Here is a 44,598-nt window from a genome sequence, read left to right as displayed (position 1 = left end):
TCCTAAATTACGAGAAACTACCCAACCTATTAGTAATAATTCTTGACGGTCAAATTCTACCTTATCCAGAGAACCCAATGTTGCTAATAATTTTGTTTTTTCTGACACTGTATATGGTTCTAAATCAACTAAATTTTTTTCTGGTAAATCAATTCCACTTTTGCCTTCTTCCTCACTTCTAACTTCTTGTTCACTTCTAACTTTTGACTTTTGACTTTTGACTTTTTCCTCCTCACCTCTAACTTCTTGTTCACTTCTGACTTCATTACTTCTTCCTTCTTCCTCTCTTGGTGCGCATTCCCTTGCGTCTGACGCCGACGCGGGGTCGCACCGCTTCTTCCCTCTTCCTTCTTTTACTTTAGACAAAACCTGACCTTTGCCATCTTTAAATATAGGAGTTAAAGCAATCTCAGCATTTTGGAATTGTGAAACTTGTTCTGGTTTAAGAAATACCTTGATAAGAAATCTTGCTTTGTCAGAATTATGAAGATTGGGATGTAATTTCCTCACATCTGGACTTGGTAAATTTAAGGCAGTTTCAAAATTTTCTATTTCAGTATCTGCAATAGTTAATTTAAAACTTTTTACTGTTCCTAAATTACGAGAAACTACCCAACCTATTAGTAATAATTCTTGACGGTCAAATTCTACCTTATCCAGAGAACCCAATGTTGCTAATAATTTTGTTTTTTCTGACACTGTATATGGTTCTAAATCAACTACATTTTTTTCTGGTAAATCAATTCCACTTTTGCCTTCCTCCTCACTTCTAACTTCCTGTTCACTTCTAACTTTTGACTTTTGACTTTTGATTTTTTCCTGTTCACTTCTAACTAAAGTTATTTGTTTGGGATTATCTAATACTTTAGACAAAACCTGACCTTTACCATCTTTAAATATAGGAGTTAAAGCAATCTCAGCATTTTGGAATTGTGAAATTTGTTCTGTGTTAAGAAATGCCTTGAGACGAAATCTTGCTTTGTCAGAATGATTAAGATTGGGGTGTAATTTCCTCACATCTGGGCTTGGTAAATCTAAGGCAGTTTCAAAATTTTCTATTTCAGTATTTGCAATAGTTAATTGAAAGCTTTTTACTGCTCCTAAATTACGAGAAACTACCCAACCTATTAGTAATAATTCTTCGCGGTCAAATTCTACCTTATCCAGAGAACCCAACGTTGCTAATATTTTTGTTTTTTCTGGCACTGTATATGGTTGCAAATCAACTACATTTTTTTCAGGTAAATCAATTCCACTTTTGCCTTCCTCCTCACTTCTAACTTCTTGTTCACTTCCAACTTCTAACTTTTGACTTTTGAATTTTGACTTTTGAATTTTCCTTTCCTGTTCACTTCTAACTTTTGACTTTTGACTTTTGACTTTTGAATTTTGAATTCTTCTTTTTAAAGCTGCTGCATAAAGTTCCATATCTTGACTATTAGCATTTGCCAATTCATCCATTAATTTTTTGTCTGATAAAACCTCTTTCCGAAAGTCAAGATATTCTGGATAAGGATTTCTGTTTTGGTAAATAACTTGATAATCTGACCAATCAAGAAGATTTTTGAGTGCCAGTAAATCCTCCTCAAAATATTCTGTAATTCCGACAAAATCAAAATAATCCAGAGATTTACCATTCACACAATAAGCCATAAGATTACTGTTGCCTTGAACAAACTTCAGTAAACCTTCTTTATTTAGATAATCTTTTGTAGGATTCGATATGTGGCGAAAACAATAATCAGAAATTAATCTGTGGATAGGTTCTCTTAACCATGTAATTCTCTTAGCCTGAGGAAATAATTGATCGTACTTACCCGCGCGAAAATGACCCTCAATAACTTTAGCCTGCCAATGAATAGTAGCTGGCATATTATCTTCAAACATATTAGTTTTATCTGTCAGAACTCCTTGAGTTCCATAAACCTGCAATAAAACCTGTCTGAAAGCTGTTCCGGCTGCTTTTGGCACATGAACAGAAATAAGTTCTACTTGAGGAGTTTGAGTTGGTAAATTATTTGCTTCTGGTGTTTGAACTAAACTAGATAAAGCCGGATTAACAGCATTTAATAAAGGTTCTCCTTCACGGTCAGCCACAAGAGGAATTAAAATAATCAGAGCATCTTTAAATTGTTGTTGCTGCTGTTTATTCATTGGCAGTCTAATAATAAACCGAGCATTATTAGCAGCAGAAATATTTGGATGTGCTTTTTTCACTCCAGGGCTAGGAAGACCTTGAGTTAATTCAAATCCTACTAATTGTTGACTGCCAAATAAAACCTTAAAATTAGTGACAGACTCAGGCTCGAAAGAGAGAACCCATCCACTTAAACAAACAGTTTCATTTTCTATTGCTACTTGGTCTAAAAATCCAGTAGTTGCTGCTAGTTGTGTGTTTGTTTTCTGTACTATTTCAACTTTTTCCATATTAATAAGATTCTGTAAATTATTTTTTATTGACTACTCCCCGCAGCTGTTGCCAAGGGGATTCTAAGCAGATACTACGCAACAGGATAAATCCATGTTGCTCCGTTTTTTCTTAGCTGACCAAAGATGCACTCTCTGGGGACAATTTCCGCGGTGCCCCTACACAGTCGGCTTAAGTCTAAACTTAGCTTTCTGCTTACTTTTGCAATTATATTTGCAGCCCCATTACAGTCTGCATTCACGCACCAATTATTACCTGTTCTATACAAACCACGCTTTATTCTTTTCGGTGATGGTTTCCAATCATCGGGTTTTTCACCATAAATAGGCAGATCGTCACCATCTAAAAATGAAGCAATACTTGTATAACTTTCCTCAGTTTCTATAAATATAATCCCATACTCTTCACATAATTGAGCTATTCTTTCTTTGAGTCTAGCTGTGGGAATTGGTACAAATTCTGAATTATTTTTTTTTCCTAATTCTATTTGATTTTTCTGACCTTTATTCCAACCAAATACAATTGTACCAATAGATTTTTTTAAACAATGATTAATTACGATTCTAGCTGCTTTATTTATACCGTCACGGATTTGGCGGTTACGCTTTTCTGTAATGGCAGCTAGTTTATTTGACCAAAATCCAGTCGGTTTATTTTCTTTAATAGTTGATACTTGTTTGTTGTACCAACGATTCATTGATTTGAGATGTTTACCATCTACAATTAAGCTTGTATTTACATTAGATACACAGGTCAACCAATTATTTACACCATGGTCTATTCCTAATACATTGCCTTGGTTTAATTGAGGTTTAATTACCACTTCTTTTTCATAGACAAATTCTTGGGTAAAACATCTATTTCTGGGTAATATTCTCAGTTCTTTCAGAGATGAAAATTCTCTTATACTCGGCATTGGAATTAAAAAGCTATCTAGACCAAACCAGCGTTTACAGGTATTGCCTAATGGTACTCTAATTTGATTACCTTTGAGTTTTAATGCTTGCTTGGGGTAACTAACTGTAGCCATTCCCCCTTTTTTTCTATAGTTAGGAATACTTGGTCTGTCTGAGATTTTTCCTTCACTATAGGCAATTATAAGACCATAGTAAGACCTAAATGATTCAGCTACGGTTCTCAATATTTGTTGTGCTGAAGAGCGAATATAAAACTTTATAGTGATTGTTCTTTTTGTAGACTTTTTCCAAGTCATACTTACCCAGAGTTTTGTAAGACTTAAAATATAATTGTCTGGCATAATATATTCCCATATTAGTTAGCTTGTGAGACTGTTCACACAAGAATTTTAAGATAGAAATTAATTCAGGATTTTTACCTACTAAAACTTGCTGACAATAGTACATTTTAAACGGGCGGAACGAAAACTTATTGTCAATCATAGTAACAGAGGACAACTAAAATTGTCTAATCCAAACAACTCCCTTGTTTTCATGTCCCGGTTCAAAAACGGGGGAGCTTCAACGTTGCTTTTCAGTAAAATAAAATACTTCGGATTAAAATCCGACAACTCGCCTTTCATCCATCGCTTAAAAGACGATGGCTTTCATGCTCCCGTGTTATTTAGGTAAACAGGTGAAGTTCTCTCCCGTTAAATCGGAGATTATAACGGGAGCTTCTTAAGCAAAGAAGTTTCTTGCGAGTGCTGGCGCAACGCTACGCGAACACAGGCTGACTAACGCCTAAGCCTCCACAAGCAGACAAGATGATACCCACCTCGTTTAACGCTTTATTTAATATGTTAATTGCTGCATTCTCATCTCTATCTAAAACTGTTTGACATTTAGGACAAGAGTGAGTTCTAACTGATAAAGTTTTAGACACTTTATGACCACAATTACTACAATTTTGTGATGTATTGTGAGGGTTAACTTTAATGACATGAACACCGCGTTTTACCGCTACTGCATTCAATTTTTCAATAAATGCTCCCCAGGCTACATCATAGATTGATTTTGATAGTTTAGTATTTTTTGCTAAACCTTTAATATTAAGGTCTTCTACAGCAATTAAATCATATTCTTTAACTAATTTATGAGCAGTTTTGTAATGGAAATCTTCTCTTTGCCTGGCAATATGTTGATGTAGTCTAGCTATTTTATTTTGTGCTGCCCTCCAGTTGTTTGACCCAATTTCTTTTCTAGATACTTTTTTTTGCTTTCTTGCTAAATTAGATTGGGATTTTCTATAAAATTTAGGAACAGAAACAGTTTCACCAGCATTAGTAGTTAAAAACTCTTTTAAGCCTACATCAATACCTACAGCAGTTTTGATATTTTCTGTAGAAATTAAACTAGGTACTGACTTATCTTCTAAACTAAAACTCACATAATAACCGTCAGCTTTTTTGGTTATAGTTGCAGTTTTGATAACAAAACCATCTGGAATTGGTCTATGAACTATTACAGGAATAGTACCAAACCTACTAATAATTATTTGTTTACCGTCAAATTTTATTGCTGCTTTGGGGTGATTAACTCTACTGAAACAAAATGACCTTAAAAACCCTGATTTTTTAAATCTTGGTCGTCCTCCACGTTTACCAGTTTTATCAGGTATTAGCCTTTCATGTCGGCTCTTAGCCGAAACGTTTCCAAGCTTTATCTAGTCTTTGTAAGTTAATTTGCTGGACTTCGTATGGAGATTTCTTTGTAGTCAGGAAATAACTTTTTTGTCTGTTTAAGTGCTGATTGTTGAAAATAATAATCTGGTCTACTAGAAATTTCACCAATAGGACATGAAATTAATGAGCAACGGTCAACTTGACATCTAGTTCTATTCAACCAGTCTAGTCTTTGACAAGCGTGCATAATTCCAATGTCTTCGTAATAGTTCTAGCCAATAATCAATTTTTACTGACTGTTCAGGAGTGGGCTTAATTTTGTAGCAATGAGTAATTATCATAATTTTAGACTACTCTTTAATGCAATGTTTATACAGCAATCGACACCTTTTTAATTTACAGCTCGGCAATTCCCCTCCCGTTAAATCACAGATTATAACGGGAGACCCCTTGCCTAATCAAGTTGGATAAGAGGATGTACTTCGGTTTATTTCCTACTCACAGTTTTTTCCACTCCCCACTTCCCCACTCCCCCCACCTATCCCTTATAAGGAACTCCTCAGACACGGGGACACGGAGACGCGGAGACACGGGGACACGGAGAGCAGGGGAGCAGGGAGAAATAGTCATAGCGTCCAAGTAAAACTACTTAATTCGTCAAAATCAATGTACTTTTAAATACATTTTCTCTCTAGAAAAAGGCTTTTAAAGTCTTGAACATAATTTGTCTATAATGTCTACGTTTTATGTTAAGAAAGATGTTTATAAAGCATAGCTCTTCCCAGGGCTAATTCATTGTTGTCAGAGAATATTAATATGAAATACATTTAATTGTGCAAATATCCCCATCTCCCCATCCCCCCATCTCCCCATCCCCCTATTCCCTGACTTCTACAAGAAGTCTATTTTTTTTTCCAAAATCAACAAATCTTCTTTAAAAGATGAGGTACGACCACACCAAGAACCATAAGACTTTTCTAGAACATTAAACCCTCGTTCATTTATCCACTGTAATAGTAGATTTTCTCTAAAGCCAATTCCTTTTTCTGGCAAATTAATATCTTTAGTAAAACCATATTCTGTTTCATAAATAAGCTGTTGAAAATTCTTGCCTTTAGCCATCAACTGTTCTGATACCGAGTTGATTAAAAAGCAAATTAATAAGCACCTCCCTCCAGGTTTCAAAACTCTATGTATTTCATCAAGATAGTGCATAACCTCCAGACCTTGTAAATGAGTTAATAAATGAGGAATACAGACACAGTTAAAACTTTCATCAGGATAAGGAAAAGTAAAATTAATTGCTAATATTGTGCCAGTGGGATTATACAGAGGATGATGAATATTGTGCCAGTTAAAATTAAAATTAGGTTTGCGTGTTGTAATTTCTTTTTGTACCGAGGAAATCAAATTTTTTACCATATCAAAACCTTCATAACGACCAGAAGGATGTAAATAATGAACTAAGGCATAAGCAACAGTACCAATATTACAACCAACATCCAGAATATGGTCTTTGGGTTCTAAACCTAATCTCTGAATTAAATCTCCTAGTAATTTGAAGGAACTCCGAATAAATTGACCACTTCCATCAATGTCAGTTATTTTTATATCTTTCTCTTCAGGCAGTGGCAAAAGTGGTGCTAATACCTTTAATAAAATTATCCCCTCACCACGTTGAAATTGAGGAGTTAAAGCGATTAATGAATACTTTAATTGGTTGATTTGTTGTTGATTTAAAAGAATTTTGAGCCGGAATCTAGCATTACTTGAACTATCTAAATTAGGATGAACTTTTTCTACATCTGGACTGGGTATATTGAGAGTTTGTTCAAAAAAACTAAACACTTGATTAGCAATAACAACTTTAAATCCTTCCACCATACCAGCATCAAGAGAGGCAACCCAACCAGACAACCGCAACACTTGATTTTTAATAACTGCCCGGTCAATAGAACCCCAAGTAAGTAGAGGATTAGTTTTTGTTGTTTTGTGGGGAATTTGTTGTTTTCCAGATGATAAATTTTCGAGATTCTCTTGAGTATAATATTGTATTTTCGATGTTTTTCTCCGGTTCTTCCGTAAACTTAGCGCTTCTCGATAAAGTTCTATATCTTCCTGATTTATCACTGATATTTTATTGACTATTTCTTGATTAGATAAGACTTCTTCTAATAATGACTTATATTCTGGATAGGGATTGGTATTTTGAGTTTCAAGCTGATATTCCGGCCAATTTAGTATTAATTTTAGTTCATGTAAATCTTCAAGAAAAAATTCTTGAATCCCAACAAAATCAAATTCTGTTAATTTTTGCTCTTGAACAAATTTTGATTTAATTACATTCTGCATCTCTGGTTTTTCGGCGAATTCTATAAATGTCAAATTAGACTCTTTTATCGGTGATAAATTTTGTTCATCACTTTCTAATAAAATTTGCCAAGTCTTCCAAAAAAAGTAAAGAGAAATTAACCGTTTTATCGGGTCTCTTAGCCAAATAATTTTTCTATATTCTGGAAATTTATAATCATATTTATTGCCAGGAAAATGACCATGAATTACTTTTACTTCTGGTTTAGGATTAATTAACATTTTATGGCGGAAATCACCCTTGTGAGGATAGTCAAAAAAAATCTCTTCTGGATGATATATTTGTCTCAAAACTTTTTTAAATGTTGTACCAGCAGTTTTTGGTACATGAATTGAAATAATTTTTGCCTTTACTTCTTGTGGTCGGTGAGGTTGATTTATCTGTCTCATTTTTCGGTTAAAGATTGAAGAATAATATTTTGCTTAAGTCTGGTTGATTTGAGATTTTGATGCATCAATTTGAATCTTAATTCTTTCTAATTTAGACTTGTATTTTTTTAAGACCATCTGGTAGTTAGATAACTTTGACTTAAATTCAGTTTTTTTTTCTACAATTAGCAAATCTTGATAAGTAAAAGATTTGCGCCCACACCATGAACCATAATATTTCCCTACAATATTTAAACCACTCTCTTTTATCCAATCAATTAGTAAAGATTCTTGAAAACCTATTAGGAAAAGTATTAACAAAATTAGGTCGCTTAGATGAAGCTGTGAAAGCTTATACTCAAGCAATAGAACTTAACTATAACTCTGCTTGGCACCATCACAAATTAGGAGAAGTATTGCTAGAGAAAAAGTTAAGAGATGATGCAGTTGCTTGTTTCCAATCTGCTATAAAAATTAATCCTAATATGTATCAATCATATAACAAATTAGGAGAATTATTTGCTACAAAAGGGTTACTAGATCTGGCAGTCACATTTTTTCGTGAATCTATAAGCTTGAACCCAGATTTTAGCTGGCCTTACTACAACTTGGCAGAGGTATTATTTCAACAAAAAAAATGGTATGAGGCTGTTACTTTCTATCAAAAAGCTATTCAACTTCATCCATGCTTATTTAGAGATAGTTATAAATTAGCAATAGCTTTCAAAAAACAGGGTAGATTAAAAGAGGCTATTGCTACATATAGATATGTCATAGAACTGAATCCAAATATACCTAAACTTCATCATAATTTGGCAGATACTCTACAAAAATTAGGGAATTTGGAGGAAGCTGTAGCATCGTATCAGTATGCCATAAAACTTAGTCCGAAAACAGATTTACTTCACCGTCATTTAGGAAATGTTTTCCAGCGACTAGGGAATTTAGAGCAAGCTGCTGCTTCTTACCGTTGTGCTATTGAACTGAAGCCAAAAGTAGAAGATTATTGTAATTTAGGACTTATTCTTGCCGAGCAAAATAATTGGACTGAAGCGATTAATTGCTATTTACAAGGGCTTAATATTAACCCAAAATCTAAGAAAATTTACCAATATTTGGGAGATACTCTCAAACAACTTGGCTACTCCGAAGAAGCTCTTTCTTGTTATGAGTTATGTCTTCCAGTTAAGCTTTTAAAGAAGCTCATAGACTGGGAAATTACATCTATTAACAGCCCTAATAACAATATCACTCACATAAAAATTAGTTCAGCTTATCAATGCCATTTAATACCTCCAAAAACTGTCAAACAGAATATCCATAAGAATTTCACTACAAATCATTTAACTTCCCCTGAAACATTTGTTGCTATAGTTCCTTATTTTTGAACCATTACCACTTAAAACCTTGAACTTTTTGATACTTAAAAAGGCACTTACCTTTATCTTTAAAAACGTTTAGGTTTAATCAGCAAGCCCTAATTATCAATTATCCATTATCCATTATCCATTATCCATTATCCATTATCCATTATCAATTATCCATTATCCATTATCCATTATCCATTATCCATTATCCATTATCCATTATCCATTATCCATTGGTAATGGCTTTTGCCACCAATAAGTATCTCTAGGTTTACTCATAGTTTTTGTAATTAGCCAATCCTTGAGTAAATCATAAGCTGGTTTATACTTTTCTCTTTGCGCATCATCTACCATTAATATTCCTCCTTTTTTTAAAACCTTAATTGATGCTTCTAAACATTTCATTCGATCGCGGCCATCAACAATAATTAAATCGAAAAATTCTTGAGGAAATTTGTCACATACTGTGTGATATGGCTTAGATAAAAGTCTTAAGTCTACAGGATTACAAGTTGCATCTTGCTGAAGATTATCTTTTACTTTCTTGTACCACTTAGTATCATGTTCAATAGAAATAAGTTTTTTAGTCAATTTAGACATCCATATTGTAGAGCCACCACTGCCAAATTCTAATACATTAGCATCTGGTTTTTGTTTGAGAAAATTCTCTAAAAAATTAGTAGCTTCTGGAGTTAACATGGGAGTATCTCTGATACTTGATGATTTATTTTTTGGGGATTTGATATTATTTGTGACAACTTCTGTTTGAAGATTAGCTAACTTATTATGGCTAGAGTTTGGCAATGAGTTATTAGTTACTTGAGTAGATTGCTTGAGATTTTTTTCCAGATGTTTAAATTCTTCAGGATTGATAAATCGCAAGCCTTTTCCTGAATTTATTTTTTCAGCTACTAATGGTAAATTTTTATGCCTTCCATGTAGTATTTTTACAGTTCCAGAAATAACTCCAGAAAAAGGAAATCTACAGTTATATTCTGGGGCAAGAGTGGAAATTCTGAGTTTACTGTTATACAAAACTTCTCTAAAAGTAGGTTGGTCGGCATTAGGTGGTTTATATAATTCTAACCATTTGACAAAAAACTTTTCTAGTTGAGGAGATTTTTTATATAAGATTACTCCTGTATTTAACTGTTGAAAACTTTCTGGTACACCATTAACAAAACCTCTAATATTTAGGGGAGCATGAGCTACTCCCATATCAAATTTATCTAAGAGTGTAAATATTTCTGAAAAGTTAGCAGATATGTAGGTATCTGTATCTAGAAATAATGTGTAATCGTAAGGCGAAGCATACATATATTTGATTTTATCTACATGATTGTAATCTGGTTTTTCTATTACTATTACTTGGTCAAAGTTAGAATTTTTAATGTCTTCACTAGCAAAAATTGTTACTGGTAGATTAGGCATTTTTGCTTTTAAACTAGCTACTGATTCACAAGCTTCACGAATAAATTTTTCTCCAGTTGCAATATAAATTACTCCTATCGAACTTTGATATTTAGACTGTAACTTTAAAGAACCTAGAGGTACACGACTTTTATCTTTAAGTATGGCTTGTAATGTTAATTCAGATTCTTTTGGTAAACTAATTACTTGTATTTCTGTGGAAAAACCACTTGTTTTTGCATGAGCAACTTGAGGATAAGCCTTTGCTACACCAGAACGTTGTTTGTTGATAGATGCTGTTTGAATTACTTGACCATTACTGATAATTTCTACTGCTACAGCCGGAGAATTGTTACCAACTACCCACCCCGCTAATTTAATTGTATTTTGCTGAAAAATTTGTCCTTTTTTTGGTCTATCTAAATAACACCCATGTAATAAACTTGACACAGGCTTTAATAACTCAACACCAGCAACTTCTACTTGAATATTTCCTGACTGATATTGCTCTTTATTTACGAATTTTATAGATTTTTGATGTAATAAATCTTCTCCACCAATAATTTTATAATGTCTCAATCTCCGAATTTCGGTAACTAAGTTTTTTTGATGGAAAAAATAGCTACTATAAATATTTTCTACTTGGCGATGACAATCATGTACAAAAACATCTGTACTTCGAGCTTCAAAAGCTAGTTTGGCAGCTATGTATATACTCTTCATTCTGCCTGGCATTTCTTCTGAATATCCAGCAGGCGCATCCACAAAAATAACGTCCCATTTTGTTTCCACAATCTCATCTGGTAATACCATTGAGAGACATTCTTTTCCCTGACTATATTGAGTTAGTAAATTCAGCCAGTCTTTCCTTTTTGTACCATAATTAACTAGGTAAGCTTTCATTCCTAGATAAGTTTCTTTTGCCCATTTAAACCATTCTGGATTATCTTCTACAAATACAGTCTTTCCCTGTTTGTTGACATTCATCCAGATATGACTGTCTTTCCCAACACCAAATATTAAAAAATTAATCGGCGTTTTTGGAGTGATTGTATTGATGATGTATGAATATTCATCAATATGACAGCCGGATAATTTAGATAGTTTATTTTTATATTTTTCACTAGGTAAAATATACTTCTGAGCATCAGTAGTATATTTCTGGAGAGGGACAGTATTCGTTACTGCACGATCGCGAAATTTGATTGATGTAGGCTGATTAGTAGTTAATTTTAGCTTTTCTTCAGTAGTTTCATGCTGTAGAGACTGGTATTTTCCCAAGCTAGTTTTAGCCAGACTCAATTGAGATTTATATTCTGATAGTAGTTTCTTTTTTTGACCAAGTCGTTCTAGTGAATTTTGTGATTTTTCTTCTGATTCTATTTCAGACATAAATTAAAAACTCCGTGGTTATATTACTCCAGTCAAGGAATAAATTTAGTTAACTGTTTTGTTTGAGAGTTCCTTAGCTACAAGCTCATAAAACATTACCATTTTATTAAGTGAAGTTCTCTCCCGTTAAATCGCAGATTATAAGGGGAGACTCCTTGCCGAATCAAGTTGGAACATACATACATTTGCTAGAGGTAAATTATGTTAGGATTTTTGCCTATTATCTCAATTTTTTGTACTGCTAAACAGGAAATGACTAAGGTTTTTATTGGTGAGACAAATAAATTAGCAATGATTTTGATTTACTATAGAAAAAGCAACAAGATTTATCAAAATAATTGGGTCTAAAACCCCGCTTTTTAAGGCAAAATGTTTTTGGAAGCTTGCTTCAAATCCCTGTTACAAAAACAACTTCTGACGCACGTTAAACCCAGACAGGATCGTAGATAGCATCTGAATCTCCCCTAAGCTCAGACTCGTAGAATTCATCAATAAATTTTTCTCCCTTTTTCTTGTATTGGTTGTACTGTTTTTGCCAGAAACCACCACATTTTTGTGACATATTTGGCGTTACCTCATAAGCTTTTCCTCCATTCACAATTTTTTGTTTGATTTGTTCCCTAGAACGATATCTGTATTGTCTGAGGATAAGTCCATGATTTTTTCCAAGCACTGTTACAGGTAGCTGCTTTCCCTGAAAATTTACTTTGTGCTGCCCCTGACCTATCCTCATGCCTGAGTGCCAGCGAACCATAATCTTACTGTAGCCTTGAGGAAAAATAGAACGATCTTCCTTTTTCCTGTGAGTCATTCTTTTAAGAGGATTAGCTTCAGACTGATCGTAGAATGCTCTGAGCAAGTGGTTTCTATGTTGAAGACCTAAACAGATATGTTTTTGATCCAATTGACTCAGAATTTTTGGTAGGGGTTTATCTGATGCAGAAATTATTTCATCTGCATCAAATGGAAATATCCATTCTGCCCCCCAAATTTTGTTAGCAAACTCAGCCGCTGCTGAATTCTTCCTAGACTTATGAAAAAGGGGATCTCTATCTTCTATCAGATAAACCATTGCTTCTGGGTGGTCATCAGCGAAGCGTCTAATTTCATCTCTAGTTCCATCTGAGGATAGATGATCCAACACCACAAATTTTTTTATACCTTCTCTATAATTTCCAGCTAGAGTGTAGTAGATAATATCCTCTTCATCTTTTACCATTGCCACACCAGCGATAACCGCACTTTCTTCAAATTCCTCAGATACTGGCTTTTGATTAGGAATTGATTGGCTTCTGCCTATAAATTTATTTTGTTCAAATGGTTTTTCCCACCAATAAGTGTGCCTAGCCTGAGTAACGGTTTTGGTGAATTGCCAATCTTTTGACAAATTATGGCATTGTTTATATCTCCCCCTTTGTGCATCATCCAACATCAATATTCCACCTGGTTTTAAAAGTTTAATTGATGCTTCAAAACATTTCATTCGATCACGACCATCTACAATAATTAAATCGAAAGATGCTTCAGGCAATTTTTCACATATTGTATGGTACGGTCTTGGTAATAGTTTGATATCAACTGGATGACAATTTTTCTGCTTCTCAATATAATTTTTAATCTGCTGAAACCACTTAGCATCATGCTCGATAGAAGTCAGATTTTTTGTTAGTTTAGAAAGCCATATAGTAGAACCGCCACTGCCAAATTCTAATACTCTAGCATCAGTTTTTTGCTGGAAAAAATTTTCTAAAAATTGAATAGCTTCTTTTGTCAATAGAGGAGTTTTATGAATATTTAGTGACTTATTATTATTTCTACCTATACAACCTATTGGCATCCGAGTTTCATCAATAAATACTGCTTGGATTAGCCAGTTAAATTTAGGAGGCAAATCTTTGAGGATAAACTCTATATTGAAACCTATTTCTGTTAGTTGGGATGCTTGGGGATAACGTTTAACTATATCGGGATATGACCGATCTACAGATACTTTTTTGATAATACTGTGCAAAAATACTACTTCTACAGCAACGATAGAACACTTTTTACCCAATACCCACCCAGAAATTTTAATGGTATCTTCTTTATAAGTTTGTTCCTGAATATCATTGATTTCATATCCCCAAAATAATTGATCATAAATTTCACTCAAATTCCGGTCGTAGGTTTCAATCAAGATTGGCACTGACTGGGAGATTTGATGATGTTTTTTTTCTGTTGTTTTTGGTTCATCCTTGATAATTTTTTTTTGAATAGTAGTTAGTTTTGATTCTTTGACTACATCCAAAACTTGATAACTGGGATTGAGTTGAGAAAATTTTATTTGAGCAGCTTCTAGCTTTTTTCTATTAATTTCTAATAACTCTTTCGATTTTATAAGTTTTTCTTCCGGTAGCATAATATAATCTTATTTAATGATTCGTTAAATTTACTTTAAAAAATAAAAAAAAATTAGATATTGACAATATTCAAGAACATTCGATCTACAGACATTAGTCTTGATTAGTATTTTTTACTTTGAATAATCTAAAAGCAAAATTTCAGATATCCTAAAACAATACAAGATAACAATTTATAATATCTTGAATTTGTCACCTAATGCCATAAGTAGTAATCTTTAATGAAGAAAAATATGAGTAACTTGTTTCCCATAACCCCAGAAACTCCAACCCAATATTTTCAACAAGGCCAACAAGCGGTAACAGCAGGCCAATTAGAAAAGGCGATCGTTCTCTATCAAAAGGCTATCGAACTTCAGCCTAACTTGGCCTTATACTACCAAACTTTAGGAGATGTTCTAGTTCAAATAGATAAAACGGAAGAAGCTGCTACAACCTACCAAAAAGCCATAGAACTCAAACCTACTTCGGCATTGTCTCATCATAATTTGGGGAAAGTTCTGGAAAAACAAGGTCAGTTGGAACAGGCGATCGCCTCTTACTCTCAGGCCATAAAAATTAATCCTAATTTTTCAGAATTCTATATCAGTTTAGGAACAGCTTTAGTGGAGAAGGGGTTACTTTATGAGGCTATTTCCCATTTCCAAAGAGCTATATCTCTAGAACCTGACTCTGGTGTTGCCCACCTCAACTTAGGAGTGGCTCTCGAAAAACAAGGTCAGATTGAGGAAGGGATAGTCTGTTATCGCAAAGCTATTGAAATTGACCCTGGTTTCTGGGAAGGATATCAAAAATTAGGAACAGCTTTGACAAAATTAGGAGACCTCCATCAAGCTGCCGAAATTTATTTAAAGGCTTGCCAAATAATTCCTAATTTTGCTACAGTTTATCATTATTGTGGGGAAATCTTGGCCAAATTGCATCGGTGGGATGAGGCTATTGTTGCTTATCGCCGAGCTATTGATTTATTGGGCAACCACAGAGATACTACCCCTACAGCAGCTCTTTATCACCAATTTGGATATGCTCTGACCCAAAAGCAACAATGGGATGAAGCTATTTCAGCATATCGTCAAGCAACGGAACTTCAAGCAAACTCCCCAGATGTTTATCACCATCTTGGTTATGCTCTGGCTCAAGAGCAAAAATGGGATGAAGCGACAATAGCTTACCGTAAAGTTACAGAACTCCAGCCCAACTCTCCAGAAGTTCATCATTACTTAGGGTATGCTCTCTCTCAACAGCAAAAATGGGAGGAAGCTGTAGTAGCTTACCGCAAAGCTTCAGAACTTCAACCCAATTCTCCCGATATTTATCATCAGTTAGGCCATGTTTTGATTCAATTAAAGCAAAATGATTGGGCAGTGGTAGTTCTCCGCCAGGCTGTGGAACTTAATCCTAATCTGGCTGAAGCTTACGGAGACTTGGGCAAAGCTTTGAGTCATATTAAACAGTGGGATGAGGCGATCGCTTCTTTCCAAAAGGCCATTAAGCTTAATCCAAATTTAGCTGAGGTGTATGGCTATTTAGGGAAAGTTTATGCTGCACAAAAACAGTGGGATGAGGCTATTGTTAATTATCGTCGCGCCCTGGAATTTAACCCCAAGTTGCCAGAAGTTCATCATAGTCTGGCTTTAGCTTTGGTGCAGCAACAAAAATTTGATGATGCTATTGTCAGTTATCGTCAAGCTATTGAACTAGGTATTAATACAGCGGAAGTTCATCATCAGTTAGGTCATACTTTGAGTAGGCTGAAACGGTGGGATGAGGCGGTGGTATGTTATGGTCGGGCAGGAGAAATTAATCCAAATTCGGCAGCGGTTTATCATGTTTTGGGAGAGAGTTTAGCCCAACTAGAAAGATGGGATGAGGCGATCGCTGCTTATAGGAAAGCTAGTCAACTTAACCCTAAATCTGCTGACGTTAAATACCATATTGGGGAAGTTATGTCAAGATTGGGGAGATGGGATGAGGCGGTGATAGCTTATGAGAAAGCTGTAGAGTTAAGACCTAATTCGGCAAAATTTCATTTTCAGTTAGGTGAGGCTAAGACGAAAAAAAATCCATTAAGTGAAGCGATTATTTGTTATCGTCGTGCTTTGGAAATAGACCCTCATTTTTCTAAGGCGAAGGCAAAGTTGGAGGAAGTTTCATCGCTACAAAATATTATCGAAACAGGGGAGTTTGGTAGTCTGAGTTTGTTAGGAGAAACTGAGTTTGAAGGTTGTCTTGATTATGCGACTATCGACTATGTTTCTGGTTGGGCGAGACATAAAAAAGACTCTGACAAAGTTGTATTTCTTGATATTTTTGTTGGTAATAATTTAATCGGAACTTTAGTAGCGAATAAGTATCGTCAAGATTTAGCGGAGGCTTTTGATACTCACGGATATCATGCTTTTGCTCAGAAAATTCCTCCTTCTTTACATAGTAATGGGTTAGTTGAAGTTAGTGTCAAGATAACAGAAACAGGTCAACAACTGAAAAATTCTCCTAAATCATTAGTAGTCGGACCGAAGGGGAAAAAACATGAAGTTAATCTGAGTTTTGGTCAGGGAGAAATTAATAAACTTATTTATCGTGTTCAAGGAGTCAGGAGTCAGGAGTCAGGAGTCAGGAGTGAAGAATTCAAAAGTCAAAAGTCAAAATTCCAAGAAGAATTCAAAAGTCAAAAGTCAAAAGTCCAAGAAGAATTCAAAAGTCAAAAGTCAAAAGTCAAAAGTGAAGAAGAAGTCAGAAGTAAAGAAGTCAAAAATGGAGAAGGAGTCGGGAGTGAAGAATTCAAAAGTCAAAAGTCAAAATTCAAAAGTGAAAAAGGAGTCGGGAGTGAAGAGTTAGAAGAAGTCAGAAGTAAAGAAGTCAAAAATGGAGAAGGAGTCGGGAGTGAAGAATTCAAAAGTCAAAAGTCAAAAGTCAAAAGTGAAGAAGTAAATTCAGAATTAAAAAGTCAAAAGTCAAAAGTCAAAAGTGAAGAAGGAGTCGGGAGTAAAGAGTTAGAAGAAGTCAGAAGTAAAGAAGTCAAAAATGGAGAAGGACTCAGAATTCAGAATTCAGAATTCAGAATTGAAGAAGAAGTTGTAGGTGAAGAATTCAAAAGTCAAAAGTCAAAAGTCAAAAATGAAGAAAGAGTCGGGAGTGAAGAGTTAGAAGAAGTCAGAAGTAAAGAAGTAAAAAATGGAGAAGGAGTCGGGAGTGAAGAATTCAAAAGTCAAAAGTCAAAATTCAAAAGTGAAAAAGGAGTCAGAAGTAAAGAAGTAAAAAATGGAGAAGGAGTCGGAAGTAGAGAGTTAGAAGAATTCAGGAGTGAAGAGGAAGTTAGAAGTCAGATATCTCCAGCAAAAGTTCAGACGGAAAAACCAGCAGTAGCAGTAATTATTTTAAGTTTGAATGGAGCGAAACTATTAAGTGAATTATTTGCCTCCTTTGAACTTTATAACAGCTATGAAAATTTGGAATTAGTAGTAGTTGACCACGGTTCAATAGATAATAGTATTGATGTCTGTATGGAATGGTCAGAAAAGTTACCAATTACAATTATTCCCAGAGGGGAAAATTATTCTTTTTCCAATTCAAATAATGTGGGAGTAGATGAAACAAAAGCTAACTTACTGTTATTTATGAATAACGATATTACCCTCTGCCAAGACATAATTCCCCAAATGGTTGAGTTAATTAAACAAGATGAAAATCTAGGAATGGTAGGAGTAAAATTATTAGATATTGTTAGTGACAAATCTTTAGCTTTTCCTCCTACTCAACATTTAGGAGTGCAGATATATTTCCACAGTCAAAATGAACCTTTTTATCCTTTTGAAGTTCGTTATGCTCCCCAATTATTAAAAGTACAATCTGCTCCTTGGAAAGTACCTGTTGTAACTGGAGCATTAATGATGTGTCGGCGGGAAGATTTTCAGAAAGTGGGAGGTTTCAACGAAGATTATTTCTACGGTTATGAGGATGTAGATTTATGTTTGAGTATGCGGCAAAAATTAGGCAAAGAAATTATTAGTGCCAATCATTTAACTGCTTTTCATAACCGTGGTTTTTCTCGGTTCAATAAAGGTAAAGAATTTATCCAGAAAATCTTGAAAAATCGCCCGATAATAGAACAAAGATTTGCTTATTATCTCCGTCGGAAGCATTTACAAGATTATTTTGAAAAAGGAATTTATTGGACTGGTCATCCCTTAACAATTGGTTTTGCTGTAACTGAGGCAAATATGGCAGCTTCAGCAGGAGATTATTTTACAGCAGTAGAATTAGGAGAACAATTAGTAAAACAATTTGGGTGGGATGTTTATTATCTTTCTGAAGGGGAAGAATGGTATGACATGACGCGCTTAGATGTAATTGTAGTGATGCGCCACGATTATGATTTAGAAAGAATAGAAAATGCTAAACCAAGTTTAGTAAAAGTTGCTTGGGCAAGAAATTGGTTTGAAATTTGGGCATCTCAAAAAGCGGCAGGAGATTATGATTGTTTTTGGTGTTCTTCTCAAAAATCTGCCGATTATATTCAGCAAAAATTATCTAAGTCTACAACAGTAGTTAGGATAGCAACTAATGAGGAAAGATTTGATTGGGAAGGAAGAAGGAAGAAGGCAGAAGGCAGAAGGGAAGAATTCAGAATTCAGAATTCAGAAGTCAGAAGTGAAGAAGAAGTTAGAAGTCAGAAGTCAGAAGTCAACTTAGAAGTCAAAAGTCAAAAGTCAAAAGTCAAAACTGAAGAAGTAAATTCAGAATTCAAAAGTCAAAAGTCAAAAGTTAAAATTGAAGAAAAAGTCGGAAGTGAAGTAGATAATAAAATTCCAGAAGTAGGTGAAATTGAAGTAGGAAAAAATTCGGAAGTAGGAGTTTCAGAAGACTCAGGAAAAATTTCTTCTGAAGTACGCAATAAAATTCCCGAAGTAGACAAAAGTGAAGTAGGGAAAAATTCGGAAGTAGGAGTTTCGGAAGATTTAGGAAAAATTCCTTCTGAACTAGAGAAAAATTCGGAAGTAGGAGTTTCAGAAGACTCAGGAAAAATTCCTTCTGAAATAGAGAAAAATTCGGAAGTAGGAGTTTCAGAAGATTCAGGAAAAATTCCTTCTGAACTAGGTAATAAAATTCCAGAAGTAGACAAAAGTGAAGTAGGGAAAAATTCGGAAGTAGAAATTTCAGAAGACTCAGGAAAAATTTCTTCTGAACTAGGCAATAAAATTCCAGAGGTAGACAAAAGTGAAGTAGGGAAAAATTCGGAAGTAGAAATTTCAGAAGACTCAGGAAAAATTTCTTCTGAACTAGGCAATAAAATTCCAGAGGTAGACAAAAGTGAAGTAGAGAAAAATTCGGAAGTAGCAATTTTAGAACAACAGGAAAAAGTCAATTCCGAACTAGAGAATAAATATAAATCTGACTATTGCTTTACTGGAAGTTTCTGGAAATATCCGCGAGATATTATGAGTTTTTTGGAACCAGATAATTTACCCTTTGAATTTGCTTTGTATGGATATAACTGGGAAAAATTTGAGAAGTTTAAAAAGTATAATCGCGGACTCTTGCCTTATACAGATATGCCGAAAGTTTATGCTTCGACAAAAATAGTAATTGATGATGCTAACTCAGTCACAAAACAATGGGGTTCCACAAATTCACGAGTATTTGATGCCATTATTTCTGGTGCTTTAGTTGTGACAAATGGAGAATTAGGAAATCAAGAATCTTTCGACGGACTATTGCCTACTTATAATTCCCGCGAATCTCTGGAAAATTTATTACGGGAGTACCTAACAAATGAGGAACTAAGATTAACAAAAGTGGCAGAATTACAGAAAATAGTCGAGGAAAAACACACTTACAAACATCGCGCCCAAACAGTATTTACTGCCTTACGCGAAAAAATGAGTAATAGTTTCCGTATTAGCATAAAAATCGGAGTTCCTGACTGGAAACAGGCGCAAGAATGGGGAGATTATCATTACGCCTTAGCAATGAAACGACAGTTTGAAATATTAGGTCATTCCGTCAGAATTGACATTTTGCCAGAGTGGGAAACTCCTAAAGCATTCGGAGATGATGTAGCAATTGTAATTCGTGGTTTGAGTCGTTATCAACCAAAGTCTTATCATATTAATTTGATGTGGAATATTAGTCATCCAGATAAAGTTGAATTTGCAGAATATGAAGAATATGACCATATATTTGTAGCCTCCTATTCCTATGCTGAAGAGTTGCAAAAACAGGTAAAAGTTCCGGTACAAACTTTGCTCCAATGTACCGACCAAAATTTGTTTTATCCAGACAAAGAAGGTTATGAAGAAGTAGGAGAAATATTGTTTGTCGGTAACTCTCGCAAAGTTTATCGCCAGATAGTAAAAGATGCCGTCGAAGCAGGTTTAAAAATAGATGTTTATGGTACAAACTGGGAAAAATTATTGCCCAGTGGTTATTTAAAAGGAGAATATATTCCCAATGAAATTTTACGACGTTATTACAGTAAATGTGGCGTACTATTAAACGACCATTGGGATACCATGCGAAAAAAAGGATTTATTTCCAATCGTTTATTTGATGCTGCTGCTTGTGGAGCAACAATTATTTCTGACAAAATTGCAGGTTTAGAAAAAGTGTTTGGAGATAAAATTTCCACTTATAATTCTCAGGAAGATTTGCCAAAAGTAGTAGAAAATTGTTTACAGCAAAAAAGTCAGAAATTAGGAGAAAAATTAGAGTTAGCAAAATATATCCGAGAGAATCATAGTTTTGAGAAAAGAGTCAGAGAAATATTAGGAACTATTGAGAAGTTGAATGAGGAAAAAATGTTGGGGAAGTTCATAAAATAAGAAACAGAAATCTAGAATTTCTGCTGATTAGTGAAACAGAAGTAACAACCTTAAGAAAACTCACTGATGTCTATCCATACAAAAATATTCTTGCCCAAATAAATGCTAACTGTAATTATGCCAAAAAATTAGGCTCCGAAGCTATTTTACAAACACCTGAATCTTCCAGCTTATTTGTTATTTATAATGTTTTGATGGAATTATGTTTAGCCTATAAGTTGGTAGAGGATAAGGAAGCTGGTAAATTAGCCAAAAATATAGTCAACAAAATTAGCCAAAATTCTTCTAGATATCCTAACTTATTTAGTGAGGAAATTCACAGAGCTTTTGTGCTAACTGCAATTATCCTATTTAGAGATATAGCTCCTGAATTATTTACTGTGGAAGAACATCTTTGCCTAGTAGAATTTATTGAGAAAAAAACCATAGAAACTTGGCAAGAATCTCACAGTAAACTTTGGGGAGGAAAAGAAAAACAACTTAATAGTTGGAATCATCGAATAATAGCTTTTTCCGGTTTAGCGATCGCTACTATTAGTCTGGGTAATTATCTACCCGAAGCACAAGAATGGCTAAATGTAGCAATGAGTCGTGTGGAAGACTTTTTTATCGATGGTATAACCGACCAAGGAATGACAAGGGAAGGTCTCTGGTATTGTGGATTTGTTTCTAAAATATTAGGGATTTTACTTCGCATTTGTCGCCAGAAAAATATTAAAGTTAATGGAGAATTTTTAGATGATAAATATAGTGATAAATTATACCAATTTGAAAAAAGAATGTTACGAATAATAAGCACCATAAAAAGACTTTCAGATAAAGTCTGTTTCACGAAAAAGGTGATTTGCAACATCAAAAATGGTATTAAATCTATCCATTATGCATTCTAAATTCTAAATTCGCGCATTAAAATAAATACCCTAACTATTTGTAGCAAACATTTATCAATTTGGTATTAGACCGTTTAGCTGAATGGTATTTGTATGAATAATTCCCCCGTGGAAAATATCTAAATAACTGGAATGATTCATAGTGAAGTTCTCTCCCGTTAAATCGGAGATTATAACGGGAGCTTCTAAAACAAAGATAATTGAACCCAAGTTTCAGAAGTTTCTTGTCTCACAGGCTGACTAACGCCTAAGCCTCCACAAGCAGACAAGATGATACCCACCTCGTTTAACGCTTTATTTAATATGTTAATTGCTGCATTCTCATCTCTATCTAAAACTGTTTTACATTTAGGACAAGAATGAGTTCTCACTGATAAAGTTTTAGGTACTTTTTGACCACAATTACTACAATTTTGTGATGTATTGTGAGGATTAACTTTAATCACATGAACACCTTAAATAATTAATAATTAATAATTAATAATTAATAATTAAAGAATCATATCAAATCCGGTAGCATCGGTGTTATTTAATCTTTAAAGATAAGAGTCTATATTGTAGGAAGAATGGCCATTTTTCCTTACCGATTGTATGACGATCAACAGTATTATACTACTGTGAAGCCAACGGATTTGATATCATTCATTATTCATTATTCATTATTCATTATTCATTATTTACCTACATCGTAAATTGATTTTGAGAGTTTAGTATTTTTAGCTAAACCTTTTATATTAAGGTCTTCTACAGCAATTAAATCATACTCTTTAACTAATTTATGAGCAGTTTTATAATGAAAATCTTCTCTTTGTCTAGCAATATGTTGATGCAATCTAGCTATTTTATTCTGTGCTTTTTGCCAGTTATTAGACCCAATTTCTTTTCTAGCTGCTTTACTTTGCTTTCTAGCTAAATTAGATTGTGCTTTTCTATAGAAATTTGGAACAGAAACAGTCTCACCAGTATTAGTAGTTAAAAACTCTTTTAAACCTACATCAACACCTACAGCAGTTTTGATATTATCAGTAGGAATTAAACTAGGAACTGACTTATCTTCCAAACTAAAACTAATATAATAGCCGTCAGCTTTTTTTGTTATAATTGCAGTTTTAATTGTAAATCCATCTGGAATAGGTCTATGCACTATCACTGGAATAGCACCAAATCTGCTAATCATAATTTGCTTATCATCAAACTTAACTGCTGCTTTAGGATGATTTACTCTACTAAAGCTTAATGACCTTAGTTTGCCAGACTTTTTAAACCTTGGTCTACCAAATTTTTTACCTGTTTTGTCAGGAACTAACCAACGTTTCCAAGCTTGATCTAGTCTTTGTAAATTAATTTGTTGAACTTCAGAGTAAATTTCTTTATACTCAGGAAATAACTGTTTTGTTTCTTTAAGTGCTGATTGCTGAAAATAATAATCTGGTCTACAAGGAATCTCGCCAATAGGACATGAAATTATTGAGCATCGGTCTATTTGACATCTAGTTCTATTTAACCAATCTAATCTTTGACTATCACGCATAATTCCAATGTCTCCTCAAGAGTTCTAACCAATTATCTATCTTAGCTATTTGTTCTTGATTTGGTTTAATTTTGTAACAATGACTTACGATCATTTTATTTCCTTTTCGACCAGAGCTTTATCATAATAGTTTGTGTAGACTTTGTCTATACATAATAAAGAAAACAGGATTAAATATACGAATAAGTCATAACAGATTAAATAAGCTGAGATTATATGCAGCAGAAAATGAAAAAACGATGACCCAAGTAATAAGTGATTTCATAGATTCACTCAGACTTAAAGACAAGAAATCAGAAGAAAAACATCAATCGACACCTATTTAATTTGCAGCTCGGCAATTCCCCTCCCGTTAAATGGCTCGATTATAACGGGAGACCCCTTGCCGAATCTAGTTGGAATCCCCATCCTGGTTTATGGGGATATTTAACGATAATAGGTAACAAAAATCCTAGTCTTGTTACTTATGTTTGGGAATTATTAGTAGGTAGCAAAGGATTAAAAACTTATGGCAGAGATCCTAATTTAAACTTCTCTTCTTTATTTGATGCCTACTTATTTTTACCTCAACCACCAGTAGCAGAATTTAAACTAGAAAATACTAACTTATCAATAGGTCGCTTTTGCTCCGATATTGGTTATTTAAACATTAGAAATTATTGGTCATCAGCAGCAACAATTGTTAGTTTCAATTGTGGTAAATATATTGAGGGTATTCACGACCAATCAGATAATAATTCTTTTACATTAATATTTGAAGGTCAACCCCTAGTTATTGACTCTGGTGCTGCTAATGATACAAGGGAAAATTCTCCATCATCCTCCCTCGGTCATAACTTAGTTTTAATTGATGGTAAAGGTCAAAGATTTTCAGGAAGAGGGAATGGTGTATCAGGGAAAATAATAAAATATGATTATTCTGAAGTGTTTGATTATATTATCGGAGATGCAACTGAATCATATAATTTACATAATTATAATCCTGTTAATTTTGCCATTAGACATTTATGTTTTGTAAGAAAACCTTTTCCTTATCTAGTCACATTTGATGATATTGAGTCATCTTATTTTTCTGATGGAAAAATTCATCTATATGAGTATTTATTGCATATCCCTAAAAGCTTCAATGTAGAAAAAATTAATCACAATCAATTTAGACTAAAGCTACTAGAAGCAGGAAATATTTACTCATTTATTCTGCAATTTTTTAACCAAGAAAAACTAGAGCTTAAAATCGAACAATTTCAATCAAAACATCACCATAACTTTGCAAATCATAATTTATTGCGATTTAGCATCAGAGCCATAAATCCTCATTTTTTAGCTGTATTTATATCTGAAAAAAAATTAGAAAATCTGAGTATGAAAATTAATGCAAATGTTGATAATAGTAGAATTGTACTGGAAATTTTATCGTCACAATGGTCAGATTATCTAGAATTAAAATTATATAGAGGAAAAGACACTTATTTAAAAGATAAATGGTTTAAATTTCAACGAACTGACTCCTCATTAATTAATAATGGATAGTAGTAGGCTTCTAAGAATGGCAAGTTCTTCTCAGTTAAATATGGTTAAATTTCTGCTTTTTCCTCCAATAACTCCGATGCATTAACCCCACGATTTATTAAACTCCATTCTGGCTCTACAGGGTCATACTTGCAATAGCACACAAATACTTTTTTGTCTGTGTCAGGGCTAACAAATTTTTCAACTCTTGTGACAACCCAATCTCCATCCCTTCCATGAGTATTGACATCCTCCCCCGGCTGAAGCACGGGAGATTCCCACATCACTGCGAGAGTTTCCTCTTTTTGCGAGTCGGCTTACTTTTGTGGATTTCTCCATTCAAGCAGAGGTCGTTCTCTCCAGAGGCGTTACTTTCCCTGTGCCCCAGGGTAGTTGATAGTTGCTTGAGGGCAGATTTAAGTATGTTGATGGCCGCATTCTTGTCCCGGTCTGCTGAGTAACCACAATGAGGACATTTATGAGTCCTGGTGCTAAGAGTTTTTACAACTATCTCACCACAATTTGAACAATTTTGAGAAGTATATGCAGGCTCTACTGCTACCACAGGTACGCCATAAATACTGCCAAAATACTCCAACCATTCTCTAAACTTGTACCATGCTGCATCTGCTATTGATTTGGCCAACTTGTGGTTTTTGATCATGTTACGCACTTTCAGGTTTTCTATCGCTACCAAGTCGTGAGACTGTATGACGCGCTGTGCTAATTTACAAGCCCAGTCGTTACGTCTGCGTGAAACCTTTAGATATGCTCTACCTAACCTATTTCTAGCTTTACTCCTATTTTGACTACCCTTTTGAGTGCGAGATAAGCGACGTTGTAGTTTTTTGATTTTACGTTCACCTTTTCTCAAAAATCTTGGATTATCTACTTTTTCACCGGCCGAGTTAGTGTAGAAATGATTTAAACCTAAGTCTATTCCTACCTGAGTTCCTGTGAGATTTTTATCTTCCTCCCTAGTGTGGTCTATCAAAAATTGAGCATAATAGCCATCGTGCTTCCTGATAACTCTGACCCGTTTTATTTGCTTGAGTTGATAGAAGTGAAGGTCGCGACTTCCCCAAAGCTTAAAAGTACCTGCCTGAAAACCATCCGTAAAAGTTAAATAGCGTCTATCTTCAGATAACTTCCATCCGCTAGTTTTGTATTCAACTGACGCTCTAACTTGATATTTTTTAAACTTTGGGTATCCTTTTTTACCTACAACCTTGGCTTTGCAGTTTTTATAGAACCGTTCTATGGCTGCCCAAGCTCTCTCAGCATGAGCTTGCCTAGACATAGAGTTTAGTTGTTTTGCCCAAGGAAATTCAATATTGTGAGCTAATTTGGCACAGTATTTATAGGCATCATTGCGACTTTTGATTTCTCGATCCATCCATGCCCTAATAATGCTGTTACGCACAAATCTACCAGTACGAATAGCTGAATCTAGCTTTCTCAACTGACTTGGTGTGCCTTGCATTTTCATTTCATAGGTGAGCATAGAAAGTTTTATCGTTTAGTGATACGATAAAATTATGACATATACTCAAAATATTAGCAACTGCAATCAAAAGTCGTCCAGCGAAGGACGGGGCTTTAAACCCAATTTTTCGGTAAAACCATTTTCTGATTCTGATTTGTAATTTCGTGTTCTATCCCCTATTTCAGGAATAGTAGGTTTTTCTTGATAGCTCCAATTTTCCCAAATAATGTTGGTCAAAGTTTACTCTAGGCATAAGCACCCGCTCTTCCCAATGATGTTTGTTTTCCATCATCCATATTTTTTTTTGTTCCATTTTTTCACATTCCTCTGGAGTTGTCTCAGAATGAATATTTTAATGAATACTTTCAGGATTTTTGTCATTATTAGACATTAATGAAATTCCCAATAATCTACAGACTAATCATACTTATAACCTCTAAATCAAGGAAATTTTGAATATCTAATACCTTGACTATTATACAAATAAATAAGCACAATACCTATTACTATTATTGTTGAAAAAAATTATACTATGAGAAAATCAAGTTCAATATTTCAATTCATTTTACTTTTCTAGGTCATGCTACGCAAACAGGCAGAGGTACTGGTAACTGATAACTGATAACTGAAATGACAGCTATAACCATCAACTTTAACAATATACTGAAACTTAACGACGACCAATTCTATCAATTATGTCGAGATAATCCCGAAATCAAATTTGAACGTAACATCAGAGGAGAAATAACAATAATGCCACCCACAGGAGGAGAAACAGGAGAATATAATGCCTCTCTTATTGCTGATTTTGTAATATGGAATCGTCAAACAAAATCAGGAAAAGTATTCGACTCCTCCACCTGTTTCAAACTTCCCAATAATTCTAATCGTTCTCCCGATGTATCATGGATTAAATTAGAAAGATGGAATCAACTAACTCCCCAACAAAGAGAAAAATTTCCTCCTATAGCACCAGATTTTGTATTAGAATTAATGTCACCATCTGACATTTTAAAGGATGTGCAAAAAAAGATGCAAGAATATATAGATGGAGGAGTAAAATTAGGTTGGCTAATTGATAGAAAAAATCGTCGCGTGGAAATTTATCGCCAAGGAAAAGAAGTAGAAATATTAGACTATCCCACAAACTTATCAGGGGAAAATATATTGCCTGGTTTTGTTTTAGATATGGAGTTATAATTATATAATTTCCCAATATATATCAAGAAAAAATATATGAATCTATCAATTAAAAATCATACCTCTCGTAATAGCCCAAATCATCCAAATGGCATCAAAAAAGTCCAAGTGGGTTGTGGTCCCCATAATATCATGGCCGACTGGTGGAATGTGGACATTCGCTCTTTTCCTGGTATAGACCAAGTGATGGATGTTACGAAACCTTGGCCTTTTAATGGTTTGGAATATGTGTATGGGGAACACTTTCTCGAACATCTAAGTCTCGAAGGAGCGATCGCTTTCTTGAATAATGCTTGGAAAAGTCTCAAACCCGGTGGAATAATTCGACTTTCTACTCCATCCCTAGAGTGGGTACTTTCTACTCATTTTAATTTGTCAGAAACTAATCCCCAAAGACGGATTGATTCTACATTTTCTATGAATCGTGCCTTTCATGGATGGGGTCATCAGTTCATTTATTCAAAAGATTTTTTGCAATCTTTACTTGATAATTTAGGATGGCAAAAAGTAATATTTTCTGAATATGGAAAAAGTGAACATTCAAGTTTAAAAGGTATTGAACGTCATGGTGGATATAAAGTTGATAATGGATATCCTAATGTTTGGATTGTAGAAGGTACGCGAGGGGATGGTCGTTCAGAGTCTAGTGTTTTGTCTTATCAGAAATTACTGGATAAGTCTTATGTGAGTTATGTTAGGTCTGGTCATTAATTAATTTGAATAAAAGATATGGAAAAATACCAAAAAAAAAAGTATAAAGTTTCGATATGTGCAATTATTAAAGATGAATTACCTTACTTATTAGAATGGATTGCTTACCACAGAGTTATTGGTGTAGATAATTTTTATATATACGATAATGGCAGTACGGATGGCTCTACAGAATTGTTGAAAAGGTTGGATAAACTAGATGTAATTGATTATATATATTGGCCTAGACAGGGAAATCAAAATAGTCAAGTTTTTGCTTATTGGAATGCCGTACATCGAGCTAAAGAACAAACTGATTGGATTGCTTTCATAGATGCTGACGAATTTATTCTACCTCATCAACATCCAGATATTCATAGTTTTTTATCAAATTATAATGACGTAGGTGGAATAGCTATAAACTGGAAGCTATTTGGTTCGTCAGGAAATAGATATAAACTCAATGGTTTGCTCTTAGAAAGATTCTCTAAATGTGCCGAGCCAAATTTTCATACCCATCTTCTATATAAAACAATTGCCAGAATTAACCTAATTAAAGGTGTAAGCGTGCATAATTGTAGCTATGTAAGAGATGATTGTAAATATGTATATCCAGACAGAACACCCGTTCAACTCAAAGGAAAAGTAAATCATCATATTAATCATAGCATCATACAAATTAATCACTATTTTACTAAGTCACTAGAAGAATGGACTTTAAAAAGATTAAGAGGAATGGCAGATCAAGCACCTGAAAAAGTTAGACCAGAATGTAGTTTTGATATGCATGATAGAAATGAAACAGAAGATTTGAGCATCCTAAAATATTTGGAAGAAACAAAAAAAGAAATTAGAAATTTAGTGACTTTAGCAGATTTAAGCAGCATTGAAGCACAAACACAAGAGACTAGGAATAAATACGAAAAATCTCTGATTCAGCAACGGAAAGATATCCTATCTTTAACATCTGTAGAGGAACTGAAAAACGCTAATAAATTGAAGCATCAAGGTAAATTAAAAGAAGCGATTGCAGCCTATAATTTTGCTTTAAAACTCAATCCTAATTCAGCTTTGTCTTACTATAAATTAGGAGGAGCATTAATAGAAACAAATCAAATTCAAGAAGCTGCTAGTTGCTATCGTTTTGCTTCAAGTTTGAATCCTGACTCAGCTTGGTTTTGTCATAATTTAGGAAAAGTTCTTGTCAGATTGGGAGTCTTAGATGAAGGTATAGAAAATCATAGAAAAGCAATTAGTATTAATCCAGATTATTATGAGTTTCACTACAATTTGGGGTTAGCGTTAATAAAAAAAGAGACTTTCAATGAAGCTATTATTTCCTTGAAAAAAGCAGTAGAACTCAATCCTAAATTTGCTTATTCATATCAAAGTATAGCTAATGTTTTGTCAAAGATTGAAAAATGGGATGAAGCCATAATCTTTTATCAAAAAGCTTTTGATTTGAAACCACAATTGTTAGATAAAAATTTAGGAAGTTTTGCACTAGCTTTGCAAAAAAAAGGTTTATTCTCTCAACTTATAGCTTTATATCGCCAACTTATAGAGATTAATCCTGAGCGTGCAATGGAACTACCAATTATTTTTCCTAATAATCTAGGTGAGTTAGCCAATAATATAAGTTATTCAGAATCCACAAATCATAAAATTAGTTACATAGATATACCGCTCCAAAATCAAACTCAAATTAAGCCAACAATTACAATACATCCAACTATTCATCCTAACTTTACTGCTCCTCAACCTAGTGCTAAAAATTTTGTTGTTTTAATCTCCAAAGGAAGAGTTTGGACTAATGATTCTTGGGGTGTAGTTGTCACTAACTCTGAAGATGAAATTTTAACTAAAAGGATGTTTAGAGAACCTGATATTACTGACTTGAGGCCAATAAAAAATTTACCACCAATTTTAAATTTAGAAGGAATGGCAGTATTTTTATCATCTCGGTGGGGAGATAATTATTATCATTGGATGTTTGATGTAATTTCCCGCTTAGAATTAATCCTTAAGAGTGGCATAAATCTAAGCTTTGTAGATAAATTTATAGTTAATTCTTATCAAAAAAAATTTCAAAGAGAAGTATTAGAATTTTTAGGTATTCCTCAAACAAAAATAGTAGAAAGTTATCAACATCATCAAATTAGAGCCGATCGGCTAGTTGTGCCATCTTTACCTTTAGCAGTTCCTTCAAAATGGAATTGTGAATTTCTTAGGAGAGAGTTAATGCCACTGAAAGAAGAGGTAGAGTTAGCAGAATATCCAGAACGTATTTATATTAGTAGACAAGATAGTAATGTACGCTGTGTTATTAATGAAACTGAGGTAATTGAATTTTTAGGAACTCTTGGTTTTAAAACTGTAAATTTCTCTTCCATTTCTGTGACAGAGCAAGTTTCTTTATTGGCTAACGTAAAAGTTCTAGTTGCAGTTCATGGTGCAGCACTTACTAATATAGTATTCTGTAAGTCTGGAACTAAAGTAATTGAGTTATTTGGACCTGATGCTGTGAGAAACTCTTACTATACAATTGCTAATCACTGTAATTTAGAACACTATTATATGATAGGTGAGTCTTCTAGCAGCAGACACGATTTACCACCAAATAGGGATTTAGACATAATAATTAATGTAGACTTACTATCAAAATTACTTCAGCTAGCAGGGGTAATTCATTAATGTTTTACTCATATTATTTTTTATTGATTCTTAACAAAATTAGATATGTCAAAAACACCACAATCATCAGCTAATATTCAAAAAACTAGATTAGAGTTGAACAGCTCTGCTCAGTCTCTGGATTATCATAGGAAGTTTTTACAACAAGTAGAGACTAAATTAAAAAATTTATCATGTTCTTCAATTAAAGAAAGTCAAGAAGTAGAAATATCAATACAGAAGAAATTAGTGCATTGTATACTTTTAACTTTTTATTTTAATGAAGTATTAGAACGTTGTTTAGAGGGATTATTACCGGAAAAGGACAGAATAGATGTAAGTGTGATAGAAAATAGTAGTGTCTATTCTAATACTATTCAAAAAGTTGTAGATTTATATAGAGAAAAAGGTTTAGTTAAAAATCATTTTATTTTTGATAAAAATATAGGTACTAATGCTTTTGAAATTGCCTTTGATAGTAATTTATTAGATTTAGATTATGAGTATATAATAGTTACAGATGGGGATTTAGTTCCAGATAAAGGATGGCTAGATGAACAGATTGTGATTTTAGAAAAGTGTCCAGAAGTATTTTCTGTTAGTGGTGAGTTACATTTAGGTAATGCCAGTGTTCCTCTCAGACATAAAATTCTACAAATACAAAATAATGTTAAATTCAAAAACGATTTATACAAGGAGCGTAATGCTGGATGGGTAGTCAAAACATTTAGAGCTTCAGACTGGAAAGACTTTTTAAATTTTCGGAAAAAAAATAACGTTTACTTCCATGATTGCTCAGTTCACTACTATGCCAATATCAACAGAAATATGCGCTCTGCTACTACTCTAAAGTCTAAATGTTATCATCTAACTTGGGATTACGTTGACAATAAATATGATGAGTTGAAAAAAAGCTTAATGGCAGAAACTAATAACCCATGGTATCACAATAGATACTCTGCTTTTAGATTCATTAACGATTGCAAACAAGAGTTATTATTTCCTCAGCCACCAGAAGTACCTCACCAATACGCTGATTCAATAAAGTAGTTAATTTACAGCTATGGTTAATTCTTTTCTAGAAAGAACGAATCTTGGCTACTTTAATAGCTGTGTTTTAAATTGTGTTAATTTAGAGTTATAAGCATTCATTTCAATTTTAATTTTTTGTAATCGGGATGATAGCAGATCTATCCCTCTATCTATATAGTTTGATTCTGTTTTTGTCTGAGCAGTCATTGATTGATAAGCTTCTTGCCAAACTCTTGTATAATACCAGAAATTATTGTTAATCAATCCCATAGTAATGTAGGGATGATTGGAAGGCAACTGATTATTTTTTATTGCTTCTAATTGACTAGAAATAGGTTTAGGTCCGTGAAAATGAAGTATCTTAATATCTTGATTAATTTCCCAATAAGGTTTCCAATTCATTGTTAAGTCTAACCTATCCCACTTTCCCCGAAAATATCTTTTATAAGCTCCTTGATCGTAAGATTGGTTCAACAATTCACCTAAATTTTGATCTATAAATTTGTTGAAATCTTCATGAACATCTAAAAGATTTCTAGTGTTCATATACATCACACCGGTATTAACTTGATTAACCCAATCATCAGGGTTTTCTTGTGGTGCTATTGCAAAATATTTGCACGTTAAATTCTTTAGATAATCAACTACGTCATTAAAAAACATTACATCACAATCTGTGTACAAAACATATTCATCTTTGATACCGTGAATTTCAACTATTTTAGGGATTTCTACTCTCAAAAATGCTCCTGCCGCAGTAGGTAAAGCATGGGAAAAAGATTGTTTTAATTGTTGATAGTGAGGAGTACGGTGAAAAATAATATTGACATTATTTTCTCTTAGCCATTTAGTCAACTCATTTTCTTCACCATCATAAATACAAAATGGCTCCAAGGTAGTATTTTGATTTGCTGTATATACAGCAACTTTAATTAGTTGTGAGTAATTTTCAAAGTAATTAGAAAAATCATTAATTCCAAAAAACCATTTCATCATTATTCTCCCTAGTTAGTAAAAAAATATCTGTATTGACTATTCATATTTTGCATAAATATTTCCCCATAATGATTTTTGATGAGTAGACTTAGACTCTATAGAATCAAAAAGCTGTGTTTCAGACACCCATTCTGACATTGTTAGCTTTGACTGGTCTTCTTGAGTAAAGTTGAACAGATTGTATCCTAAACTTACTAAGTATTGAATACTTTTTTTCGCATTATCGATAAACTCGATAGTAAATTCAAATGATAAATAAGGTATAGGTTGTGAAAGTCCTTGTAATACTTGATGCTCAAAACCCTCTACATCAATTTTACAAAACTGTGGCAGACCCCAAGTTTGAATCATTTCGTCTAGAGTTGTCACTTCTACCGTGACTTTTTTCTCCCATTTTTGGTTAGCAAAACGACCTGTTTTCCATTGTTCAGAAAAAGTTGATAACACATTTGCTCGATCGCATATTGACAACTCTAATTGTCCTGACTTTGCTGCTAAACCTTTGTTGACAATCGCTACATTTTGATGATTCTGATATTTTTGATTCAGAATTTCCACGCAATGTGGTTGAGGTTCAAAACATATTACTTTGGCACCAATACTTAAATATAAGTCTGTTTTCAAACCTTGGTTTGCCCCAACATCAAAAACTAAATCTCCTCTGTTAACAAATTGGCCGATAAAATTGTGGATAGAACTCTGAGACTTAGTTACAACCTCTGTTGAGAATTGACTATAGCTTTGTTGAGTCGGTTCTTCCCAAGTTCCATAGCCATGCTTATATAAAGGTTCACTATTCCAGGGGTCAAAAGGAATCAACTTTTTAGCTTGTAAGTGAGGACGGAAGAAAAACTTACAATTTTCATTTAGCATGGCTGCTGTAAAAGAAAAAGTGCTGTTAGAAATAGCTAAAACATCACATTTGGTCAAAATATAAAACTCTGGATAAAAATCTGCCTCTGGCAGTTGAACACCTAAATCTTTAATTGTTATTGGATTATAATCAGCAAAATCATCTACAACTCCTGCTAAGTCATCACTTGCAATAAACAATACTGGTTTATCTAAAGTTTCCCACAAACCTTCTAGCCATTTTTTGTAACAAGCAGTAGGAGCAACAAAAGTGTAACTCCTCTTTAGTTTTTGGTAATCACCACGTCGTAAATGTATGCCAACAATAGTTTTGCCACGCTCTAGTAACTTATTTACAGCATCCCTCATTCTGACTTCTACTTGTGGCACTGGTTGAAACAGGGACTGAAAGAACTCTTTATAAGGAGCATAATATTGAGTATGAAGTTGATAAACTGGACCACTAAATTCTACATTTTTGTAGGGTTCTTTAGCATTAAGAATGGCCAAACCAGAATCAGTAAACTCAGGCAAAGTTTTAGAAATTGGTGGATCGTTATGACCAAATAAATATTGACCTACCCAGGGTGTTGTTTCTACTCGTACATCATGTTCTTTTTGATGAATTTTTAAGAGAGTATATAAAAATATCTGATTGCCAAAGCGAGCTTTACTTAGGAGGGACATCGTAACCAATGGCTTTTTGATATAAAAAGCATCTCCCCAAGATGGGTGAGGAGTTTTTGTTGCTACTCTTTGAAAACCATTTTGGTCTAGAAACTCGTCTAATTCATCAATTAATACACATCCTTCATAAAGTTCTTCATAATTAACTTCCGTATTAATTGCATCAACATATCGTAACCAATTAGTTGCACCTTGCAAAGCCAATAACTCTGCACCTTGGATGTCAATATTTAGTATATTGTAGTCCGAAGCATTAAGCTTGAGTTCTTGTAATAATGTGTCTAACTTTTTAGATTCTACTTTAACTTTATGAGTTTCTTTAATGTGAGGATAAATCTCTTGATGCTTTTTCAGAGGAAGAATTGAACTACTTTGTTCATTAGAAGTTACATGGAGTTCAACCGTAGCGTTTTCATTACTAATTGCACAATTGACAGTTTTGACATTTGGATAAGATGCTACCTTAGTTTGTAATCGTTCACAGACAACAGGATTAGCTTCAATAAATAATACATTTTTGACTCCCATTTTTTTGTAGTAATTGAATTCTTGACCTTCGTGTGCTCCTACATGAATTACACCTTTAGGGTTAATTGAGTGTTCAATGCAGAGTTGAGGTACATCTAATAGTCTCGGCTTTTCACCTAATACATTATCTAGAAAACGTTCATTTACTGCTAAGTAATTACTATACTGATAGTTTTCATCACCTGGAACAAACTCTGGTTTATATTCTAGTCTGTCTTGTAAAACTTTAAAGATTGAGTAACGATATTTTTGCAGACAATCAAATACTTGCTTAAGAGTTATTTGAGCGTCTTTATATGTACCACCATACTCAAATTGAATGTAGTCTATTTTTCCTCTCTGTAAACTTTGTTTTGCCCCCAATAAAACATCTAATTCACTCCCTTCAGTATCTATTTTCAGGAAATTAATTCTTCTAATTGCCTTCTGCTGACAGTAACTATCAATAGTAGTTGTTAAAGCTTTAATTTCTCTAGGAAATCCATATTTACCTATCTTGTCAATACTAAGACGGCGCTTAAATGTGCTTAATACGTTATGTTTATCGTAGTAATAAAATTGCTTGACAACATTATCTTCTGCAATTCCTATACAATTAGTAACGGGTTGTTTCCTAAATTTTTGCTCCGCTATTTTTATATCTAGAACTTTATATGTCTGGGGAGCTGGTTCAAATAAATGTAGCTTCACGTTTGAGCAGTAATTAAAAACTTCTTCTGTCCACTTACCAACATTTGCACCAACATCAAATATGACATTACCCTCAGTAATAAACTTTTTAATAATCGCAATTTCCGGACCTGTAATTGCTCCTTTTGCTGGTATTGAATCAAGAGGTACTGTCTGATTTTTCGTATTTTCTAGATAGGGTTGAGGTTGAATATTTTGAACTTGCTCTAGTTCTTTTTTAGTCTGTAATAACTGAGATTTTGCATCTTCTAATTCTTGATCTTTTTGTTGCAATTGGGATTGAGATTGTTCCAATACTCCCATTGTTTCCCCAAGTTTAGAATGAGACTCCTCCAATATTCCCATCGTCTCCTCCAACTGCGACTGATACTTCTCCAATAACTCCTCACTCTCCCGCAACTGAGACTTAGTTTCCTCCAACTCTTTCTGCAATTCTGAATCTGACTCCGACTGCTTCTGTGCTAACTCTGCCTTAATCTGCTCCAACTCGCCCTGCTTCTGCTGCAATTTCCCTTGCGACTCCTCCAAAGTCCCCATCGTCTTTTCCATCTGAGACTGATACTCTTCCAATACCCCCATCGTCTCACCTAACTGTGACTGCGACTGCTCCAACAACTGTTCAGTTTCCTGCAACTTGGACTTAGTTTCCTCTAACTCCTGCTTAACTTTCCCATTTGACTCAGACTGCTGTTGCTCCCCCTTTTCCTTAAGTTGATGTAACTCAAAATGGGTTTGCTCCAATTCCCCCAATACCTCATCTAACTGAGATTGCGATCGCTCCAACTCTTCCCTGACATCATGCAACTCGGATTTAGTTTTGTCCAACTCCTGTTGAGTTTGTTGCCATTTACTCTTAACTTCTTCTAACTCTTTTTCTATTCCTGTTGGCATTAATTTACATTCCTTTAACTATTAATACAATTCTAATTACAATTTAGTTAGTGAAAAAAAATCACATTTTCCTAAAGTAAGCATTTATCTATCAAAGTAAAACTTTATCCTATCCCCATTCATTTCATATCCTCCTGGATTTTTTGCAAACTAAAGTACATAATCGCTATTAACCAGCCTTTATTTCTTCATTAATGAATAATTTATTTTCTTCCTCCAATATAATTTCTGTTACCAATATTACTAAAAAAATTATATACTAATCCTTTACATTTATTGAGGTAGTTAGAGTGTATAAAAATTAGATTGTATTGCATCGAATATTCAAAATCTCTAGCAACAGGTATAAAGTTATTTGAAATAAGTTTACTGGTTATCTCATCTGCTAATGCTGCACCAGTCCAATGTGGGTATTCTTCCACTTCTACTAAAATTATTGATGTTTGAGTAAGGCACTTATTAGCACCTTCTAGAACTTGTAGTGCTGCTCCTTCAACATCAATCCAAAGTGCTAAATTTTGATCTTTATCTATATTAATTCTGTTATTCAAACAAAAATTATCAAGCTTAGAACATTCTACTCTTGTAACTTGATATTTACAACTTGGATGTGTACTAATCATTAGTGAGGAATTTCCTATATTCTTATCAAGTTTCTGTCCATTGAGTTCAGTTGGAATATGAAAGTCCGCAAACCCGTTATGGTTGGATATTGCTAAATATTTATAATCAATAGATAACTCGTTAAATTCTTTCCTCTCCTTAAAACTTTCATAGTTATTGATGTTTGCTTCAAATGCACAACACTTGACTGTTGGGAGTCCTTTCTTAACTGCGATACTTGTACTACCGTCACGAGAACCAATGTCAAAAAAATAATTAGGTTTTAGTAGTTTTGTAGTATTCAAGAAAAAATCTACTAACATCTTATTTGATAAAGCTCTACCCTGTCTACTTGATATATCAAAATAAGCAGAAAGTTGACTGAGTGAAGTATTGACTATTTGAGATAAAATACCCCTTAATTGATCTATTTCTGTTTTTAAGCTAATGTTTTCTTGATGTATTTCCTGAATTAGTTTTTCATATTTAATTTGAGGATTAAATTGATTATTTTCTAGCTTATTTTGCAGAGTGTTAGCTTTGTGATAAATTTCTTCTGCTTCCTGTATCTTACCCTTTCTTTTGAGAGCATCTCCTAACTTGTAATAAGCCCAGTGAAAGTTAGGATTTAATTGAATAGATATCTGGTAAGCTTCAATAGCCTCATCAATTTTACCCTGACGGAGATATTCATTTCCTTTTTTTATATAGCTCATATTCTTAAAAAAAATCTAACAAACTTATCTTAACCTATCTAATTCAACCAATAAATACTAAATATTTGGTAGCAGATAACCTTCCCTACAAATAGGAAGATAGAGTTTACGACTCTTCGTAACTTCAGCACCCTTATGAAAAGCACTATCAACTTCAGGACTCCACAATAGATCATCTACAGCTATAACACCTTGACAATGATCAACTGTTTTTATGTCAGATAAACAAGCATCGTAAGTGTATAAACCATCTACAAATGCAAAACATAATTCTCGATTTTTAATCAGCTCAATAGCTTTTTTATCTAAAGAAGACAATCTGACAATATCTACATTACTTTTATATGGTTCAATATTTTTCAAGAAAGTTTCATATTCTCCACCTTGGCAATTTTGAGTTCCTATTTCCCAAGGATCTACTGCTATTAATCTTCTGTTATATTTTTGTGCAACCTCAGCTAATAACTTTGTTGTCTCTCCTTTAAAACAACCTATTTCTATCAAATCGCCAGTCCATGTTTCTACGCAATATTCTGCTACTCTAGTAATTCTTTGTCGCTGATGAAAACTGCCTCTATTAAAATTTTGAGGCATATCTATTTTTTCTTCTTTTGTTGTTTCCTGAAGAATATTGACCAAATCTTTGATAATAGATTCAGGTTTATAGTCACCCTTTAATTTTCTTAGTTCTATTTTAGTCTGTTGTAGTTGAAGTTTCGTTTGTTCCGACTCTTGTTTTACTTGCTCTAACTCTTCCTGCTTCTGCTGCAACTTCCCCTGTGACTCTTCCAAAGTTCCCATCGTCTGTTCCATCTGAGACTGATACTCTTCCAATACCCCCATAGTCTCACCTAATTGTGACTGGGACTGCTCCAACAACTGCTCAGTTTCCTGTAACTTGGACTTAGTTTCTGCCAACTCCTGCTTGACTTTCCCATCTGAATCCAACTGTTGTTGCTCCCCCTTTTCCTTAAGCTGATGTAACTCAAAGTGGGTTTGCTCCAACTCTCCTAATACCTCATCTAACTGAGATTGCGCCCGCTCCAATTCTTCTCTGACATCATGCAACTCTGACTTAGTTTTATCCAACTCCTGCTGAGTTTGTTGCCACTTAGTCTTAGCTTCTTCTAGTTCTTTTTCTATTGTTGCTGCCATTAATTTATTTTCCCCTTAATTTTTTCAAATATTCCCAAGGTCTTGATAAAATCAAAATGTGACATACTCCCACACTAAGCTGGCGCTATAGTGTCGGCTTCTCGTTTCGTAGCCCTGCCATTGCATCGAACTCCACGAGCTTTCAGGACGGAATGCCCTACCGCCCTATTTTTTATATTTATCGCTGCATTCAAGTCGCGGTCTATTACAATACCGCAATGTGGGCAGGAATGAGTTCGTATGTTTAATTCTTTGGGAACTTTTTCACCACAATTTGAGCAATCTTGGCTGGTATTTTTGGGGTTTACTGCTATAGTCTTCTGTCCAGCATTTGCCTCCTGCGGAGGAGCTGCGCTAACGGCTTTGACAGTTAAAATAGACAAGAATTTGACCCATCCAGCATCGTTAATTGATTTACTCAAACGAGTCTTTGCTAGCCCTTTAATGTTTAAGTTTTCATGGGCAATAACTTCAGCTTTTGACAATAACTCATTTGCTGTTTTGAAATGAAAATCTTTACGTTTATCGGCAACCTTTTTATGTTGTTTAGCTACAGCTTTAATATCCTTGAGCCTCCTTTTACTTCCTTTTTTATTTCGAGATAAACGTTTTTGCAAAGTTTTTAATCGCTTCTGATATTTTCGATAGTATTGAGGGATGGGGACTGATTCTCCTTCACTTGTTACTAAGAATTCCTTCAACCCCATATCAATTCCCAGAGTATTTTTTAATGTAGGTTCAACTTTAGTTGTCAAAGCTGGAACTGATTTATCTTCTAAGGATAAAGTTACATAATAACCATCTGCTTTACGACTAATCGTCACTGTTTTAATTATAAAACCTTCTGGTATTGGACGATGCTTAATTAACTTTACCTTTCCAATTTTGGGCAAATTAATTTGATTTTCTTCTATGCAGTCAAGTTTGATTTGAGGATAAGTAAAACTACGATAACGTCCTTTTATTTTACCGAAAAATTGTGGTCTAAATTCTCCTCTTTTAAGAGGATAAAAAAAAGAATATTCCGTATTTTTAATCCCAAAGCTACAGCTAGAGGTACTGGAAACTGATAACTTAAAACTGATAGCTAAAAACTGATAACTGATAACTGATAACTGATAACTGAAATGACACCTTGGTTTTCCTAATTTCTGTCCATTTTTGTCTGCTTTAAACCATCTATCAAAGGCAAGTTTTACTCGTTTTATACAATCCTGTAAAACCTGAGAATGAATTAGCTTATACTCAGGAAACTTGTCCTTGGTATTGACTAAATCTAGTTTTTGAGAGTAATAACCTGGATGATCTCTTAGTTGAGGAATGGGCATCACCAAGGGGCAGGCGTTAACTGGACAACGATTTTCTGACCACCATGAGAATCTTTCACCTAACCGATAGTTATACTGCCGACGCAACAATTCCAACCACAATTCTATTGTGGCTATTTGGTATGAGTTGGGCCTTAATTTATATTGGTAGGCAGTGCGCATTGTGGAAAATTTCCGGTGCGATAGCAAGATAATAATACAAGTTTTTCAACCAGGGCGAAAGCTTCTGCTGGGATAGCATACAAATTGAATAGGTTCGATGCCCATTCAATTTGTCGCCGATTCAGCTAAAAATTAAATTATTTAACTATGTCTGAGTAAGTGACTTTATCTTACCTATATTTGTTCCAAATATTCTTAATTTTTTTCACAAAAATTCTGATGTAATTTCTTCTGTTGAATATTCATGTATCTTTGCTCATTTTTTATTTGTCTAATATTATTTAATTAAATCTGTATTCTACCTGTTTATTTTTCACTACCTACTAAAACTTTATTCTGAATTTTCATTGTCCGCTTCATTAACTTTTGCCATTCTTCGGAATTAGTGAGCTTTTCACTATCAAACTCTATACCTTTTTGCTGAGAGAAATTAGCAAAACTATCTAACCATTCCATTACTATTTCTGTCCGAGAATTTTCAGTATATTTCAAAGATTTCTGAAGACGATCTTGCATTTCAACTAAATCATCTTTTTGATAAGCATACCAAGCTTCCCAAACTAATAGTTGATATTCGGTTTGACTCTCGGATTTATAATTTCTCAGAATAGCTTGTTGATACTGCAATTTTTCTAATTCTGACTGAGTTTGTGTTAGTTGAGACTTTGTTTTTACTAATTCTTTTTGTGAGTTTTGTTGTTGAGATTGAGATTGTTGCAATAATATTTCTGTCTGTCTCCATTGAGTCTGAACTTGTTGCAATACTGTCTGAGTTTCCTGTAATTGTAGTTGCTGATTTTTTCGTTCTTCATCAGTTTGATGTAGCTGAGTTTGAAACTCTTTTAATAATGTTTTTGTCTGTTTTATTTGAGAGTGAGATTGTTCCAATAGTATTTCTGTCTGTTGTAGTTGTGAATTAGATTCTACTAATTCTGTTTGAAGTTCTTGCATTTGTAGGTTAGTGCGCTTCAATTCTTGCTTTGTTTTATGTAATTGAGATTTGGATATTTCCCATTCCTGCTGATTTTTTTGAAGTTCTTTGAGTTGTGTTTCTGACTGTTGCAATATTGTTTCTTTTTGTTCTAGTTGAGAGTTAGACTCTGTTAACTCGCCTTGAGTTTGATTTAGTTGAGATTGAGTTTGTTCTAATTCTTGGTTAGTTTTTTGCAGCTCATATTCAGATTTTTCTAATTCCTGTTGATGCTTTTGTAATTGAGAGTTCGATTCTGTTAACTCCCCTTGAGTTTGATTTAGTTGAGATTGAGTTTGTTCTAATTCTTGGTTAGTTTTTTGCAGCTCATATTCAGATTTTTCTAATTCCTGTTGATGCTTTTGTAATTGAGAGTTAGATTCTGTTAACTCCCCTTGAGTTTGATTTAGATGAGATTGAGTTTGTTGTAATTCTTGGCTAGTTTTTTGCAGCTCAGATTCAGACTTTTCTAATTCCTGTTTATGCTTTTGTAATTGAGAGTTAGATTCTGTTAACTCGGCTTGTTTTACCTGTAATTTTGACTGAGATTCTTGTAATATTGCCTCGGTTGTTGTGAGTTTTGATTGAGAATTTTCCCACTCTTCTTGAGTTTGGTGTAACTGATTTTTATAAACTACTAATTCACCTCTAGCTTCACATAAATTATGTTTTGTTACTCCTAATTCTGCCTGAGTTTGTTTCAGTTGCGAGTGGGATTTTTTTAATGCTTTTTCTGCATTTTTTAACTGTTCTCGGTCTTGTTGTAATGCTGCTTCAGTTACTATTAACTGAGACTGAGAATTTTCCCACTCTTCTTGAGTTTGATGTAGTTGATTTTGATAAACTTTTAATATGGCTTGAGTCTCATACAAATTATGTTTTACTTTCCCTAATTCTGCTTGAGTTTGTTTATTTTGAGATTCAGATTTTTCTAATAATACTTCTGTTTTCTCTAGCTGAGATTGAGAGTTTTTCCATACTAATTCTGTTTGCTGAAGTCTATAAGTAAATTGTTCTAGTTCTTCTTGAGTTTGATGTAGTTGTGACTGATTTTGTACTAGATCTCCTTGGGTTTGCTGTAATTCAGATTTTGTTTGTATAAGTTCTTTTTCTATTTCCCGGTCTTTTTTTAATTCACTTTCAGTCTGATGTAGTTTTGACTGGCATTGTGTTAGCTCAGTTTGAGTTTGATGTAATTGAGATTTTGCTGTAGCTAGTTCTTTTTCTGTTTGGTCAAATCTGGTTTGAATATGTTCAACCTTTTTCAGTTGAGACTGAGTTTCTTCTAATGCTGTTTCTGTGGTGTGGAGTTGTTTTTGAGATTCTAATAATGTTGTTTCGGTGGTATCGAGTTGAGAAACATATTTTTCTAACTCATCTTGTGTTTGTGTTAATTGAGACTTGGTTTGTGTTAGTTCTAATTGACTTTGTTGATATTGATCTTTATATTTTTCTACCTCTGCTAATAAGTTTTTATTCTGACTTTCTAAACTACAAAAATTCATCCAGTCTTGAAAAGCCCAAATTCTATAGGGAGATGATTTAATTTTTTCTTGCCAAGAAAAGTCTGGTGTTTCATCGGCAGGTTTCCAAGCTCTTGCTTCTAATTCCTGGTACATTTCTATCGCTTCAGGAAAGTAATAATCTATGAGGGTGGATCTATGGTCCTCTGCTGATAATTGATTATTAAATAATGATGGTTCGTAGATATTGGCAGGGGGATAATTAAAGTTTGTCTTGAATTTTTGATTTATCGCTTCAATAAATACTTGTTGGTTATTTATGATTGTTTGAATATTTATCAATAAACAACGATTAGCAGCATGATTATAAAAATCAATAATTTTTTGATTGTAGTGTAACCATAATTTTACTGTTAATTCTGGTTGACTTTGAAATATTTTATCTTGCCGACTATACAGAGAATTAACTACTTCCCAAGGAGAACGATAAATTAATAAAAATTTGGCATTTGGCAGTAGATTTGCCCAAAAATCTAGGAACAAAGTTGTACGGGGTTCTTTCCATCCCCAATTTCCACTTATAGAATTTTTGGCGATAATTTCTTTTGCTCTTTCTACAAAATTTTCTTCTATATCTATTCTTTCTTGGAGTGTCCAACCATCTCTATCTATTCCTTGAGATTCTAATACTTGTTGATGAAATTCATAGAAGTCTAAATTTTCAAAATATCCTTGAGGATTATCTTCTGTTCCCTCCATTAATTTCCGACCAATATGTAAACCAGAACTTTGGAGGATGGAAGCTGTTAAGGAACTTCCAGAACGGTGCATACTGGTAATAATTAGAGTTGATTTTTCTGTTTTTTGGATCATATTGATTTTGGTTATGTATTAGTTATTGATATTACTAGATTATTTTTTCAACCGTCAATTTTTGGTATTGCTCGGGAATTAATATAAACCTCCAAAAAAGAGGCAACAGACAACAGGCAACAGGCAACAGGGAGAAATAATTGATAATTTATGGATAAGAATTGATTTGATTTTTGATTTTTGGAGATGTCTAATATTTTGTACAAAACTTGCTAATTTAAACAGGTCTAATATTGATTAGGATAAGTTAGCACCGCTATATAATTTTCACTTTCCATATTAATATAAATTTGTCAATCACTTATATTTATTTTTTAGTTGTGACCATTTATCCATTTGTGTCTGAATTTTCAGTTATGACAGACTAAATTTATCTAAATGTTGGCATTTATACCCGCGCTCTCCCTACGGGAGAGCGCCGTATGGGAATGCCAATCAATCTTGCGATTTTACACATAATCTGTTAAAATTTCAAAGTCGAAAAGCAAACAGTAGATGGTTGAAAAAGCGTACAAATTTAGGTTTTACCCAACTCC

29 protein-coding genes are annotated in these 44,598 nt (G+C 33.8%); 9 read left to right on the top strand and 20 right to left on the bottom strand.

Translation table 11 applies throughout. The features are described from left to right. The 6 genes from F6K54_RS06335 to F6K54_RS06310 all read right to left on the bottom strand — a co-directional run. A partial coding sequence (locus F6K54_RS06335; RefSeq protein ID WP_293075725.1) for a sulfotransferase family 2 domain-containing protein occupies positions 1-2,427 on the bottom strand: 2,427 nt, incomplete at its 3' end. A 74-nt stretch (positions 2,428-2,501) separates the two neighbouring features. Next, positions 2,502-3,686, bottom strand: a complete 1,185-nt coding sequence (locus F6K54_RS06330) for a transposase (RefSeq protein WP_293075723.1) — start codon at positions 3,684-3,686, stop codon at positions 2,502-2,504. Between the two features lie 416 nt (positions 3,687-4,102). After that, on the bottom strand, positions 4,103-5,005 hold the full coding sequence (locus F6K54_RS06325; RefSeq protein ID WP_293075745.1) for a transposase: 903 nt from the start codon (positions 5,003-5,005) through the stop codon (positions 4,103-4,105). Positions 5,006-5,064: 59 nt separating this feature from the next. Next, positions 5,065-5,256, bottom strand: coding sequence for a hypothetical protein (locus tag F6K54_RS06320; protein WP_293075721.1), 192 nt, complete (start codon positions 5,254-5,256; stop codon positions 5,065-5,067). Next, a complete protein-coding gene (locus F6K54_RS06315; RefSeq protein ID WP_293075720.1) occupies positions 5,222-5,350 on the bottom strand; it encodes a helix-turn-helix domain-containing protein in 129 nt (42 codons plus the stop codon). Before F6K54_RS06315 ends, F6K54_RS06320 begins: the two co-directional genes overlap by 35 nt. 550 nt (positions 5,351-5,900) lie before the next feature. After that, positions 5,901-7,769, bottom strand: a complete 1,869-nt coding sequence (locus tag F6K54_RS06310) for a sulfotransferase family 2 domain-containing protein (RefSeq protein WP_293075718.1) — start codon at positions 7,767-7,769, stop codon at positions 5,901-5,903. 203 nt (positions 7,770-7,972) lie between these two features. On the opposite strand from F6K54_RS06310, the gene F6K54_RS06305 reads away from it, so the two are divergent. Continuing rightward, complete coding sequence (locus tag F6K54_RS06305) at positions 7,973-9,136, top strand: tetratricopeptide repeat protein (RefSeq protein WP_293075716.1); 1,164 nt, start codon at positions 7,973-7,975, stop codon at positions 9,134-9,136. 198 nt (positions 9,137-9,334) lie between these two features. Here the strand turns inward: F6K54_RS06305 and F6K54_RS06300 are convergent, their stop codons facing one another. Then, positions 9,335-11,917, bottom strand: a complete 2,583-nt coding sequence (locus tag F6K54_RS06300) for a class I SAM-dependent methyltransferase (RefSeq protein ID WP_293075715.1) — start codon at positions 11,915-11,917, stop codon at positions 9,335-9,337. Positions 11,918-12,118: 201 nt separating this feature from the next. On the opposite strand from F6K54_RS06300, the gene F6K54_RS06295 reads away from it, so the two are divergent. Beyond that, positions 12,119-12,265, top strand: a complete 147-nt coding sequence (locus F6K54_RS06295; RefSeq protein WP_293075713.1) for a hypothetical protein — start codon at positions 12,119-12,121, stop codon at positions 12,263-12,265. Between the two features lie 76 nt (positions 12,266-12,341). Here the strand turns inward: F6K54_RS06295 and F6K54_RS06290 are convergent, their stop codons facing one another. Then, positions 12,342-14,315, bottom strand: a complete 1,974-nt coding sequence (locus F6K54_RS06290) for a glycosyltransferase family 2 protein (protein ID WP_293075711.1) — start codon at positions 14,313-14,315, stop codon at positions 12,342-12,344. Positions 14,316-14,549: 234 nt separating this feature from the next. Between F6K54_RS06290 and F6K54_RS06285 the strand changes: the two genes are divergently transcribed. Together F6K54_RS06285 and F6K54_RS06280 are read left to right on the top strand one after the other, a co-directional pair. Beyond that, positions 14,550-21,137 carry a tetratricopeptide repeat protein gene (locus F6K54_RS06285; RefSeq protein ID WP_293075709.1) on the top strand — a complete coding sequence of 2,196 codons (6,588 nt, stop codon included), beginning with the start codon at positions 14,550-14,552 and terminating at the stop codon, positions 21,135-21,137. Between the two features lie 194 nt (positions 21,138-21,331). Then, positions 21,332-22,027, top strand: coding sequence for a hypothetical protein (locus tag F6K54_RS06280; protein ID WP_293075707.1), 696 nt, complete (start codon positions 21,332-21,334; stop codon positions 22,025-22,027). 185 nt (positions 22,028-22,212) lie between these two features. Here F6K54_RS06280 and F6K54_RS06275 read toward each other — a convergent pair whose 3' ends face one another. The 3 genes from F6K54_RS06275 to F6K54_RS06265 form a co-directional block, all read right to left on the bottom strand. Beyond that, on the bottom strand, positions 22,213-22,473 hold the full coding sequence (locus tag F6K54_RS06275) for a zinc ribbon domain-containing protein (protein ID WP_375341955.1): 261 nt from the start codon (positions 22,471-22,473) through the stop codon (positions 22,213-22,215). A 227-nt stretch (positions 22,474-22,700) separates the two neighbouring features. Further along, positions 22,701-23,558, bottom strand: coding sequence for a transposase (locus F6K54_RS06270; protein ID WP_293075705.1), 858 nt, complete (start codon positions 23,556-23,558; stop codon positions 22,701-22,703). After that, the gene (locus tag F6K54_RS06265) at positions 23,551-23,652 is read right to left on the bottom strand and encodes a helix-turn-helix domain-containing protein (RefSeq protein ID WP_293065816.1); all 102 of its coding nucleotides are present in this window, start codon (positions 23,650-23,652) and stop codon (positions 23,551-23,553) included. The genes F6K54_RS06270 and F6K54_RS06265 overlap by 8 nt, the downstream gene beginning before the upstream one ends. A 233-nt stretch (positions 23,653-23,885) precedes the next feature. Between F6K54_RS06265 and F6K54_RS06260 the strand changes: the two genes are divergently transcribed. After that, complete coding sequence (locus tag F6K54_RS06260; protein WP_293075703.1) at positions 23,886-25,088, top strand: heparinase II/III family protein; 1,203 nt, start codon at positions 23,886-23,888, stop codon at positions 25,086-25,088. A gap of 44 nt (positions 25,089-25,132) precedes the next feature. Here F6K54_RS06260 and F6K54_RS06255 read toward each other — a convergent pair whose 3' ends face one another. The 3 genes from F6K54_RS06255 to F6K54_RS06245 form a co-directional block, all read right to left on the bottom strand. Then, the gene (locus tag F6K54_RS06255; RefSeq protein WP_293075701.1) at positions 25,133-25,351 is read right to left on the bottom strand and encodes a hypothetical protein; all 219 of its coding nucleotides are present in this window, start codon (positions 25,349-25,351) and stop codon (positions 25,133-25,135) included. Next, on the bottom strand, positions 25,351-26,571 hold the full coding sequence (locus tag F6K54_RS06250) for a transposase (RefSeq protein ID WP_293075699.1): 1,221 nt from the start codon (positions 26,569-26,571) through the stop codon (positions 25,351-25,353). Before F6K54_RS06250 ends, F6K54_RS06255 begins: the two co-directional genes overlap by 1 nt. Before the next feature lie 66 nt (positions 26,572-26,637). Then, entirely contained in the window at positions 26,638-26,790 is a 153-nt protein-coding gene (locus F6K54_RS06245) for a hypothetical protein (protein ID WP_293075697.1), read from the bottom strand. 393 nt (positions 26,791-27,183) lie between these two features. Between F6K54_RS06245 and F6K54_RS06240 the strand changes: the two genes are divergently transcribed. Genes F6K54_RS06240 through F6K54_RS06225 form a run of 4 tightly spaced genes read left to right on the top strand, consistent with a single transcriptional unit; the run spans position 27,184 to position 32,166 of the window. After that, positions 27,184-27,753 (top strand): Uma2 family endonuclease, encoded by a 570-nt coding sequence (locus F6K54_RS06240; protein WP_293075695.1) that lies wholly within the window; start codon positions 27,184-27,186, stop codon positions 27,751-27,753. 36 nt (positions 27,754-27,789) lie between these two features. Continuing rightward, entirely contained in the window at positions 27,790-28,464 is a 675-nt protein-coding gene (locus F6K54_RS06235; RefSeq protein ID WP_293075694.1) for a hypothetical protein, read from the top strand. An 18-nt stretch (positions 28,465-28,482) separates the two neighbouring features. Next, on the top strand, positions 28,483-31,137 hold the full coding sequence (locus F6K54_RS06230) for a tetratricopeptide repeat protein (RefSeq protein ID WP_293075692.1): 2,655 nt from the start codon (positions 28,483-28,485) through the stop codon (positions 31,135-31,137). Positions 31,138-31,182: 45 nt separating this feature from the next. After that, entirely contained in the window at positions 31,183-32,166 is a 984-nt protein-coding gene (locus F6K54_RS06225; protein WP_293075690.1) for a hypothetical protein, read from the top strand. 48 nt (positions 32,167-32,214) lie between these two features. On the opposite strand, the gene F6K54_RS06220 is transcribed toward F6K54_RS06225, so the two are convergent. From F6K54_RS06220 to F6K54_RS06195, 6 genes are all read right to left on the bottom strand, one after another. Beyond that, positions 32,215-33,144 carry a hypothetical protein gene (locus F6K54_RS06220; protein ID WP_293075688.1) on the bottom strand — a complete coding sequence of 310 codons (930 nt, stop codon included), beginning with the start codon at positions 33,142-33,144 and terminating at the stop codon, positions 32,215-32,217. A gap of 36 nt (positions 33,145-33,180) precedes the next feature. Then, on the bottom strand, positions 33,181-36,792 hold the full coding sequence (locus tag F6K54_RS06215; RefSeq protein ID WP_293075686.1) for an FkbM family methyltransferase: 3,612 nt from the start codon (positions 36,790-36,792) through the stop codon (positions 33,181-33,183). Between the two features lie 203 nt (positions 36,793-36,995). Further along, positions 36,996-38,111, bottom strand: a complete 1,116-nt coding sequence (locus tag F6K54_RS06210) for an FkbM family methyltransferase (protein WP_293075684.1) — start codon at positions 38,109-38,111, stop codon at positions 36,996-36,998. Positions 38,112-38,168: 57 nt separating this feature from the next. Further along, positions 38,169-39,266, bottom strand: a complete 1,098-nt coding sequence (locus F6K54_RS06205; protein ID WP_293075682.1) for a class I SAM-dependent methyltransferase — start codon at positions 39,264-39,266, stop codon at positions 38,169-38,171. 74 nt (positions 39,267-39,340) lie between these two features. Further along, a complete protein-coding gene (locus tag F6K54_RS06200; RefSeq protein ID WP_293075680.1) occupies positions 39,341-40,756 on the bottom strand; it encodes a transposase in 1,416 nt (471 codons plus the stop codon). A gap of 306 nt (positions 40,757-41,062) precedes the next feature. Beyond that, a complete protein-coding gene (locus F6K54_RS06195) occupies positions 41,063-44,062 on the bottom strand; it encodes a sulfotransferase (RefSeq protein WP_293075678.1) in 3,000 nt (999 codons plus the stop codon). Positions 44,063-44,598: the final 536 nt, after the last annotated feature.

It is taken from the genome of Okeania sp. SIO3B5 (genome assembly GCF_010692555.1).
Taxonomy (GTDB): domain Bacteria; phylum Cyanobacteriota; class Cyanobacteriia; order Cyanobacteriales; family Microcoleaceae; genus Okeania.
This window is presented reverse-complemented; position numbering and strand designations above follow the sequence as displayed.

Coding starts and splice junctions, on each gene's coding strand:
- F6K54_RS06330 (WP_293075723.1), bottom strand. CDS start 3,686: ATGCCAGACAATTATATTTTAAGTCTTACAAAACTCTGGGTAAGTATG.
- F6K54_RS06320 (WP_293075721.1), bottom strand. CDS start 5,256: ATGCACGCTTGTCAAAGACTAGACTGGTTGAATAGAACTAGATGTCAA.
- F6K54_RS06315 (WP_293075720.1), bottom strand. CDS start 5,350: ATGATAATTACTCATTGCTACAAAATTAAGCCCACTCCTGAACAGTCA.
- F6K54_RS06310 (WP_293075718.1), bottom strand. CDS start 7,769: ATGAGACAGATAAATCAACCTCACCGACCACAAGAAGTAAAGGCAAAA.
- F6K54_RS06305 (WP_293075716.1), top strand. CDS start 7,973: ATGAACCATAATATTTCCCTACAATATTTAAACCACTCTCTTTTATCC.
- F6K54_RS06300 (WP_293075715.1), bottom strand. CDS start 11,917: ATGTCTGAAATAGAATCAGAAGAAAAATCACAAAATTCACTAGAACGA.
- F6K54_RS06295 (WP_293075713.1), top strand. CDS start 12,119: ATGTTAGGATTTTTGCCTATTATCTCAATTTTTTGTACTGCTAAACAG.
- F6K54_RS06290 (WP_293075711.1), bottom strand. CDS start 14,315: ATGCTACCGGAAGAAAAACTTATAAAATCGAAAGAGTTATTAGAAATT.
- F6K54_RS06285 (WP_293075709.1), top strand. CDS start 14,550: ATGAGTAACTTGTTTCCCATAACCCCAGAAACTCCAACCCAATATTTT.
- F6K54_RS06280 (WP_293075707.1), top strand. CDS start 21,332: ATGGAATTATGTTTAGCCTATAAGTTGGTAGAGGATAAGGAAGCTGGT.
- F6K54_RS06270 (WP_293075705.1), bottom strand. CDS start 23,558: ATGCGTGATAGTCAAAGATTAGATTGGTTAAATAGAACTAGATGTCAA.
- F6K54_RS06265 (WP_293065816.1), bottom strand. CDS start 23,652: ATGATCGTAAGTCATTGTTACAAAATTAAACCAAATCAAGAACAAATA.
- F6K54_RS06255 (WP_293075701.1), bottom strand. CDS start 25,351: ATGTGGGAATCTCCCGTGCTTCAGCCGGGGGAGGATGTCAATACTCAT.
- F6K54_RS06250 (WP_293075699.1), bottom strand. CDS start 26,571: ATGCTCACCTATGAAATGAAAATGCAAGGCACACCAAGTCAGTTGAGA.
- F6K54_RS06240 (WP_293075695.1), top strand. CDS start 27,184: ATGACAGCTATAACCATCAACTTTAACAATATACTGAAACTTAACGAC.
- F6K54_RS06235 (WP_293075694.1), top strand. CDS start 27,790: ATGAATCTATCAATTAAAAATCATACCTCTCGTAATAGCCCAAATCAT.
- F6K54_RS06230 (WP_293075692.1), top strand. CDS start 28,483: ATGGAAAAATACCAAAAAAAAAAGTATAAAGTTTCGATATGTGCAATT.
- F6K54_RS06225 (WP_293075690.1), top strand. CDS start 31,183: ATGTCAAAAACACCACAATCATCAGCTAATATTCAAAAAACTAGATTA.
- F6K54_RS06220 (WP_293075688.1), bottom strand. CDS start 33,144: ATGATGAAATGGTTTTTTGGAATTAATGATTTTTCTAATTACTTTGAA.
- F6K54_RS06215 (WP_293075686.1), bottom strand. CDS start 36,792: ATGCCAACAGGAATAGAAAAAGAGTTAGAAGAAGTTAAGAGTAAATGG.
- F6K54_RS06210 (WP_293075684.1), bottom strand. CDS start 38,111: ATGAGCTATATAAAAAAAGGAAATGAATATCTCCGTCAGGGTAAAATT.
- F6K54_RS06205 (WP_293075682.1), bottom strand. CDS start 39,266: ATGGCAGCAACAATAGAAAAAGAACTAGAAGAAGCTAAGACTAAGTGG.
- F6K54_RS06200 (WP_293075680.1), bottom strand. CDS start 40,756: ATGCGCACTGCCTACCAATATAAATTAAGGCCCAACTCATACCAAATA.
- F6K54_RS06195 (WP_293075678.1), bottom strand. CDS start 44,062: ATGATCCAAAAAACAGAAAAATCAACTCTAATTATTACCAGTATGCAC.